The 54,877-nt window shown below is 62.3% G+C and carries 59 protein-coding genes, 1 tRNA gene and 2 pseudogenes (1 of these 62 cut by a window edge); 34 read left to right on the forward strand and 28 right to left on the reverse strand.

Going from position 1 to position 54,877, the window contains the following annotated elements; all coding sequences use genetic code 11:
- Window positions 1-188: 188 nt before the first annotated feature.
- The 6 genes and pseudogenes from GM910_RS27390 to GM910_RS27870 all read left to right on the forward strand — a co-directional run.
- Window positions 189-308: pseudogene (locus GM910_RS27390) on the forward strand (IS630 family transposase); the annotation flags it as partial.
- Window positions 309-317: 9 nt separating this feature from the next.
- Entirely contained in the window at window positions 318-557 is a 240-nt protein-coding gene (locus GM910_RS19690) for a hypothetical protein (protein WP_159590373.1), read from the forward strand.
- 168 nt (window positions 558-725) lie between these two features.
- Complete coding sequence (locus GM910_RS19695; protein WP_201285554.1) at window positions 726-2,384, forward strand: FAD-dependent oxidoreductase; 1,659 nt, start codon at window positions 726-728, stop codon at window positions 2,382-2,384.
- A 366-nt stretch (window positions 2,385-2,750) separates the two neighbouring features.
- Window positions 2,751-3,017, forward strand: a complete 267-nt coding sequence (locus GM910_RS19700; protein ID WP_159590375.1) for a hypothetical protein — start codon at window positions 2,751-2,753, stop codon at window positions 3,015-3,017.
- Window positions 3,018-3,200: 183 nt separating this feature from the next.
- Window positions 3,201-3,527, forward strand: a complete 327-nt coding sequence (locus tag GM910_RS19705; RefSeq protein WP_159590377.1) for a hypothetical protein — start codon at window positions 3,201-3,203, stop codon at window positions 3,525-3,527.
- Window positions 3,524-3,838 carry a GAF domain-containing protein gene (locus tag GM910_RS27870; protein ID WP_159590379.1) on the forward strand — a complete coding sequence of 105 codons (315 nt, stop codon included), beginning with the start codon at window positions 3,524-3,526 and terminating at the stop codon, window positions 3,836-3,838. Before GM910_RS19705 ends, GM910_RS27870 begins: the two co-directional genes overlap by 4 nt.
- 228 nt (window positions 3,839-4,066) lie before the next feature.
- Here GM910_RS27870 and GM910_RS19715 read toward each other — a convergent pair whose 3' ends face one another.
- Together GM910_RS19715 and GM910_RS19720 are read right to left on the reverse strand one after the other, a co-directional pair.
- A complete protein-coding gene (locus tag GM910_RS19715; protein WP_159590381.1) occupies window positions 4,067-4,462 on the reverse strand; it encodes a cupin domain-containing protein in 396 nt (131 codons plus the stop codon).
- 76 nt (window positions 4,463-4,538) lie between these two features.
- Complete coding sequence (locus GM910_RS19720; RefSeq protein ID WP_246226230.1) at window positions 4,539-4,811, reverse strand: hypothetical protein; 273 nt, start codon at window positions 4,809-4,811, stop codon at window positions 4,539-4,541.
- A gap of 308 nt (window positions 4,812-5,119) precedes the next feature.
- On the opposite strand from GM910_RS19720, the gene GM910_RS19725 reads away from it, so the two are divergent.
- The 3 genes from GM910_RS19725 to GM910_RS19735 all read left to right on the forward strand — a co-directional run bounded on the left by GM910_RS19725 (window position 5,120) and on the right by GM910_RS19735 (window position 5,940).
- Window positions 5,120-5,305 carry a hypothetical protein gene (locus GM910_RS19725; RefSeq protein WP_159590383.1) on the forward strand — a complete coding sequence of 62 codons (186 nt, stop codon included), beginning with the start codon at window positions 5,120-5,122 and terminating at the stop codon, window positions 5,303-5,305.
- A 37-nt stretch (window positions 5,306-5,342) separates the two neighbouring features.
- Entirely contained in the window at window positions 5,343-5,660 is a 318-nt protein-coding gene (locus tag GM910_RS19730; RefSeq protein WP_159590385.1) for a hypothetical protein, read from the forward strand.
- A 64-nt stretch (window positions 5,661-5,724) separates the two neighbouring features.
- Window positions 5,725-5,940, forward strand: a complete 216-nt coding sequence (locus GM910_RS19735; RefSeq protein WP_159590387.1) for a hypothetical protein — start codon at window positions 5,725-5,727, stop codon at window positions 5,938-5,940.
- Between the two features lie 365 nt (window positions 5,941-6,305).
- Here the strand turns inward: GM910_RS19735 and GM910_RS19740 are convergent, their stop codons facing one another.
- The gene (locus tag GM910_RS19740; protein WP_201285555.1) at window positions 6,306-6,725 is read right to left on the reverse strand and encodes a hypothetical protein; all 420 of its coding nucleotides are present in this window, start codon (window positions 6,723-6,725) and stop codon (window positions 6,306-6,308) included.
- 20 nt (window positions 6,726-6,745) lie between these two features.
- Window positions 6,746-8,089 carry a sulfite oxidase gene (locus tag GM910_RS19745; RefSeq protein ID WP_159590389.1) on the reverse strand — a complete coding sequence of 448 codons (1,344 nt, stop codon included), beginning with the start codon at window positions 8,087-8,089 and terminating at the stop codon, window positions 6,746-6,748.
- 164 nt (window positions 8,090-8,253) lie between these two features.
- Between GM910_RS19745 and GM910_RS19750 the strand changes: the two genes are divergently transcribed.
- Window positions 8,254-8,415: a hypothetical protein gene (locus GM910_RS19750; protein ID WP_159590391.1), complete on the forward strand. Its 162-nt coding sequence runs from the start codon at window positions 8,254-8,256 to the stop codon at window positions 8,413-8,415.
- 340 nt (window positions 8,416-8,755) lie between these two features.
- The gene (locus tag GM910_RS27665) at window positions 8,756-9,367 is read left to right on the forward strand and encodes a cold-shock protein (RefSeq protein ID WP_159590393.1); all 612 of its coding nucleotides are present in this window, start codon (window positions 8,756-8,758) and stop codon (window positions 9,365-9,367) included.
- Between the two features lie 234 nt (window positions 9,368-9,601).
- Here the strand turns inward: GM910_RS27665 and GM910_RS19760 are convergent, their stop codons facing one another.
- Complete coding sequence (locus GM910_RS19760; RefSeq protein ID WP_246226231.1) at window positions 9,602-10,567, reverse strand: phosphotriesterase family protein; 966 nt, start codon at window positions 10,565-10,567, stop codon at window positions 9,602-9,604.
- A gap of 586 nt (window positions 10,568-11,153) precedes the next feature.
- Here GM910_RS19760 and GM910_RS19765 point away from each other — a divergent pair.
- From GM910_RS19765 to GM910_RS19790, 6 genes are all read left to right on the forward strand, one after another.
- A complete protein-coding gene (locus GM910_RS19765) occupies window positions 11,154-11,522 on the forward strand; it encodes a DsrE family protein (RefSeq protein WP_159590395.1) in 369 nt (122 codons plus the stop codon).
- 78 nt (window positions 11,523-11,600) lie between these two features.
- Window positions 11,601-12,041, forward strand: a complete 441-nt coding sequence (locus tag GM910_RS19770; protein WP_159590397.1) for a cupin domain-containing protein — start codon at window positions 11,601-11,603, stop codon at window positions 12,039-12,041.
- 62 nt (window positions 12,042-12,103) lie between these two features.
- Window positions 12,104-12,883 carry a methyltransferase domain-containing protein gene (locus GM910_RS19775; protein ID WP_159590399.1) on the forward strand — a complete coding sequence of 260 codons (780 nt, stop codon included), beginning with the start codon at window positions 12,104-12,106 and terminating at the stop codon, window positions 12,881-12,883.
- A 38-nt stretch (window positions 12,884-12,921) separates the two neighbouring features.
- The gene (locus GM910_RS19780; protein ID WP_246226232.1) at window positions 12,922-13,533 is read left to right on the forward strand and encodes a sigma-70 family RNA polymerase sigma factor; all 612 of its coding nucleotides are present in this window, start codon (window positions 12,922-12,924) and stop codon (window positions 13,531-13,533) included.
- The gene (locus tag GM910_RS19785) at window positions 13,526-13,765 is read left to right on the forward strand and encodes an anti-sigma factor family protein (RefSeq protein ID WP_159590401.1); all 240 of its coding nucleotides are present in this window, start codon (window positions 13,526-13,528) and stop codon (window positions 13,763-13,765) included. Before GM910_RS19780 ends, GM910_RS19785 begins: the two co-directional genes overlap by 8 nt.
- Before the next feature lie 33 nt (window positions 13,766-13,798).
- Window positions 13,799-14,587 (forward strand): methyltransferase domain-containing protein, encoded by a 789-nt coding sequence (locus GM910_RS19790; RefSeq protein WP_159590403.1) that lies wholly within the window; start codon window positions 13,799-13,801, stop codon window positions 14,585-14,587.
- Between the two features lie 52 nt (window positions 14,588-14,639).
- Here the strand turns inward: GM910_RS19790 and GM910_RS19795 are convergent, their stop codons facing one another.
- From GM910_RS19795 to GM910_RS19815, 5 genes are all read right to left on the reverse strand, one after another.
- Window positions 14,640-15,356, reverse strand: a complete 717-nt coding sequence (locus GM910_RS19795) for a tyrosine-type recombinase/integrase (protein WP_159590405.1) — start codon at window positions 15,354-15,356, stop codon at window positions 14,640-14,642.
- Between the two features lie 236 nt (window positions 15,357-15,592).
- The gene (locus tag GM910_RS19800) at window positions 15,593-17,104 is read right to left on the reverse strand and encodes a tripartite tricarboxylate transporter permease (RefSeq protein ID WP_159590407.1); all 1,512 of its coding nucleotides are present in this window, start codon (window positions 17,102-17,104) and stop codon (window positions 15,593-15,595) included.
- Window positions 17,105-17,114: 10 nt separating this feature from the next.
- On the reverse strand, window positions 17,115-17,603 hold the full coding sequence (locus GM910_RS19805; protein WP_159590409.1) for a tripartite tricarboxylate transporter TctB family protein: 489 nt from the start codon (window positions 17,601-17,603) through the stop codon (window positions 17,115-17,117).
- Window positions 17,604-17,615: 12 nt separating this feature from the next.
- Entirely contained in the window at window positions 17,616-18,617 is a 1,002-nt protein-coding gene (locus GM910_RS19810) for a Bug family tripartite tricarboxylate transporter substrate binding protein (RefSeq protein ID WP_159590411.1), read from the reverse strand.
- Between the two features lie 31 nt (window positions 18,618-18,648).
- Complete coding sequence (locus GM910_RS19815) at window positions 18,649-20,241, reverse strand: sulfatase (protein WP_159590413.1); 1,593 nt, start codon at window positions 20,239-20,241, stop codon at window positions 18,649-18,651.
- 99 nt (window positions 20,242-20,340) lie between these two features.
- On the opposite strand from GM910_RS19815, the gene GM910_RS19820 reads away from it, so the two are divergent.
- The 4 genes from GM910_RS19820 (at window position 20,341) to GM910_RS19835 (ending at window position 23,824) form a co-directional block, all read left to right on the forward strand.
- Entirely contained in the window at window positions 20,341-21,264 is a 924-nt protein-coding gene (locus GM910_RS19820) for a LysR family transcriptional regulator (protein ID WP_159590415.1), read from the forward strand.
- Between the two features lie 394 nt (window positions 21,265-21,658).
- Window positions 21,659-22,042 carry a VOC family protein gene (locus GM910_RS19825; RefSeq protein ID WP_159590417.1) on the forward strand — a complete coding sequence of 128 codons (384 nt, stop codon included), beginning with the start codon at window positions 21,659-21,661 and terminating at the stop codon, window positions 22,040-22,042.
- A gap of 168 nt (window positions 22,043-22,210) precedes the next feature.
- On the forward strand, window positions 22,211-22,600 hold the full coding sequence (locus GM910_RS19830) for a cupin domain-containing protein (RefSeq protein ID WP_159590418.1): 390 nt from the start codon (window positions 22,211-22,213) through the stop codon (window positions 22,598-22,600).
- 297 nt (window positions 22,601-22,897) lie between these two features.
- The gene (locus GM910_RS19835; protein WP_159590420.1) at window positions 22,898-23,824 is read left to right on the forward strand and encodes an alpha/beta fold hydrolase; all 927 of its coding nucleotides are present in this window, start codon (window positions 22,898-22,900) and stop codon (window positions 23,822-23,824) included.
- Window positions 23,825-24,014: 190 nt separating this feature from the next.
- On the opposite strand, the gene GM910_RS19840 is transcribed toward GM910_RS19835, so the two are convergent.
- Together GM910_RS19840 and GM910_RS19845 are read right to left on the reverse strand one after the other, a co-directional pair.
- Window positions 24,015-24,545: a dihydrofolate reductase family protein gene (locus GM910_RS19840; RefSeq protein WP_159590422.1), complete on the reverse strand. Its 531-nt coding sequence runs from the start codon at window positions 24,543-24,545 to the stop codon at window positions 24,015-24,017.
- A 388-nt stretch (window positions 24,546-24,933) separates the two neighbouring features.
- The gene (locus GM910_RS19845; RefSeq protein WP_159590424.1) at window positions 24,934-25,851 is read right to left on the reverse strand and encodes an NADP-dependent oxidoreductase; all 918 of its coding nucleotides are present in this window, start codon (window positions 25,849-25,851) and stop codon (window positions 24,934-24,936) included.
- A gap of 244 nt (window positions 25,852-26,095) precedes the next feature.
- On the opposite strand from GM910_RS19845, the gene GM910_RS19850 reads away from it, so the two are divergent.
- From GM910_RS19850 to GM910_RS19865, 4 genes are all read left to right on the forward strand, one after another.
- Window positions 26,096-26,971 carry a LysR family transcriptional regulator gene (locus tag GM910_RS19850; RefSeq protein WP_159590426.1) on the forward strand — a complete coding sequence of 292 codons (876 nt, stop codon included), beginning with the start codon at window positions 26,096-26,098 and terminating at the stop codon, window positions 26,969-26,971.
- Window positions 26,972-27,123: 152 nt separating this feature from the next.
- Window positions 27,124-27,570: a peptide-methionine (R)-S-oxide reductase MsrB gene (gene msrB, locus GM910_RS19855; RefSeq protein WP_159590428.1), complete on the forward strand. Its 447-nt coding sequence runs from the start codon at window positions 27,124-27,126 to the stop codon at window positions 27,568-27,570.
- Complete coding sequence (gene msrA / locus GM910_RS19860) at window positions 27,570-28,082, forward strand: peptide-methionine (S)-S-oxide reductase MsrA (RefSeq protein ID WP_159590430.1); 513 nt, start codon at window positions 27,570-27,572, stop codon at window positions 28,080-28,082. Before msrB ends, msrA begins: the two co-directional genes overlap by 1 nt.
- 51 nt (window positions 28,083-28,133) lie before the next feature.
- Window positions 28,134-28,622, forward strand: a complete 489-nt coding sequence (locus GM910_RS19865; RefSeq protein ID WP_159590432.1) for a peroxiredoxin family protein — start codon at window positions 28,134-28,136, stop codon at window positions 28,620-28,622.
- Window positions 28,623-28,767: 145 nt separating this feature from the next.
- Here GM910_RS19865 and GM910_RS19870 read toward each other — a convergent pair whose 3' ends face one another.
- Window positions 28,768-29,367: a tyrosine-type recombinase/integrase gene (locus GM910_RS19870; protein WP_159590434.1), complete on the reverse strand. Its 600-nt coding sequence runs from the start codon at window positions 29,365-29,367 to the stop codon at window positions 28,768-28,770.
- A gap of 139 nt (window positions 29,368-29,506) precedes the next feature.
- Here GM910_RS19870 and GM910_RS19875 point away from each other — a divergent pair.
- The 3 genes and pseudogenes from GM910_RS19875 to GM910_RS19885 all read left to right on the forward strand — a co-directional run bounded on the left by GM910_RS19875 (window position 29,507) and on the right by GM910_RS19885 (window position 32,302).
- Window positions 29,507-30,419, forward strand: a pseudogene (locus GM910_RS19875) (pirin family protein).
- Window positions 30,420-31,164: 745 nt separating this feature from the next.
- Window positions 31,165-31,386, forward strand: a complete 222-nt coding sequence (locus tag GM910_RS19880) for a hypothetical protein (protein WP_159590436.1) — start codon at window positions 31,165-31,167, stop codon at window positions 31,384-31,386.
- A 145-nt stretch (window positions 31,387-31,531) separates the two neighbouring features.
- Complete coding sequence (locus tag GM910_RS19885) at window positions 31,532-32,302, forward strand: prephenate dehydrogenase/arogenate dehydrogenase family protein (RefSeq protein WP_159590438.1); 771 nt, start codon at window positions 31,532-31,534, stop codon at window positions 32,300-32,302.
- Here the strand turns inward: GM910_RS19885 and GM910_RS19890 are convergent.
- The 5 genes from GM910_RS19890 to GM910_RS19910 form a co-directional block, all read right to left on the reverse strand.
- Window positions 32,287-32,535, reverse strand: coding sequence for a DUF1127 domain-containing protein (locus tag GM910_RS19890; protein ID WP_159590440.1), 249 nt, complete (start codon window positions 32,533-32,535; stop codon window positions 32,287-32,289). The genes GM910_RS19885 and GM910_RS19890 overlap by 16 nt on opposite strands.
- Before the next feature lie 107 nt (window positions 32,536-32,642).
- A complete protein-coding gene (locus GM910_RS19895) occupies window positions 32,643-34,373 on the reverse strand; it encodes a tetratricopeptide repeat protein (protein ID WP_159590442.1) in 1,731 nt (576 codons plus the stop codon).
- Between the two features lie 82 nt (window positions 34,374-34,455).
- Window positions 34,456-35,376, reverse strand: a complete 921-nt coding sequence (locus GM910_RS19900) for an alpha/beta fold hydrolase (RefSeq protein ID WP_246226233.1) — start codon at window positions 35,374-35,376, stop codon at window positions 34,456-34,458.
- 80 nt (window positions 35,377-35,456) lie between these two features.
- Window positions 35,457-36,425: a homocysteine S-methyltransferase family protein gene (locus GM910_RS19905; protein ID WP_159590444.1), complete on the reverse strand. Its 969-nt coding sequence runs from the start codon at window positions 36,423-36,425 to the stop codon at window positions 35,457-35,459.
- A 1-nt stretch (window position 36,426) separates the two neighbouring features.
- Window positions 36,427-37,821 (reverse strand): FAD-binding oxidoreductase, encoded by a 1,395-nt coding sequence (locus tag GM910_RS19910; protein WP_159590446.1) that lies wholly within the window; start codon window positions 37,819-37,821, stop codon window positions 36,427-36,429.
- Between the two features lie 144 nt (window positions 37,822-37,965).
- Here GM910_RS19910 and GM910_RS19915 point away from each other — a divergent pair, with 144 nt between their 5' ends.
- Window positions 37,966-39,003: a GlxA family transcriptional regulator gene (locus tag GM910_RS19915; protein ID WP_159590448.1), complete on the forward strand. Its 1,038-nt coding sequence runs from the start codon at window positions 37,966-37,968 to the stop codon at window positions 39,001-39,003.
- 125 nt (window positions 39,004-39,128) lie between these two features.
- Here the strand turns inward: GM910_RS19915 and GM910_RS19920 are convergent, their stop codons facing one another.
- Complete coding sequence (locus tag GM910_RS19920; protein ID WP_159590450.1) at window positions 39,129-40,067, reverse strand: hypothetical protein; 939 nt, start codon at window positions 40,065-40,067, stop codon at window positions 39,129-39,131.
- Between the two features lie 109 nt (window positions 40,068-40,176).
- Here GM910_RS19920 and GM910_RS19925 point away from each other — a divergent pair, with 109 nt between their 5' ends.
- Window positions 40,177-40,662 (forward strand): Lrp/AsnC family transcriptional regulator, encoded by a 486-nt coding sequence (locus GM910_RS19925; RefSeq protein WP_159590452.1) that lies wholly within the window; start codon window positions 40,177-40,179, stop codon window positions 40,660-40,662.
- A gap of 347 nt (window positions 40,663-41,009) precedes the next feature.
- On the opposite strand, the gene GM910_RS19930 is transcribed toward GM910_RS19925, so the two are convergent.
- From GM910_RS19930 to GM910_RS19945, 4 genes are all read right to left on the reverse strand, one after another.
- Window positions 41,010-41,085: transfer RNA gene (locus GM910_RS19930), tRNA-Phe, on the reverse strand.
- 183 nt (window positions 41,086-41,268) lie between these two features.
- A complete protein-coding gene (locus GM910_RS19935) occupies window positions 41,269-42,117 on the reverse strand; it encodes an ABC transporter permease (protein WP_159590454.1) in 849 nt (282 codons plus the stop codon).
- Window positions 42,107-42,877: an ABC transporter ATP-binding protein gene (locus GM910_RS19940; protein WP_159590456.1), complete on the reverse strand. Its 771-nt coding sequence runs from the start codon at window positions 42,875-42,877 to the stop codon at window positions 42,107-42,109. Before GM910_RS19940 ends, GM910_RS19935 begins: the two co-directional genes overlap by 11 nt.
- A 214-nt stretch (window positions 42,878-43,091) precedes the next feature.
- On the reverse strand, window positions 43,092-44,114 hold the full coding sequence (locus tag GM910_RS19945) for an ABC transporter substrate-binding protein (RefSeq protein ID WP_159590458.1): 1,023 nt from the start codon (window positions 44,112-44,114) through the stop codon (window positions 43,092-43,094).
- A gap of 275 nt (window positions 44,115-44,389) precedes the next feature.
- On the opposite strand from GM910_RS19945, the gene GM910_RS19950 reads away from it, so the two are divergent.
- The gene (locus tag GM910_RS19950; protein ID WP_159590525.1) at window positions 44,390-45,721 is read left to right on the forward strand and encodes an NAD(P)H-dependent oxidoreductase; all 1,332 of its coding nucleotides are present in this window, start codon (window positions 44,390-44,392) and stop codon (window positions 45,719-45,721) included.
- Between the two features lie 212 nt (window positions 45,722-45,933).
- Here the strand turns inward: GM910_RS19950 and proC are convergent, their stop codons facing one another.
- Window positions 45,934-46,737: a pyrroline-5-carboxylate reductase gene (gene proC, locus GM910_RS19955; protein ID WP_159590460.1), complete on the reverse strand. Its 804-nt coding sequence runs from the start codon at window positions 46,735-46,737 to the stop codon at window positions 45,934-45,936.
- A gap of 384 nt (window positions 46,738-47,121) precedes the next feature.
- Here proC and folD point away from each other — a divergent pair, with 384 nt between their 5' ends.
- Both folD and GM910_RS19965 read left to right on the forward strand, forming a co-directional pair.
- Entirely contained in the window at window positions 47,122-48,018 is an 897-nt protein-coding gene (gene folD / locus GM910_RS19960; RefSeq protein WP_159590462.1) for a bifunctional methylenetetrahydrofolate dehydrogenase/methenyltetrahydrofolate cyclohydrolase FolD, read from the forward strand.
- Window positions 48,019-48,075: 57 nt separating this feature from the next.
- On the forward strand, window positions 48,076-49,038 hold the full coding sequence (locus GM910_RS19965; RefSeq protein ID WP_159590464.1) for a GlxA family transcriptional regulator: 963 nt from the start codon (window positions 48,076-48,078) through the stop codon (window positions 49,036-49,038).
- Window positions 49,039-49,044: 6 nt separating this feature from the next.
- Here GM910_RS19965 and chrA read toward each other — a convergent pair whose 3' ends face one another.
- The 4 genes from chrA to GM910_RS19985 form a co-directional block, all read right to left on the reverse strand.
- Window positions 49,045-50,448, reverse strand: coding sequence for a chromate efflux transporter (gene chrA, locus GM910_RS19970; RefSeq protein ID WP_159590465.1), 1,404 nt, complete (start codon window positions 50,446-50,448; stop codon window positions 49,045-49,047).
- Complete coding sequence (locus GM910_RS19975) at window positions 50,445-51,269, reverse strand: chromate resistance protein ChrB domain-containing protein (RefSeq protein ID WP_159590467.1); 825 nt, start codon at window positions 51,267-51,269, stop codon at window positions 50,445-50,447. Before GM910_RS19975 ends, chrA begins: the two co-directional genes overlap by 4 nt.
- Window positions 51,270-52,312: 1,043 nt before the next feature.
- The gene (locus GM910_RS19980) at window positions 52,313-53,809 is read right to left on the reverse strand and encodes an AMP nucleosidase (RefSeq protein WP_159590469.1); all 1,497 of its coding nucleotides are present in this window, start codon (window positions 53,807-53,809) and stop codon (window positions 52,313-52,315) included.
- 46 nt (window positions 53,810-53,855) lie between these two features.
- Window positions 53,856-54,056 carry a hypothetical protein gene (locus GM910_RS19985; RefSeq protein WP_159590471.1) on the reverse strand — a complete coding sequence of 67 codons (201 nt, stop codon included), beginning with the start codon at window positions 54,054-54,056 and terminating at the stop codon, window positions 53,856-53,858.
- A gap of 173 nt (window positions 54,057-54,229) precedes the next feature.
- Between GM910_RS19985 and GM910_RS19990 the strand changes: the two genes are divergently transcribed.
- A protein-coding gene (locus tag GM910_RS19990) for a glutathione S-transferase family protein (protein WP_159590473.1) crosses the window boundary here: on the forward strand, window positions 54,230-54,877 show its 5' portion. It continues 54 nt past the right edge of the window; the window shows 648 of its 702 coding nt (coding positions 1-648); its start codon is at window positions 54,230-54,232; its stop codon lies off the right edge, out of view.

Genomic DNA, 54,877 nt, shown 5'->3' on the forward strand with positions numbered 1-54,877 from the left:
CTGGGTTCTCATCGCCAGCATCCGCATGCTCACGCGGCGGCTCGCAAGACCATGAAATCCAACCGATCTTTATGATTCAGGCACTGAGCTCGACCTGATGGCCTGCCATATAACGTGAGCAAGCGCAGGGGCACACTTCTTACCGCGACCGACCCAGATAGCTGGAATGCTCTTATGCGAGGTGATCAGCCCAAAAGCGCACGATCAAGGAGACCTGGCGACACATCGGCCACCTCGTCTCAACCATTGAACCCAGCGAATGCGAAAACTGCTTCGCAAACGCCGGATACGCTTCCGTCAAATCGTGAACCACTCTAGTGTCGATCGAAGACAGGGGCGGCGCGACATCGCATCAGCTGATGGCGATCCACGGTTGGGAAACGCTGAAGGAAGCGGAACGCTACACGCGCCGCGCCAATCGCAAACGGCTTGCCGCCGAGGCTATGCACTTGCTGGTGCCCGTGGACGAAACGGCAACAGACTTTCCCACTTCTTTCGAGGATACCAACCCGGTGGGAAAATTAGGGCGAAAAACATCAATGATGTCAGTAACTTAAGAAATGAATGGTGCCAGGAGCGAAGGCAAAGCCACAGTCTTCCGAGGCTGTCAGGCCGTCATACCTGAAGCCAACGTCATGATATGCAGGCGCGATCTGCTCTTAACCGGGGCCGGTCTGACCGTGGGGCTTCTCTCGTTGCCGCAGGCATGGGCGGAGACGAGACCCATGCCGACTCGCAGTGGCGGCCCGGATTGGACTGCGCTGGCTAGCCGGGTGGGAGACCGGCTCGCTTCGGTGGAATGGCCATTGGAGCGCTGCCTTGCCGAGCCCGGAGGCAAGGACTGCGCCGCCTTCTTCGCATCGGCCCGCAACCCCTATTTTCTTGGCGACAACCCGGCTCTCACGCAAACTATGGGGTGGGTGGATGCGTGGGTCAGCCAGCCGAGCAACAGGGTGCTGGAAGCGGCCTCCGCGGCCGACATCGCCGCAGCGATCAATTTCGCCCGCGACCAAGGAATCCGGCTTGTCGTGAAGGGCGGCGGCCACAGCTATGCCGGCGGCTCCAATGCAGCGGACTCGTTGCTAATCTGGACACGCCGGATGAATGCTATCGAAGTGCACGATGCCTTCACGCCGGACGGCAGCGATGTGGAACCAACGCCAGCCGTGTCTGTCGGCGCAGGGGCGATATGGGGAGAAGTCTACAAGCAAGTCTGCGCCGGGGCCGGCCGCTACGTTCAGGGGGGCGGCTGCCTGACAGTCGGCGTCGCCGGTCTCATCCAGAGCGGTGGCTTCGGCAGCCTCTCGAAGGCGTTCGGTACGGCGGCCTCGAGCCTTGTGGAGGCGGAAGTCGTGACGGCGGACGGTGTGATACGCATCGTCAATGCTGTTCGGGATCCCGAGCTTTTCTTCGCTCTCAAGGGTGGCGGCGGTGGGACCTTCGGTGTCGTTACGCGCGTCACTTTGCGCACGCATGACATGCCGGCGACGATCGGCGCGGTGTTCGCCGATATTTCCGCACGGTCGGACGAGGCCTATCGCGCCCTCATCGCACGGATGCTGCAGTTCTACGCCGATGATCTCTACAACCCGCATTGGGGCGAGCAGATCGGCTTCCGGCCGGACAATGTGCTCAGGATTTCGATGCTCTGCCAAGGCCTCAGTCAGCAGCAGGTCGAAACGCTTTGGGGGCCATTCTGGGCCTGGCTGCGCGATCGTCCTGACGACTTTGCCTTTTCCGACCCGACAGCCATCGTTCTCGAGGCACGGCAGTTCTGGGATCCAGATTTTCTGAGGACGCTTCCGGGCATCGTACTTACGGATGACCAACCCGGAGCCAATCAGGACCGGATCTACTGGGCCGGCAACAGGGGGGAATCTGGCCAGTTCCTGCATGCTTTCGCATCGGCTTGGGTGCCGAGCACCTCGCTCGAACCGGCATTGCAAGGATCACTCGCTGCCGGGCTGTTCGAGGCATCACGGCATTGGAGCATTACACTCCACACCAACAAGGGCCTCGCCGGATCCCCTGACGATGTTCGCGAACGCGTACGTACGCAAACTGCCACCAATCCCGTTGTGACCGACAGCTTCGCGCTTGCTATCTGTGGTGCGGAAGGTCCGCCGGCCTATCCCGGCGTTCGCGGCTTCGAACCCGATGTTGGCCTTGCACGGCGGCAGGCGGAGCGGGTCCGCTCCGCCATGAATGCGCTTAAGGCCCACGTCCCGGCGGAAGGATCATATGTCTCCGAGAGCGACTACTTTGAAGCTGATTGGGAACAAGCCTTCTGGGGCGAGAACTATGCGCGCCTGCAGAAGGTCAAGGTCACTTATGATCCCGACAATCTTTTCCGAATCCACCATGGGGTTGCTCCAAAGAGTTGAGCAACCAGAATTGCGGACCATGTTGAACGACCAATCAGGGGCCGGGAGCAAGCTGACCGCTTCTTGCATCTGCGAGGCCAATAGGGGACGTCCGATTGAGGAGGCTGAACCTGCTGGGATTGAGGTCACGATCGAGCCGAAACGGTCATTACCGCAGCACAGGTAATGACGCTAAAGGGTGGTTTTGCTGCCGATCAATGTTTCACCGTTGTTTGACCCGTATCCGCTTGGAACCAGCAATTCTACCTATAGTAGTTTGACGAGGATCAATGACGGGCCTGAGCACCATAATAACGATTCCCACTTCACTGCCGACGCTGCGCCAACGGAGGCCATTTAACTGTTGGATAAGTGGGGAGGTTCTAAATGGCTGGTCAACACGAAACCCACAACGATGCTTTAGGACAGTCGGATTTTCGCGTGAGCTACTCCAAAAGCACAGGATGGCTGGTGGCGATCGTGACTAGGGAGGCGCATCTGTGGGCGCGGCAGAACGCAAACTCGGCTTTCTTCAGCAACAACGGTGACCACATCATAACCGATCTCGCGGGCGTCAACCTTCTGGTCCGCAATGCCCGGAATGACGGCCTAAGGACTGAATATATCGGCCCACATCGTCTGGTTAGATTTTGAACGGCGCCTCCGGGCACATGAGAAGCCCACCCCTAACGTTTGACGTAGCCGCCGTGTTGGAACGTGCCGACGGCGCGTTCCTAACCTTCTGCCACTTTCCAGCTAAAACGAAGATCGGCTCGTCCCTTGAGCATGGCACATCGCCCGCTGTATGATGTCGCCACACTCTCCGGAGACCTTCCAATGTGGCGCTTCATCTTACGAGAGAATGCCGCGAACTACCGCAGACTGATGCAAGCGGAGAGCGATGGAGAGCGGCGACTGTCCCTGAAGCTGCTTGTTGAGGCTGCCGAACGCGAACTGACGGAGTTGGATGAGGCGTCGCATCACGCACACGCCGCAAGGGAAGTCGCGGTCGGAAGGTTGCTCCAAGTGTTTCTCGACGACGCGGTAAGGATGCACAAGGCCGACTTCGGCAATATTCAGCTATATGAACCGGAAACTCAGAGCCTGCTGATCGGCGCGCAGCGCAATTTTCGTAAGCCGTTTCTAGACCATTTCGCGTTGTGACGGCGAATGACGGTTCGGCCTGTGGCGCCCTGGCCCAAGGAGCCTCTATTTGGCTCGAAGACATCAATGACGACCCCGCATTTTCCTCTATCGTCGACATAGCTCGCGAAACAGGCTTCCGGGCTGTGCAATCAACGCCCCTCACCGCATCCGGAACAATCATAGGAATGCCGTCGACGCATTTCGGATCGCCCCGGAAATGGTCTTTTGATGAAAAGAGGCAAACCGCTGCCTATGCAAATCGGGTTGGCAACCATTTGGCCGGTCTGTTGAATAGGGCGGATACACCGACCGCGGGTTTCGGGCGTTAAGACGGCAGGATGCAGGGGAAGGTACCTGCAGCCCCAACTGCCAACAGGAAGTTGGACGCCCTGCAACCAATGCGCCAGCCGTGGACGTCGGCTCGCCTATCGTACGGAACCGAGTAGCATGCCCGAAGCGTCAGCACTGTTGTCGCCACTACGTTCACCGACCGTCTGGACTGATTACTGGCCTTGCTCGTCATAAGCCTACGAAGCCAACCCCAATCGACCGCGCGATCACTCGGTCGTTTTGCCGTCGAAATGCTCCTCGTGCGCCTCGCCATCGGCTTTGGTGGTGTGTATCGTTCCGTCACGGTGCTCGGGCGGCCCGTAGATCGTGTAGAGGCGAAGTGGTTCGTTTCCGGAGCATTTTACGTTATGGCGGGCACCGGCGGGCACGATAAATGCATCGTCAGCCTCCACCTGTGACCGATTTCCGTCAATCCACACCTCACCCTTTCCTTGTTCAACACGAAAGAACTGATCGCGGTCTTCGTGCACTTCCTCACCGAGGTCATCGCCGGGTTGAACAGACATCAGAACGAGCTGCAGGTTCTTTCCCGTATAGAGAACGCGCCGGAAATCGGTGTTTTCCGCGGTCAACTTTTCGATATCGTCCACAAAGCCGTGCATTTCGATCCCCTGGTTCGTCTGCCTGTCGGCAACATTTGCAATAATCGAAGGATTGTTCAAAACCCACCGGGGCGCGTCAGATCCTGTCGCGCAAGCCGCTCACGCCTTCGGCTTTTGCGCAGTGCTTGCAGCAGAAGAAGGTGCCGCTGCGTTCCAGGCCGTGGCCGACGATGCGCGTGCCGCAGTGGGCACAAACCGGAGCGAGCGCTCTTATGGCGCATTCAAAACTGTCGAACACATGTTTCTCGCCGTGCATCAGGAGTTCGAACGTCTTGTCGTAGTCGTTCCCACAAGTTTCGCATATCGGCATAATCGTCACCTCGATGGTGTTTGCCGGCAGTGAGCTCATAGATCGGCCTGACACGCCACAGAGGCGCCTTTTCTCGTTTCCGTTCAACTGCCCGCATTTTGATATCATTGAATGAATTGAAGGCCGCTGCGTTGACTTCGGTCAAATGCCGCTCTTGACGCTCGTATCGTAGGTTGATTCCGGAAATCCTCGTCACTGGGAGCACTGAGAATGGACTTTGCACAAAATGCCCAATTGTTCCTGCTGATGGAGCCCCATCGTTCTTCCTGTTGATTGGAATCAAAGCGCAATGCGCTGCACGGAGTAGAAATTACGCGATCAGCGAAATTGGGATGAGGACAAGCATCATGAAGAGGAATCGCCTCACGCCGTGGGTTGTAGGTGCTGTGATGATCCTCGCGGCGGTTCTGTATGTCGGGTATCGAATGTGGCTGACCAACTGCGCTCCCTTGGGGATCGAGTTGGGCGTGCTGACCGCGATTCCTGTGATCTATCTGGTGCTGATGTATCTGACGTTTGTCAGCCAGGAATAGTCAGCGCTCGACATGCCGCAGATCTTGGGGGGTGATCATGCCTGCTGAATTCGAGAAGGCGGTTCAGGACCCTGCCTCGTTCTTTGCCCAGCCAAAGGACGTCCTCCACGATGCGTCACTCACGCGAGATCAGAAGATCGAGATCCTGCGCCGCTGGGAGTATAACGCCTCGGAGGAAGCGGTGGCCCTCGAAGAAGGCATGCCGGGAGATGAAACCGGGATATTGAGACGGATCCTGATTGCGCTCGGCGAGGTCGCCGGTCCCGTTAATCTCAATTTGACCGCACCCATCAAGCAGCACGGCCTATCCCGGAAGGCAGTGGGGCTGCCGAACACGCCGAACACCGGGAAGTAGTAGTCTCGGGGGCCATACTGCCAGGCGATGCATGGGAACTACCACACGCGGAGCACGAATCCTGATGCCAATCTGGCTGGTGAAGACGACATGGCTCGAAGACGAGACCGAAGCGACCGAGCAATGGGAAGTGAATGCGGACACTGAGCAGACCGCTGTGGAGGAGATCAGCAAGCTTGTGCGGTTTCGGCCGCATCATATCGAGGCGAGCCTGCGCCCCGTGGCCAGAGGCGATGAACCTCTTCTTTTACCTGGTCAAGTTCGAAGGCTGTCTCCCTGATCGGGCCTAGATTCAGGCGTGATATCCCGGTCTTTGCCGCTTGGCGAAATGGGCTGTGTGAGCACCCCTTGAGGCGCTTGGCTTTGCTGTTCCAGGATGTGGCAAGGCCTTCGGGATCACGCTTGGAAATCGCTTACTTTGTCACGGCGTCGATCAGGCGCTCGCAACTGACGCCATCATCGCCGGCAATTGCGGCTGCCGTGGTCGGATCCATCGACATATCGCGCCCTGACAAGTCTTCGGATTTCGCTATCTGAGAGCTATAATATTATGGAGTCCGTTAGAATCGAGACCGGACCATTGAATGCGTAGACCAATTGGCTGTCATGGACGCCGCGCCGACCGGAGCGAGCGCATCGTACGCGTCATCTCTCCGATGAGAAATGGCGTTTGAGATAGTCAAGAATGCGCTGCTTCGTTCCCCCGTCCGGTTCAGGCATCTTCTGTACCTCAATCATCCACCTCAATGTATAATCCCAGCGGGCATCCGTCAGCCGCTGCTGTTTTACGATCGCAAGCGAATGGCAACCTGAACACGTATAGTAGACATCCTCCACACCGGGAGTATCCGGGAGGCCGCCGAACTCCGTGTTCAGGGGAACTTCGATCTTCGGTTCGGCTCTGCCGCGGCGCGGCGCCATCGGATCATACCTGCCCGCCGACTGCGCCACAGCGGGCTTGCTGATCGGGAAGACGAACGGGCCGAGACCCCCGAGAATCACGGCCATGGCAATGGATACGGACCGGCCGATCAGCGAGTGTTTCAGTCCGCGACCTTGCGCCAACGCCACTTTCGCTACAAGTCTCAAACGGCTAGCAACGCAATGCGGTGCTGCATGTTGTTGCCGTACCCGCGCGGGTTCCAGCCTGGAACGACAGGGGGTTGCATCATGCCATCTCCGTCTGTCGCACGGGCCCAGACCTCGTAGTAGCCTGCCTCCGGCAGCGTCACGCTGGCCCGCCAGCTCTGCCAGGCGAATTTATTGGCCGGCGGGTCGATTTCGGCCTCCGCCCAGGTCTGGCCGAAATCGATGGAGATGTGCATCGCCACGACGTCGCCCTTGCCACACCAGGCCTTGCCGCGGACCTCGCTCGCCTGGCCGGTCGGCACTTCCGCCCCGGTCTGTGGGAAGGTGATGATCGATTTCACGGGCATCACGGTGAGGATCTCCATGTCCTGTTCCGGCACCTCCGTTCCCGGTGCCACCGGATAAGCCGGAAGCCGGTACGAGTAGCCGGTCATTTTCGCGCCATCATGCTCCTTGTCGCGCACCCAAATGCGGGTCAGGTACTTCTGCGAGGCCGATCCCGGATAGCCGGTGATGATGAGACGCAGCGGGAAACCGTGCAGTGCCGGCACGGGCTCGCCATTCATCTCCCAGGCGATCAAGTTTTCCGGCTCCATCGCCTTTTCGATGGGCACCCCGCGCGAGATGACGACCTTGTCGGAATCGCCCGAAACATCGACGTCGTTGCCGTAGTGACCAGTATATACCGCGCTATCCCTTATGCCGGCGGCATTCAGCACATCGCGCAGCCGCACACCTGTCCACTCCGAACAGCCGACGGCGCCGACGGTCCACTGATTGCCCGAGGCGCCTGGCTCGAAATAGGCGCGGCCATTGCCGCCGCACTCGATCCACAACCGTTGGGTCACTGTCTCAAAGTTGTTCTTCAGATCGTCGATCGTCAACTCGAGCTCGTTGTCGACCTCGCCGTCGATTGTAAGTTTCCAGCCCTCGGCGTTTTGATCCAATGCGGTCTGCGGCACGAGCCCATTGAAGCGCAGGAAGTGCCGGGAATAGGGCGTCACCTCATCGTCAAGGAGATAAGGCGGGGTCTCGGCATTGAGCGGCCGGTCGTTCAGCACGGTCAGCCCGTCCTTGCCATTCATGAGTTCCATTCCGGTTTCTTGTGCGAAGGCGACTGGCATCAGTCCTGCCGGCATGTTGCGGTGGAAAGGTATCGATGCGCCGAGCATCGCACCCATCGTGGCGAGGCCGGCTCCCCGCAGGAATCCTCGGCGATCGGAATTTGCCAATCGCCCGAAAACCAGCCAGTCAGCCTGCTCAGGCCGCTCGGCGTAAAGTTGGCGAACCTCGTGTGCAGAAAGCTGCCGCTGCGGGTGGCGCGAAACCTGTCGTGTCATGATCTCCTCCCGTCATGGCGGATTATCCGCCTTTGCTAGAGGAGACGTCATGGCCTGCCGGATTGTTCCACGTCGGGACGAAAAAGGCATCAGCCCAGGCAGGACGCGGCTATGAGATCGGGGGTGGCGGCCATGCGCACTGGCTCCCGCGACCGGCGGGTGACATGAACCAGATATTCGGCCACGGCACGGAAGCGGGCTGTATCCATGTCACGCGCGACAATCCTGTAGCCTGTGTTCGCTACACACCAGGTCGCCCGGAGTATCTTGCCGACCGGCACGATGACGAGGTCATCATAGGCGCATTGCCGTTGGACAGAATCTGAACTTGGAGCTCGCCAGCAGCTCGGGGGCCGGTAGCGGGCGGTCACCTTCCGGTGTTCGGAATGGGGGTAACGGGCGTTGAAGCGCCTTGTGCATCCTGAATGTTTTCCGCTGGATCGCAACTCGCTAGGATGAGCTGACCGGCGGACGTACCTGGCCAATCCAGGTGGAGGGCGGCATCGTCTTGCAAGAGACGCGGCCCTGCCGGCTGTTCGGCATTGTCACGGCGGGCGAGGTCTCGGTGAGAAAGGAACTCGCTTTCGTTTTCCGATGATTACCATATTTTCATTGAAGGATGTCCGCGCTGCCGCTAGACGTGCCGAAAAATGAGCAATTGCGCAGATGACCAGACACCGCAGTGACAAGAGAGGTTCCCGAAGGGGCGAATGGGGCGACGAAGGCCCCGGCGACTTTCAGGAGCCCAGTTACTTCAGCCGCCGGCCGGAACCGGTTCGGTCGGCAACATCCCAACCCGATCCTGTTGAAGCTGACGTACTTTGGTTCAACGCTCCAAAGGGATTTGGTTTTGTTCAGCCGCCGGGCGGCGACAAGGCCTTCCTTCATGTCAAGCAGTTGGAAGCTGCCGGCCTCAGTGACATCGCTGAAGGCGCTCGACTTCGCGTCGTCATCGAACCTGGCCCGAAAGGATTGAACGTCACCAGGGTCACGGAAATCCTGTCGTCGCCTGCCGTTCCTGCCGATCGACAGGAACGACACCGGAGTTCAGCCAGCCACGATGGAACGGAAGACGAGGCTTTTGGCACGGTCAAATGGTACAATGCCGAAAAGGGGTTTGGCTTCATCGGACGCTCCGACGGGGGCCCGGACATCTTCGTTCATGCAACGGCGCTGAACCGATCGGGCATCACCACGCTGGAAGAAGGCCAGGCGGTGATTGTCCGTTATGTCGAAGGGAAGAAGGGGCCGGAGGCCAGGGCGCTAGAGCAGACCTAATTGCTGCTGACCTCATCAACCAGGCGGTCGGACCCGTTGGCCCCATATCTATCTTGAAAGCTTCCACGGACATGGCATGATTGGCGCATGACGGTCGCGCAGTGAGTGTCGGTAGACACATGTCAACCTTCAGCACTCGCGCATCAAACCAGCATATTGAAGCGAATTGTCCGCCCGAAGCAGGTTTGCGCTCATCCTTCAGCGGCACGGCTCGGTTGTAACAGCGATCAGCATCTAGCCGGGGCGAGAATAGGCCCGAAATGGGTTGTCCTCAGACAACACTTTCAGCGTCCCGTCGTCGACGCCTGAAGCTTTGAGCGACGGCATCATGACGTCGGAAAGATGCGTATAGGAGCGCGGCACGCCACCCCCGGGCTTGGCCGGATCGAACCAGCCAACATCGTGGCTGATGAGTAAGTTGTTGGCGTAACCCGCCTCTAGCGCTCGCAATATCAGGGATTTGACCTCCTCATCCGGGGCTCGGGACACATGGTCATACTCAATCCAGGCTCCACGCGAAACGGCCTCGTCATGGTAGCCAAGATCTGTCTCGTTCTGGGTGTGTATCCAGAGGAAGCGGTCGGGCGAATGGCCCTCCTGTTCAATGACATCGAGCTGTGCCATCGCAACGCGACCGCGCATTGTGTGGCTTCCGATGACCGCGCCAGTGCGAGCAGCGGCACGGGCCGCAGCACGCAGGATCCGTTCTTCCAACCATGTGATACCATCGTCCCCGGCGCTAAGCTTGATCCACCCGGCGCGATAATCCGCCTCTTCAAAGCGCTCGGATAGTTCGTGGAACATCCAGGCCTCCAGGGCCTCGTCGTCGGCCTCCCGAACCGATGGCGTGATCCATGGTTCGCGATAGCTGCCGGTCGGCACAACGATCGGAAAGCTGGTCGCGCGGGACACCGCCAGGTCGAAATCGGCTCGGCGCCCGACGCCGGTGGTCGAGCATTCGACCAGTGCAGTAACACCACGCCGCTTGATCTCTTCGATCTTGGGCGCCATCACCGCCACGACTTCAGCCTCGTCGGCCTCACCATAGCCGGGTTTGTCGGGCGTGCGTAGATCGACGAAGACGTGCTCGTGAGGAAGGATCATCCCCAGCTTGTCACGACCGAGCAACCCCAGAGTGGTATAGAGGTAGCGCTCGGCATCATCCACTGTGGCGGATGTGCCTGGGTATTCGTGGTTCATCTTGTGGTCCCATCGTCGAGGTTGGAGTGGACCCGCTGCGACGGTTGGGTTTGGGCACCGGGGTGTCAGAACTGTCGCGGCAAGCGGTATGCAGCGGGAATCCGAGCGGACCTCAGACTAGTCTCCATACATTGCGGCAGCAAGGCTGGGACGGTGCCGACATTCGGGAAGATGACGACAGAAGCGTTTCACACTTCAAGGTTCTTGACGAAAGCCCTCGCTTTCAAATCGGCAGAGTCAAGCGACTGTACGGAAGCCTAAAAAGCTCGCGTTGGGGCCGAAAGGCGACTGGCAGGTTCTGGCACCCAAACGGCGAGAGACGACATTCAGGTCACCAGACGTAATGAAAATAGGTGACCGATAGCGCTGACAAAGGCGCTCATTGAAATGAATGACCGCATGATGGCGCGCCGCTGACAGGCGCGGCCGCCCGATGCGCAGCTGTCAGGATTGTTATCCCATCCGCAAATCAGGTCTCAGGCATCATCGGTTTTACGGCTGGCGGGTCCGGGAACTTTTTTCGCACTCCTCGCGTCCTTGCCGACGCCGGGTAAGGGAACACCCGGGTCAAGCCAGGGAGGAGAACATGGCTGAGGGGACGCGCGAGCTCGTCGTTCTGATGAGCCACGGTGCGGACAACGAGATGTCGTCCGTGGGATTCACCATCGCCAACGGAGGCATGACCGCCGGCCTGAAGGTCTCGATCTTCCTCACGAGCGCCGCGGTGGATCTCGTGCGCAGGAAGGCGGTCGACATGACCCAGGTCCAGCCGCTCGAGCCGCTTGCCGCGCTCATCCAGGATTTCATCAAGCGCGGCGGGCAACTGTGGGCCTGCACGCCCTGTGTGAAGTCGCGCGGCTACGAGCAGGGCGACCTCATCGAAGGCGTCGAGATCGTCGGCTCCAGCAAGATGCACGAGCGCATCAAGGCGGGTGCCGCCACGCTCTCTTTCTGAGCCGCCCCGGCGCCCCGCTGGCGCCGAACGAAGCGATGACGCGCCGCCCCGCGCGTCCCAAAGAGGAGGAGAAGAAAAATGATACGCACAAGCCTGAAGACGCTCGCCATCGCCGCGGCAATCGGCTTCGCGCCCTGGTCCGCGCTCGCGCAGGACGATGCGCTGCCGGAAGGCTTCACCACCGAGCCGCTGCTCAAGACCAGCGTCACCCGCGACGATGAGCCGATCACCTACCCGACCGGCAAGCCTGAGATCATCTCGGTCATCGGCACGCTGGAGAAGGGCGGGCGCACCGCGCTGCACGAGCATCCGGTGCCGGTCTACGTCTACCTGCTGGAAGGCGAGATCGAGCTGAAATCGGAAGGCGGCGAGCCGCATCGCTACAAGGCCGGCGAGGCCTTCATCGAGGCGCAGAACCGCAAGCACCAGGCCTTCAACGTCGCCGACGGGCCGAGCAGGCTGCTCGTCGTCTTCGTCGGCGAGGAAGGCAAGCCGACCAGCGTGGCCGCCACTCAGTAAAGGGCAGAACGCGGCAATGCTCCGGCCGGAGCACCCGCCGGGCAACAGGAGGAATGATCACAATGACCGCGACGACCGTAGCGTTCGACCCTAGGGATCTGGAAGCCAAGGTGAAGGACATGTACCGCGCCGTGGCCGAGAACCCGCAGGGCGAGTTTCATTTCGAGATGGGACGCGGCCTTGCCGAGCGGCTCGGCTATCCGCCGGCCGATCTCGACCGCATCCCGGCCGAATCGATCGCCTCCTTCGCGGGCGTCGGGTATTACTTCCACCTAGCCGGCCTCAAGCCCGGCGAGACCGTCGTCGACCTCGGCAGCGGCTCGGGCATGGATACCTTCATGGCCGCGCTGCACGTCGGCGCGAGCGGCACCGTCATCGGCGTCGACATGACCGACGAGCAGCGCCGCAAGGCGGAGCGCCTGCGCGACGCGGGCGGCTTCGTCAATGTCAGCTACATCAAGGGCTACATCGAGGAGGTGCCGCTGACCGACGCCTGCGCCGACGTGGTCATCAGCAACGGCGTCATCAACCTCGCCACCGACAAGCAGAAGGTCTTTGAGGAGGTCGCGCGTCTGCTTCGACCCGGCGGCCGTTTCGCGATCTCCGACATCGTCACCGAGGTGCAGTTGCCCGACAGCATCGTGTGCAACTCCACGCTGTGGGCCGCCTGCATCGGCGGCGCGGCGCAGCAGGACAGTTACCGCGACCAGATCGAGCGCGCCGGCATGCGCGTCGAGACCGTTGAGGACAATCCGGCCTACGCCTTCATCTCCGACAACGCCAAGTGCGCCAGCCGCAAATACGGCGTCAAGAGCGTGTCGATTCTGGCGGTCAAGGCCTGAGCGGTCGCGCTCCGCCCGATTGCGGGCGGGCGCGCCAGATGGCAGGATGCGACATGGGCGAGGACCCGGACCGTGCCTTCTTCAGGGCCGAGATCGAGAGGCTGACCGACTGCCTCTACGGGACCGCCTTGCGGCTGACGCGCAATCCGGCCGACGCCGAGGATCTGGTGGCCGAGACCGTGCTCAAGGCCTGGGCGCATTTCGGCCAGCTCTCGGACCGTCAGTCCTTCCCCAAATGGGTGTTGCGCATCCTCGCCAACACCTTCGTGTCAAACCGGCGCCGCGTCCGCCCCGAAAGCTTCGAGCCGCTCGATATCGACGACGAGGAGTGCTGCTTCTCGCTGTTCGAGAAGATGCACCAGCCCTTCCTGCTCTGGTGGAGCAATCCCGAGCAGGAGTTGATCTCCAAGATGCTGCGCGAGGACATAGAAGCCGCGATCGACGCGATCCCGGATGCGTTCCGCACCGTGCTGATCCTCGTCGAAACCAACGGACAGTCTTACGCGGAAGCCGCCGATGCACTCGGCCTGCCGGTCGGCACGGTGCGCTCGCGGCTCAGCCGCGCCCGCTGCCTGCTGCAGAAAGCTCTGTGGGAGCAGGCGCTTGAGACTGGTTTGCATCCACAGGAGCGGAAGGTGGCAGATGCCTGAAAGCAAGTACATTCGCTGCGAAGAGGTGGTGGAACATCTCCTGACATTCCTCGACGGAGAAGCCGAGGAGAGCCGCAGGAAGCTCATCGCGCAGCACCTGGAGGAATGTCGGAGCTGCTGCTCCAGGGTCGATTTCGAGCTCGCCCTGCGCCACAAGGTTCAGGAAACCGCGACGCGGAAACCGACCGTGCGGCTCAAGCAAAAGATCAGGCAGCTCATCGACGAGTTCTAACCGGAGAGAAAAAACAAGAAAGGCAGGTGCGCCATGGTTGCGGTGTTGGGGTTCAATCGGGAGCAGATCCTGAATGCCGTCCGCGACATGTACACGGACGTCGCGCGCGAACCGGGAAGGGTCTTCCACTTTCCCACCGGCCGGGAGGCCTGCCTCTTCGTCGGCTACCCGCAGGAGTGGCTGGACGCCCTCCCTGCCACCGCGGTGGAATCCTTCGCCGGCGTCGGCTTCCCGTTCCGCGCCGGAATCATCAAGCCCGGCGACCGCGTGCTCGACATCGGCTCCGGGTCGGGCACCGACGTTCTGAGCGCCGCACGGCTGGTCGGCCTCATGGGCAAGGTCTACGCGCTCGACATGACGCCGGCCATGCTCAACAAGCTGCGCGACAATGTCGAACACTGCTGGGCCGAGAACGTCGTCGTGCTGGAAGGCAACGCTGAGGCGATCCCGCTCCCGGACGCCAGCGTCGACGTGGTCACCAGCAACGGCGTACTCAACCTGGTGCCGGACAAGCCGCGCGCATTCGCCGAGATCTTTCGCGTGCTGCCCCCGGGCGGCTCCGTGCAGATCGCCGACATCGTCGTCGGCAAGCCGATCAGCGAGAACTCGCGCGCCAACCCGAAGCTCTGGGCCGAATGCGTCGTCGGCGCCTCGATCGAGGACGATTATCTCAACATGTTCCGCGACGCCGGCTTCGAGGACGTCAGCGTCCTGCGCGGCTTCGACTATTTCGCAGCGAGTTCCAGCGACGACACCCGCCGCGTCGCCGGCGCTCTCGGCGCCAGGGCGGTGGAGATACGAATGACCAAACCGGAGTGTTGAACGCAACAAAGCGGGAGGCAATACGCAGTCAGCACGATGCCCGGCTTGTCATCTACGACACCGGTGGGCACATGCTCGTGGGCCTCGACGAGGACGCAAGAAAGCTGGTCCGCGGCTTACTTGAAAGCGTTGGTGCAGCGCCCTCTGTCCCCTCTGCCAATGCGAGAGCATCCTCGGTGTCCACGCCGAGATAGCGGACGGTGTTCTCGATCTTGGTGTGGCGAAGCAGGATCTGCACCGCGCGCAAGTTGCCTGTCGCCTTATAGATTATTGAGGCCTTGGTCCGCCGCAGAGAATGCGTGCCGTACTCCTCGCGGCGAAGGCCGATGGCCGAAACCCATTCATCGACCAGACGGGCATATTGGCGCGTGCTCATGTGTGCCGAATGATCGATCCGGCTCGGGAAGGCATAGTCGTTGATCGTTCCGCCACGCCGCTCAAGCCAAGCGAGCAGGCTCGCCCGTGCGTCGGCCATTAGCTCAAACTGAACAGGACGACCAGTCTTCTGCTGAATCACCAATGCACGAGTCCGAATCTCCGGCCCGATGACCAAGGTGGCAATCTTGATCTTCACGAGGTCGCAGCCTTGCAGTTTACTGTCGATGGCGAGATCGAACAGCGCGCGATCTCGCAATCGACGTTCGCGATCAAGGAAGAAGCGGATTGCCCATATCTGTCGCGGCTTCAACGCTCGTTTCGCGCCGACCTTCTTGCCGGCATTCCAGGCACGCCGCTCCTGCACAGCAGGGTCATATTGTGAATGTCCCATGATACTTCTCCTTCGGCCACCATTGGCCAGAAGGAGAACGCAGCTTGGAACACGCCTGCCCGGGGGTCGGTACCGGACTGGCGGCTATTGGCATTCTAAAATAGATAGCAGACGCGCTCTAGGTGTTCATTGCCGTTTCCGAGTTGGATTTCTGTTGGTCTCTTTATCCAAGGCCGCGTCCAAAGTACGATGTTTGCCTGTCTTCGCCTCCCGCATCACTGGCACGACCTCCGCCTTCAATTGTTCGCACTCTCCGTGTCGCTCTTGCTTCGGCTTCGTCGTCGCATCGCGAACCATACAGCGCCTGCGATTAGAAGCACATTGATCGCCAACAAGGTAGCCGAAACCGGTCGGTCCAGAAATATCCAGTAGCCCTCGCGGGAGATGAGGAGCGACCGCCGCAGATTGTTTTCGAGAAGCGGGCCGAGGATTACGCCGATCACCAGGGGCGCCAGCGGATAGTTTGCCGATCTGAGCAGAATCCCGAGCAATCCGAAGCCCAGCATGACCCAGAGGTCGAAGACCGATGCCTGCAACGCAAAGGTTCCGATCACGCAGAGCAACAGGACCGTGGGAACGAGATAGCTCTTCCGGATGCGCAGCACGTAAACGAAGAGCGGCGTTGCCAGGATGCCGGCGATGAACAGGAAGACGTTGGAGATCATGTAGACGAGGAACACTCCGCCCACGATCTCGGGTTGCTGTTCGAAGAGTGTGGGCCCCGGAAAGTAGCCCAGGATCAGAAGCGCACCGATGAGGACAGCCGAAGAAGCGTCCCCTGGGATGCCGAGGGCGAGCGAGGGTATCAGCGTTCCGCCGACCGTGGCGTTATTGGCGCTTTCGGCGGCGACGACGCCGCCTTCGGCTCCGTCGCCGTAGGGCTCGTGCGGCTTCGCGGCGGCTTTGGCGACAGCGTAAGCGCAGAACGAGCTGATGACGCCGCCAGCACCGGGCAGCGACCCGAAGAACGCGCCGATGGCGGAGGACCTCAGAAGATTGAACCAGTGGCGCAGTGTTATCAGGACTGAACGGAAGCCCGGCCGCGCTATGGAGATTTCCGGCTTGTCGCACAGTCCAGGGCGCGTCACCTGAAAGGCCATTTCGGACACTGCGAACAGTCCGACAACGATGGCGACGATGTGAAACCCGTCAAGCATCTGGTAAGCGCCGAAAGTGAAGCGGTAGCCAGTAGAGAATTCGTCCGTGCCGATGGTGGCGACCAGTAGACCCAGGACTCCGGTCATCAGCCCCTTGAGGACCGAGCCATCTGATACGACGGCTATGGCGATCAATCCTGTAATCGCTAGGGCCGTATACTCGGGCGGTGCGAAACCGCTGGCGAACCCGGCCAGAAGGGGCGCGAACAGGATCAGCACGACGCCGCCGAAAAGCCCGCCAAGGGCCGAGGCGGAGATGGCGATACCGATGGCGTCCGCGGCCCGTCCCTTCTGCGCCATGGGATAGCCGTCGAACAGAGTTGCGGCCGCCAGCGGCGTGCCGGGTATCCGCAGCAGAATGGCCGATATCGAGCCGCCGCACGAGCCGCCGATGAAGATCGCGATTAGGAAACCCATCGCCGCGACAGGCGGCAGGCCGATCGCAACCGGCAGAAGCAGGATGATGCCCATAAGCGGCCCGAGACCGGGAAGCGCTCCGACCATGAGACCGAACATGACGCCAAGAAAGGTCAGCCCGATCGCCAACGGCGTTGCGACCAGAGTAAGGCCGCTGGCCAGAGAATCCAGCATCGTCGCCACCTTACCAAGGAATGTTTAGCTGGAACACGCCGCCCGGAAGCACGATCTTCAGATACGCTTCGAAGAAGTAGGCGAGCCCAAAAGAGATCACGATCGCCTGCGGCAGGATGCGCATTGGCCTGCGCATCCCGCACAGCAGCATGACCGCAGCCAGCATCGGCACGGTCGTCAGGTGATAGCCAAGCCAACCGAGCAGGGCCAGATAGACGGCGAAGATGAGCACCAGCAGAGCCGGCCGGCGCAATTGTTTGGCCGAGGCGGGGGGCTCGTCGGGCGCGCGCCGGATGAACATCAGGATCGACTGAAGCAGTGCCATGCCGCCGAGCAGAATCGCAACCGCCTTCGGATAGGCCGCAGCGTTGTCGTAGGGACTGCCCGAGGCGATTCCCTGCTCGACCATGTCTGTCGCGATCTGCTGAAAGACGATCCCGACGATCACCAGCAACACGGCGACCGTGAGCCAGTTCGCTTGTCTGACGGTGAAGCTCACAGCCGCCCTCGCTCAGTTGCGCAGCTGCTCTAGCTGTTTCTCTTCCCAAGCGAGCGCGTCGCCCATGGCAGACAACTGTCCGGCCACGGGCCCCACCACCTCCTCATAATCGGCGTGATCCCACTCCAGCGGGACGAAACCGACACGCTCGATCTTCTCACGCACGTCCTCGCGCGCCATCGCCTTGCTCATCGCCTCCCGGAGCACGGCTACACGGTCCTCGGGCGTGTCGGGGTGAACCACCCACCAGTTCCAACCCATCGGGGCCAGGCCCGAAAGTCCGAGATCAATATCGAGATCGGCAATGCTGGGTGCGCCGTCATAAGAGGCCTTCGCGCCTGGCAGTTCCGACAGAACCAGCAGGATGTCGTATCCGTCCTTGTCCTGCAGGTAGGCGCCTACGTTGATGAAGGCGAAGTCAAGCACCCCGGCCTGGAGATCCTTCCTTGCGTCGCCATCCGTCTTGTAAGGGATGTTTTGGGCGACCACTCCGTAGGATTGCAGAACCTTGGCGATCACCATATGCGGGAGGTTGTTGCGCGATCCAGAAGAGTAGCGCAGTTCGCCCGGGTGCTCCCGGCCATATTCCATCATGCCCTCGAAATCGGTCCAGCGATCTTCGCCCTTCCGGACACCTATCGAGAACGCATTGGAGACGCCCGCGTGAAGCGGTGTGAAGTCCTTGTAGGTCCAGTCCGCGTTACCGAGCAACGGTTGCAGAACCAATGGAGCCACATAGCCGTCGATGATCGTGTAGCCGTCGGCGGGTTTGTTCATTGCTGTGCGGAAGGCCTTGGTTCCGGCAGCACCAGGCGTTGAGATCACAGGGATGGAAACCCCCAACTCGTCACCCATCGCTTCGGCAATGATCTGGCTGACAGACATCGCCACTCCCGCAGTCCAGGGAAAGATGTTCTCGACCGTGCGTTCCGGGAAGTTGGCTCGGGCTATGCTCGGCAGTGCGATCAGCGCCGCAATGGCAGACACGATCGACAGTTTCAACTTGGATTTCATGGTTTCCTCCTCCTCTGTTTGTTCAGCCTGTTCACACGGTTCCGGCGACCATTCCTCCTTCCGGCCGTTCTGTGACTAACGCGTAGTGCGCAAACACCTCCGGCGCTGCGTCGTGTAACCGAAGATGGTCCTCGATCAGCGACGTTAGCCGCTCGACCGTTTGCGGATCGCGGATCGGCTCTGACTGATCAGGATCCCGTTCGAGATCAAACAGGCAAGACCCGTCTTGCCATCTGGCCACGAGTTCAAACCCCGCCTCACCCACTCCTGGCGACATGTGCATGCGCATCAACTTGACCCCCTTGGTGAAGTCGAAGGGCTCCACAAGTTGGGCGCCGGCTAGTTCCTCGACCGAAAACATGTCCTCGAGGTGTGAGGGCATCACCGTGTAGAGCGGCAGGGCATTTGGTTCTCGGTTCTCTGGAAAGCGGAAATAGGTATAGCGCCCATCGGTTACGCAAATTGGTCCTGCGAACATGCCGAAGATCGCGCTTTCGCGCTCGCCGTTCTCGCCGCGCAACAGGCCCTCCATAGAGAACGAGGTGACCTCCTTCGGGACGTCCACCTCATGGAAACCCAGGATAGTCGGCATCAGATCGGTCGTCTGAGTCAGATCCGACACGCGCGCACCGGCGCGATCTGCCGTGCCGGGATGCCAGATCATCAGGGGGATGTGGGAGATTTCTTCATAGTAGGGCATCTTGTTCTTGCCCCACCATTCGTGTTCACCCAGCAGAAAGCCGTGGTCGGTGGTGAGGATCAGCGCCGTGTCTTTCCAGGCGTCAGTTTCGTCCATCCAGTCCAAGAGCCGCCCGAAGTATTCGTCGCACATGGCAACGAGGGCTGCGTAGTTGGCGCGAATCTCCGCCACCTCAAGTTCCGAGTTGGTCACCTTCTCGTACACTGGCCAGTCGAGTATCCGGCCACCATATCCAGACTTGTAGGCATCGCGGAACCGTTCGGGCGCTGCGAAGGGCTCATGTGGGTCGAAACACTCGATCTGTAGAAACCAGTCGTCCGCCTCCCTGTTTGTATTCAGGAAGTCGACGGCACGCGCGAAACATTGTGGTGTCGGATACTGTTCCTCCTCCTCAGTGAAAAGCATATTGGTCGCGTGTCGCGACCGCCTCCAACTGTCCTTCGGGGTGGTCGCCCGCGTTGCCGTCTTGCCTTCCTCCAGGCCGTCGAGCGGGTAGTGGCGTTCATCGAATCTCTCGCGAAGCCGCGCTACAGGCGGCGTCGTCATCACCTTGACCGGGTCGTATTCCTGTCCACGAACAAAGTCCCAGCTGTCGAACGCGTTGGCATAGCCCCAGCCGCCATTTTCAAGATAGTGAAGGTGGTCAGACACCAGATGTGTGTAGACGCCGTTTTGCCCCAGAAGCTTCGTGTAGGAGTTGTCGAAGGGCTCAAGCGGTCCCCATGGCCGGTGCGTAAAATTGAGCCGGCCGGTATGCATGTCGCGCCGCGCGGGCATGCAGGGAAGGCTGCCAACATAGTGCGTGTCGAACGTGACGGCCCGCTGGGCGAAACGGTCGAAGTTGGGCGTTGCGACGGCTGTTCCGCCGTATGCCCCCAGCGCACGACGGTTCAACGAATCGAAGAGCACGAAGATCGTCCGCACTTGTTCCTCCCTGGCACTTTAGGCCCCAATATTGCGGCGGCAGAGAGATACTGTAAAATCGCTTTTATGGGCACTAGAAATAGATTTTGGGAATGTCTCATGGACAAGAACCTCCGGGCCTTCATGACGATAGCGAAGGACAGAAATCTCACGTCGGCCGCGAAGATGCTGGGGATCACGCAGCCTTCACTGACAAAGCGACTAATCAACCTCGAGGAAACTCTCGGCTGCCGGCTGTTCGTCAGGCACCGACGCGGCATGAGCCTGACTGCAGAGGGCAGGGTTCTGATGCGGCATGGAACGCGGATCGAGCAAGAATACCTTCAGGCCCAAGAAGAGCTGCAGGGGTTGATGCATGCTGGTACAGAGGTATTGCGGATAGGTGCCGGTCCTCTTTTCCATTTGCGCTATGTGGCTCCAGCCTATGCCCGGACAAGGCAGATTTATCCGCAACTGCGGCTGGATCTTGTCGCAGACAACAACTCACGCACGCTGCCGCTGCTTGTCGACGGTCGGCTCGACCTTGTCCTTGGGGCTCTCGAGCCGGTCGACCCCGACCATTTGATCAGCGTGCTTCCAATGGTGCAGGTGGAGCAAAGCGTCGTGCTGCGGCAGGACGATCCGCTCGTTGACAACGAGGTTCTACTTCCGCCGCAGATCAAGCAGCTTACATGGGTCGCCTACAGTGAGCCACGGGACAACAGGCGAATGCTGAGCGACTACTTCGCGGCGCACAACCTCGGTGTTCCTGATTTTGCGGCCACCACCAGCTCTTTCTCGACGGGCCTCGACATTGTTCGCTGCACGAGTTTTGCGATGATGGCGCCGCTGCAACTCGCGTCCGCTATTGCAGAGCGCGGGCTGAGGGCGATCCCCGCCTCGCCTTCCATTTCCCCGCTCGCCGCCGGCGCCTACCTCCGCGAAAGCACCAGAACCATTCCCGCAGTCCGAACCTTCCTGGACGAAGTCGAACGCGAGATTCTGTCAACGCCGGGCCAAAATGGACCCACTTGGCTGAAGTGAGTCGTGCCTACCGCCGTCGCGCAGCAGGGGCGGGAAGCGAAAGAACCGCACAAGGTTTAGGAGATGGAACGGTTAGCGTCCGAATGCATGCTTCTCACCTTAAGGCGGAATGACCGCACCTGGCACACCTCGCCCGTGGCATTGATACCAGCGATGTCCGCTTCTGGAGGACGGCCGACGGAATGACGGGGCACACTGCCAATCGGCTGCAAGGATGGGGCCGGAAGGGGGCCGTCAGCTTTCGGGGCAGGGAGGCGAATAGTGGACATTTGGCATCTCCGATGCAGCCTCGTTTGTTTGTGTCACTTTCTGCATATTTGCCGAGACCTCCCTCCTGGGTGTCGGAACCGAAGCAGTTCATGCGTCCTTTGGATGTCAATCAAAGAGACATTCCATGAATGCACTCAACGACAAGTCTTCTTCGGCCATTGTCGCGGTGAGCGACATCGATCGGGCGAGGCGTTTCTACAGTGATATGCTGGGGCTTGAACTCAACGACGAAGGCATGGAAGGCGTGTTGGTCTACAAGACGGGTGCGACGTATCTCGTCGTCTACCCTTCGCAATTTGCCGGCACCAACAAGGCCAATGCCGTGGTGTGGGACTGCGGACCAGATATCGACGCCATCGTTGCCGACCTGGGTGCCAAGGGTGTGACGTTCGAGCGCTATGAGATGGAGGGCGTGTCATACAAGGACGGAGTCCACGACGCGAGCGGGTTTAAGATGGTCTGGTTCAAGGACCCTGACGGCAACATCCTCCATCTGAACAGCGCATGAGCGTTTCACCGACGTAAGGAGGGGACGACCAGATAGCGCACTTTGCCGCACCAGATATCCAGAGATTGGAACCGCGATGCAGGGCTATTCGGGTCGCGGCCCTGGATACGCCGGCGGGCTTCATACTGAACTGCGAAATACAGAGATGGACCATTCGCGAGAGATGACATGACGCGCAATGATTTCGACGTCAATTCTGTCAGGCCAAGCGGAAGCGCGCCTGCTCAGGCAACGCTTTTCGATCCAGGTGCTGACGGTCCCTGGCGTGGCTCTTTGCCGGGTGAAGCGCTCGGAGCACCGGTGACCGTGCTCGCTTACGGCACCGACCGCACTGGCGGAGGCCCACGTCTTCACGTGCATCCTTATGACGAGGTGTTTGTCGTGACCGAGGGTCGGGCCCGCTTTTTCGTTGGAGACACAGTTCTCGACGCGACTGCCGGTCAGGTTGTGTTTGGCCCGGCCGGCATCCCGCACCGGTTCGAAAATCTGGGACCAGGGCGCTTACAGACGATAGACATCCACCATTCGCCGCGTTGGATCCAGACCGACCTCGACTAGATGGCCCGGCACTACCACCTAGCACCGTAGGCGTTTTTATGCCCCCATACAATTTGCGGCGTAGATCCTTGAGACGAAAAGGCTCAACGGCCAACTGGGGGCCGTTTGCTGCCCGTCTGGTTGTGGCGGCGCAACTATGCAAGCCGCCGTTAACGCTTGCAAGAATCGTTACCCGCGATTGATCCATCTCCAACTTGGCTTCGCCCAGGGTCCGTCAAGGCGCGGAAAAAGTTCTACCAGGATTGTCGCAAGGCGGACGGGTCGTTCGTCCTAGGGATGGACCCCAAGGAGATCAAAATGACTAAACGCGCCTTACTTTCCATTGTCGCCGCGGCAACCCTGTGCCTTGCCGCACCGATCGCCACACTGGCGCAGGAGACCTTTCAGATGCCACAGCTCCCAACCCCTATCGAGTCCGGTTTCGCCGACGTCAATGGCGTCAAGATCTGGTACCAGACCTATGGCGAGGGCGACCCGTTGATCCTGATTCACGGCGGCTTCGGTTCGGTCGAGATGTTCGGACCCAACCTCGAAGCCCTGTCGCAGGACCGCAAGGTCATCGGCGTCGACCTCCAGGCACATGGCGGCACCGGTCCGCTCGGCCGCCCCATGAGCTTCGAGGCCATGGCGACCGACATCGCCGAATTCATCACGACGCTCGGCTACGATAACGCCGATGTCATGGGTTACTCTCTGGGCGGTGCCGTAGCGCTTCGCGTCGCCATCGACCATCCGGAGGTCGTCGACCGATTGGTTATCGTCTCGGCTGCCTACGCCTACAGCAACTGGCACGAATACAACTTCGAGGGCATGAGAGCGATCAACGCCGATCCCGAGGGTACGGCCGAGAGTATGGTCGGCTCCCCCATGCACCAGGGCTACGTGATGAAGGCGCCGGGCGGCGAGGCGAGCTGGGTCGACGCGGTCAAGGAGTTTGGTGCCTTCATCGGCACCGACTACGACTGGTCCGCCGAGGTACCCAACGTCACCGCACCGACACTGGTCGTCGTCGGCGACTGGGATGCCGTCCGTATCGGTGCCGCTACCAGATTTTTCGAGATGCTCGGGGGCGGCGCGCAGGACGCCCAGTGGGACCGTTCCGGAATGGGCCAGAACCACTTCGCGGTGATCCCCAACGCCACCCACTACGACATCATCAACTCGACCGCAGTGAGCGAGATCGCGATCCCCTTTTTCGACGGCTACACGCAGCCTCCGCAGTAGCGCAGTAAAGCGCAATCACTGGGGGCTGGCTCGCTTCAAGCACAGAGGGGGCCGTCTGCTGACTGTCCGGTTCTGGCCGAAAAACTGAGTAAGCCGCCGTTCGGCAACCGACCCCATGGCGGACACTAAGGCTGCCGTCGCCGATCCCAAAAGCTGCCTCTTCAGCGGTCCGTCAGGCTAATCGCCGTGACTATGCTGGAACGTATGTCAACCTGATCACGTCCTCGCCGATACGATCGCTCGCCACGAGGCGCAGCGGGGGCCGCGGGCCGGCGAAGAACGGCTTGCCGCCGCCGAGCACAACGGGATGGAGGTATAATTGATACTCATCGACAAGGCCCAGGTTGGTCAGACTTCCCGCCAACTCTGGTCCGGAAACTTCAATCACCCCATCGAGTTGAGCTTTCAACCCGCGTATCGCCGCCTCGACCTCACCCTCGACAAGGGTGGCGTTCGGGCCAACCGACTTCAACGAGCGCGACACGACCCACTTCGGTTGGCTCCGCCACGCCGCCGCATAGTCACGTTCTGCCTCGTCCCACTCGGAATGATCCTCGTCCCAATACCGCATCACCTCATACATGCGGCGACCGTACACACTGCCGGCTAGACCGCGCACGTCGTCGATGAAATGACGAAAAAGTACAGGATCGGGTGCAAATGCCGTGTGGTCGACATAGCCGTCCAGCGACTGGTTCAATCCAAAGACGAGCTTCGCCATATGGGATCTTCTCCTCGCCATCTTCTCGGAGGCTGCCGAGGGTACGCAAAAATGAAGCGGGCTACAATCCGGCGACCCACTTGCCGCCATGACCAATTATCAGAAGTCCTCTTTCCGGCCCATCGCGCACAAAGCAGACTATCGCCTAACCACCATGGCAGCCGATTAGGCGACTTCGGGGCCGAAACCAGACTGTCCGGTTTTGGTGTCTGATCGCGGGAAACTGCCGTTCGGCCAGACGATAAGACGCTCCTAGCAGGCCGAAATGACCGTATCGGCGCGGTCCTTGGATGAAGCGCTTCGTCCAAGGCCCGCGCGCGGGGCCAATCTGGCAAGCAGATACGTTGCAGGTGGAAGGGCTGCGAATACCCTCATTCTCCCCGAGTCCTCACGGACGAACGCGGATAACCGTCTTCCCCGCGCGTCGCTCGGTCGCGTTGAAGGTGGCGACGGCATCGTCGAGGGTCGAGACTTTGCCGATGTTCGTCCGCAGTCGTCCGTCCCGCACCCGCGGGACGATCTCACTCAGTTGGGCACGATCGGACTCGACGACGAAGTCGACCGCCAGGCCATCTGCGGGCCGCGCCTCGGCCGGTCCGACGACGGTCACCAACGTTCCTCCGGCTCGGATCAGGACTGCGGACCGCTTTTGGATGTCGCCGCCGATGACATCGAACACCAGATCGACTCCACCGACGTCTTCCAGGGCGTCGTTCTCGAGGTCGACGAATTCATTTGCGCCGAAGTCGAGCGCCTTCTGACGGTCGGCGGCGCGTCCGGTGCCGATGACATAGGCGCCAGCCTCTCGCGCGAGCTGCGTCACCATCGAACCGACTGCGCCGGCCGCGCCGTGCGCGAGGACGCTCTGCCCCGCCTGAAGGCGGCCGTGCTGAAACAGTCCCTGCCACGCGGTCAGGCCCGAGATCGGCAGGCTCGCGCCCACCGTGAAGTCGACATCGCCCGGCAATGGCGCGAGGTTGCGTGCCTCCATGGCTACATACTCCGCGAGCGTGCCGTCGCGATGCCAGTCTGCGAGGCCGAACACCCGCTGTCCCACCGACAGCCCCGTCGTGCCATAGCCGAGGGCGGTGACCACTCCGGCCAGCTCGTGCCCAGGGATGGACGGTGTTCGGTCACTGTCGCGGCGATCGGTCCAGGTCGAGGGCCACGCCAGTTCCGTCGGGACGAATCCCGACGCATGAACCTGAACGACGACGTCGTTTATCGCCGCCTGCGGCTCGGGACGCTCCACCAGCTTCATCCCGGCCGTTCCCGCAGCCTGGTCCGTCACAACGATTGCTTTCATGATAATTATCTCCTCGGTCATTTTCCGTTTGGTCGAAATGTTGCATGGATGGAACGTCCGTTCGGCATCTCATGCCGGGCATGGGAGCGAGCCGTAGCGTTCGTTGATGATCTCAGTTGTGGCAGCGCGGAACGAAGTTTTCCAATAGCCGGCGTGTATAGTTTCCATACAACGGCAATTGCTCCGGCCGACAGCGCTTGCCCGGTCTGAAAACGATGCTTGAGGAAGCGACGAAGGAAGAACAATGGAACTCAACCAGATTCGATATTTCCTGAACCTGGCGGACACCCTCAGCTTCACCGAAGCAGCCATGCGGAGCGGGGTGTCTCAGCCCACGCTCACCCGCGCGATACAGCGGCTCGAACAAGAACTGGGCGGAACGTTGGTCTATCGCGATGGAAAAGATAGTCGCCTGACAGCGCTCGGCCGCGACATCCGATCCGAATTCGCTGCGATCGCGGACCGTGAGCAGCGGGTTCGGGCGATATCCCTCAATCGGGTTCGCGGTCGCCGCGAGACTTTGACGCTGGGCGTCGTGAATACCATCGCGCCGGCGCTGATTACCGGGTTCGTTACGCACGCCCTTCGACAGATGCCGATGCTCGAACTGGTTCTTCAGCCAGTCACGCGCGACCAAGGAATGGAGCTGCTCCTCAGCGGCCAAATTGATGGGTGCTTCTGCACGGATCCAGCAGCCGGAAACTCAAAGATCGCCACCGCCGAAATGTTTCGCGAGCGACTGTTACTGGCGATGGCGCACGGACACAGCCTGGCAAGCCAGGCCTCGGTGTCTCTTTCGGACCTGTCGGAGCAACCGTACCTCGATCGGCTCCAGTGCGAATTCCGTACGCGCGTGCAAAACCATCTGCATGAGCGTGCGGTGATCATGATTCCACGGCTCAGATCCGAACGGGAGGATCTGATTCAACAGGCCGTGGCAGCGGGCGCCGGCGTTTGCATGCTGCCTGAGCGCTCGGCAATCGTAGAGGGATTGACGTTGCGCCCGGTCGATACGCTGGACCTGTCGCGCACGGTCGCATTCCAATCGATTTCGGGATCTGGAACGGCAGCGGCGCTGCGGCAGCTTCGTGTGCTGATCGAGCGTTATGTATGGTCGTGAAATTCCGTGGAAGCGCTGGCCTTATGGTGCGGCGACCGCACAAGCGTTCCCATTTGCATGCCGGTGGCAACATCGAAACTATAGTCGCGGCGTATTGGACACCTCCGGATCGAGTATCCATCTTCTGGGACAGGAATTCGAAGGAGGAATTCATGGCTGCCTACAAGAAAACGGAAGCCGCGATCGCCAGGTTGTCGCCTGAGGAATATCGGGTGACGCAGCAGAGTGCGACCGAGCGTCCTGGAACCGGTGCGCTTCTCCACAATGAAGAACCTGGTATCTATGTCGATATCGTCTCAGGCGAACCGCTGTTCGCATCGTCGGACAAATATGAGTCGGGCTGCGGATGGCCGAGCTTCACCAAGCCGATCGAATCCGCAAACGTGAACGAGTTGCGCGACACCAGCCACGGCATGATCCGGACGGAAGTGCGTTCGACGCATGGCCACAGCCATCTCGGCCACGTTTTCCCGGACGGACCGACCGATCGTGGCGGCCTGCGTTACTGCATCAATTCGGCTTCGCTGCGCTTCGTGCCACGCGACGAGATGGTGGAGCAGGGTTACGGTGAATATCTCAACCAGGTGGAGGACATCTGATGACGACTGAACGCGCTGTTCTCGCTGGCGGCTGCTTCTGGGGCATGCAGGATCTCATCCGCAAGCTGCCCGATGTGATCTCGACCCGGGTCGGGTACACAGGTGGCGACGTGCCGAATGCGACATATCGCAATCACGGCACCCATGCCGAGGCGATCGAGATCATCTTCGACCCCTCGCAGACCACCTATCGCCGATTGCTCGAGTTCTTTTTTCAGATCCACGATCCGACGACGCTGAACCGTCAGGGGAATGATCGTGGCACAAGCTACCGCTCAGCGATTTATTTCACCAGCGACCAGCAGAAGGCCGTTGCGCTCGATACGATCGCAGACGTTGACGCGTCGGGATTATGGCCAGGCAAGGTCGTCACCGAAGTCGAGCCAGTCGGTGATTTCTGGGAGGCAGAGCCCGAGCACCAGGACTATCTCGAACGAATTCCCCACGGGTATACCTGCCATTTTGCACGTCCGAACTGGGCGTTGCCGCACAGGACAGGTGCTGCCGCTTAGCAAACCCGCGGCTCGCGGCACAACGCCGCGAGCCTGCTATCGGAGGACTTCATGGAAACGGGAATTGTGGATTTGCCTGCCCCTCCGCTGGAGAATATCCGGTGGATCAATGAAAATGGCGACGAGCGTAGCCCCTTGACCCTGGCCGAGTTGGGGCAAGGCATCAAGATACTGTACTTCTTTCAGGATTGGTGTGCGGGCTGTCATGCACATGGCTTTCCCACATTCGTGACACTTGCCGAAGAACTTCGCGATAAAGGTGTTGGCCTGGCAGCCATCCAGACGGTGTTCGAGGGTTCGGAGGTCAACACCTTCGATCGTCTGCGGAAAAATCAACGACGATATGGACTGCGTGTTCCCTTTGGGCACGCCGTCACTGACTCGGCCTCAGCAGACGCCGTGCCTGGGATAATGGAGGCATACCGCTCCGGCGGAACCCCCTGGTTCGTGGTGATCGCGCCCGATGGCCGCGTCGTGTACGACGGGTTTCGGCTCGACGCGAAGAGCCTCGTCCAGACACTTCGGCCGCTCGCCGCCTGACAAAAAAAAGGAGCCTGGATACGCAGCTTGCCGGCCCGCCGCAGCCGTGTGTCAGCTTTCTGGAAAGTCCCCGCACAAACCAGACTGCCGGCTTCCCACCCCAACGCAGCAACGGCCCCAGCCAGTATGGTGGGGCCGCCGTCGGTCAGACTTCCGTCGCTTCGGCCAGCTCCAGCGCATCTTCTACGTCCACGCCAAGATATCTTACGGTGTTTTCGACCTTGGTGTGCCCAAGTAAGATTTGAACCGCACGAAGATTGCCAGTCGCTTTATAGATGATCGATGCTTTGGTGCGGCGAAGAGAGTGTGTGCCGTACTCCTCACGGCGTAGACCTATCGCCGAGACCCGTTCATCTACCAATCGCGCGTATTGCCGGGTGCTCAAATGGCCCAGGGAATCTACCCGGCTGGGAAAAGCGAAGTCATCGACCGTTCCGCTACGTCCTTCAAGCCAAGCCAGTAGGCTCGCCCGGGTATCTGATGTGATCTCGAATTGAACAGGTCTCCCTGTCTTCTGTTGGATGATCAGCGACCGAGCTCGTATTTCCGGACCTGCCACAAGCGTGCCGATCTTGATCTTGACCAGATCGCATCCTCGTAACTTGCTATCGATAGCGAGGTCGAAGAACGGACACCGCGAAGCCTGGGCAAACCACGCGCTCGACGGTCGCGCCCATACGTACTGCCGACCTCGCCGGCATGCCTCCGTGTTCCACCTACCGCGACACAGCTGAACGCATCGCATGGCTAGTTGCTAAGACGACCGCTTGCTAGGTCGGGAGGCAGTACTCGCCCGACACCGCGCATGGTGCGAACCGATACGAATCAGTCGTCTGGATCGACCGGGGTGAGGCCGTCTGACAATCCAGGAGAGGATGAGGCGCATGAGTTGGAACCCAGCAATCGAACCGGGCTGTCCCGATGAGGTTGGCCTCGACGCAATCGAAACCCTCATCGTCCCGCGCGCCCGAGGCATTGGCAGCTTCGAGGTCCGGCGCGCCTTGCCGGCGCCGAAGCGGCAGATGGTCGGGCCGTTCATCTTCTTCGATCAGGCCGGGCCGGCCGAGCTATTGACCGGGCAGGGCGTCGACGTTCGGCCGCACCCGCATATCGGTCTCGGCACCGTTACGTACCTTTTTCGCGGCGATTTCCATCACCGCGACAGCACCGGGGCAGACCAGATGATCCGTCCGGGCGCGCTGAACTGGATGGTTGCCGGGCGCGGTGTGTCCCATTCGGAGCGCACCTCCGCAGCAGCCCGAACCGGTCCGAACAGCCTGTTCGGAATACAGACCTGGCTGGCGCTGCCCGACCGCCAGGAGGACATGGCGCCCATGTTCGAGCACCACGGCAAAGAGGCGCTGCCGGTGATTGAGGATTGCGGCGTTTCGGTCCGGCTCATCCTCGGGGACGCCTATGGCCAGAAGGCCCCCGCGACGATGTTCTCGGAGACGTTCTACGCCGATGTGACGGTCGAAGCCGGACGATCACGAAGACAGGGGAATCTACATCGTCGAAGGTTCGATCTCGGTTGCTGGCCAGGAATATGAGGCATCTCAGCTGATGGTCTTCAGGCCTGGTGACAGGATCACGATCGCTGCCGGCGGCCAAGGTGCACGGCTGATGATCCTCGGCGGCGCAACGCTCAGCGGACCGCGCTATATCTGGTGGAACTTCGTCGCCTCCTCGAAGGACCACATCGAAGAAGCGAAGGCCGAATGGCGCGCCGAGGACTGGGGCAAGGGTCGTTTCGATCTCCCGATCGATGACCGAGATGAGCACATTCCCCTAAGGTAGATCAACAGCAACTGGATGTCATGGGACGGCCAAGGCCAAGCGCATTGCCCACCAGCAGAGCACTGAAGACGGACGCTGCCGCTCCTCGGTTCATCGGAGTTCGTGAGCACGTCGCGGACGCCCTCGGCGATTGTCCAGTGTCCTGGCGCCCGTGGTCTGCCCTGAATTGGGTTACGCGAAAGCAGATGCCGGACCATCAACAAACTTCAGGAAAACCCGACGACGGAGTGGGGAATATAGTCGCTTTCAAGGGCTTGTATTTCTGCGGGAGTGAGCTTGATGGCCAGCGAACCCACAGCATCATCCAGGTGTTGCAACTTCGTCGCCCCGACTATGGGTGCGGAAAGCCGGGGATCAGGACGACCGGGGGTGCCGACGACAACCCGTTGTGCTGTGATCGCGCCGCCCGCAGCCTTCTCACCCGAGATGAACTACGAATGCCCACAAAACGCACCAAAATCGCCATCCAGTTGAAAGGGCCGAATGACAGTTGTAGTGCACCCAGGACCTCCCGCGTGGGCGCCAACGATGTCCGCTTTTAGTATGCAGCGAAGCTGATCGCAACGATCGATATAAGGCGCACTGCGGTCGTCGTAAGGCGTGGCGGGAACGACTGGACTGGGCTCAATCGCGCCCTTCATAGCGACGGTTGCGGATACCAGCAGAGGGTCGATTTTTCCGGTGACAAGAGTGGAGAGCCGCGCTTCATTCTCAGGTCTAGGAAAGCTTCCGGGAGGCGATCTCGGTGACTGGCGGCCACTCAAGAGCATCTGCCACATCGAAGGACAGGGAGAATGACTCTATCGGCTCATCAGCAAATGCCTTAGCCGCCAACCTTTGCTGGACGATCATGGCGTTATCTGGTTTGCTTCAAAGCGGCCACCTTCTGAACGAGCACATCAACGAACTCGACGCGCGATGGGCATCATTGACACCGATTGCACTGCTGGCTATCGGTATCTCATGACTAAGGGCTTTTTCCTCGCCGGAATGTATTACGCGCCGCTGAATTAGCGGCCGGGTGCTTTGTCGTCCTTCAACCGCTGCGTGGCCAGCGGTTGTGATCCGGCAGAAAGCTCTGGCTCCGCAGCCTGTTAGCGGAGTTTTTCGAAATGTCTTTCCTCCATCCTGCCCAAGCTGCCTCACGGCAGCATAGGCCTCGTCGTCCCCGGTCCATCGGCCTGATTGGCTTTGGCGCCTTCGGTCGTTTGGCTGCTTCCCACCTGGCGTCGCACTTTGCTCTGCATGTTTTCGATCCCGCTTTCGACGGGACGGCTGGGTTGGCCGAGACCGCCCGATGCCAGGTAGTGGTGATAGCTGTTCCCGTTGCGCAGATGGCCGATGTCTTGAGGGCAATTGCACCCCATCTCCGGCGTGGAACGCTAGTTCTCGACGTAGGGTCTGTGAAGGTCGAGCCCGCACGCCTCATGCGAGAATTGCTTCCTGAGTATGTCGACATCATCGCTACGCACCCGCTCTTTGGTCCGCAAAGCGCGCTACAGGGAGTACGAGACCTCAAGATCGCCCTGTGTCCAATAAGGGGATTCACCCATAGGCGAGTCGCCGCCTTCCTCAAGGGTGCACTCGGACTTGAGGTGATCTGGACGACCCCGGAGGCGCACGATCGGGACGCCGCGTTGGCGCAAGGGCTTACCCACCTCATCGCTAAGGTGCTCGTGAAGATGGAGCCACTGCCGGATCTGATCACGACACGCAGCTTCGAATTGTTGCGTGAGGCAGTGGAAATGGTGCGCCATGATGCGCCCGAGGTTTTCGACGCGATCGAACGCTTGAACCCTTACGCCTTGGAGGTGCGCCGCCGCTTCTTCGACTTGGCCTCAGCGCTCGACGCCGAGCTGCATGGGCCTCATGACCTTACGTGAAAGCCGCGCCACAAGCCCAGAGCGATGGACAGCATAGAAAAAGACACGAGCGCCAGCCACCTACGCCGTCGGTTGGCCGGCGGCTGGATGACGGCAAACTGGCCGACCGTTTCCGGCACCAACGCGTCTCTCATCCCGGACCTCGACAGGCCGATATCCTTCAACTGATGGTCGGAGAGCGCATTGAGCGGGCACTGTGTTGATGCCCGGCGACTCCAGTGAAATCCCGTCATCGGAATTCTCCTTGGTTGCGCATGAACTGGAGACGCCGGTCGCCGCGTGGCGCCATCGCGAAGATGAAGGCGATAGCACCGCGCGGTTTCCTGCGTTGCTCCGGCTGCTACAGACGATCAAGAGCAAGCAGGGATTTGTCGCCGAGCCAGACCTCGACGAATGTCGCCTCGAGGTCGGAGACGTTCCGCTCGCCCGCCGCGATCTGCGCCTGCATGAAGCCCCACAACGCCCAGCCGTTGCGCGGCATCTCCTCAAGCGCCTTGCCGAACGTGGCGACGGCTTCCTCAGCGCGGCCCTGCTGGAGAAAGACGGCGCCGAGCGTCTGACGCACCGGATAATACCAGTAGGGCGGCTCCATATAGGCGATGCCGTCCTGTAGGCGGATCGCCTCATGCAGGTGGCGCTCCGCCGCGACATAGTTACGGCGTGCCTGGGCGATACGGGCCTCGACCACATGGCCGGCAATGCCGAGCACGTCCCTTGCCGGCAGGCCTTGTTCCTCGAGACCAGTCATATCCGCCTCCGCGACCAGCCGCTCGATCTCGCCGACCTCGCCTGCCGCCGCTTCGAGGTTGCCGTTGAAGGCGAAGGCGATGCCGCGCGCGTAGTGCCAGTAGCCCTTGACGAAGGGAAAGCGGTCGCCGGGATCAGCAAGAGCCAGGATGGTGTCCGGGGTGCTGAACTGGGCATGCGCGCTGTACGGCGCCGTCTTGATCGCCTGCACCCAGGCCAGTTCCTCCGACACCTCGTCGGAGGTCACGGCGACGAGCTTTTCGGCAGAAGAGATTACGTCCTCGCCCACCCCGGACATCTGGGCGGACACCATCAGATAGTGCAGGTTGTGAGGATAATATCCGTAGCGATAGAGCGGACTGGCCGCCTCGCCGGCCTGCGCTAGGAATGCCTCGTCGGCGGCGATTGCCTCGCGATTGACCCGCATGGAATCGTGATGGCGTCCGACCCGCGCATAAATGTGGGCAGGCATATGGGTGAGATGCCCGGCTGCGGGCATGGCGCCGCGCAGACCGTCGGCGACGGCTTCCGCGCGTTCGGGCGTCGCCGATGCCTCGACGGCGTGAATATAAAGATGCGCCGCCGCCGGATGCACAGGGTCGATCTCAAGGACGTGTTCCAGGGTCGCGACGATTTCGGCGGTATTGCCCTTCGGCGTCACGCCGTCGGCTTCCCACAGGTCCCACGGCTGCAGGTTCATCAATGCGTCGGCGTAGAAGACGAGGACGTTGGAATTGTCCGGATATGCCTTGGCCACGTCGCGCATGGAATCGGCCCACGCCTTGTCGAGCGGCGGTCGGCTAGCCATCAGATTGGCGCCGTAGCGTTTCTCCAGTGCCTCGATCAGCGCCCGCTCCTTGGCTGCCACGCCCTCCTTCAGCGCCAGGGCGCGCTGAACGGCATCATGGGCGGGAGCCGCCGCCTCGTCGTGCATGGCGTCGTTGATGTTCGGGCCGAGCGCGAAAGCCTCGCCCCAGAAGCACATGGCGCAGTTCGGGTCCAGCCTCTGGGCTTCCTGGAAGGAGCGCCGCGCCTCGGCGTGGTTGAAGGCCCAGGTCAGGCGAAGACCCTGATCGAAATAGGCCTGTGCTTCGGCGCTGTCCGTGGTGACAGGCATGGTCATGTCGCCGAGCCCTTCATAGAGAGGAGGCCGGATCCCCGCCGCGGCAACCTCCGCACCCTCGGCGAAGGCGACGCCGGGCTTGTAGAATTCGGTTTTTGGTTGTGCGGTCTCATGCGCCGAAGCTGCGAAGGCGAAGGCGGATGCGGTCAGCATCAGTCCTCCGGCAATCGCATGCAGGGAAGTGTTTGGCTTGAGTTTCATGGTCGGTTCCTTTGAGTTTGGTGCGCCGGCGGGAGCATCCGCGCCACGGCTCATTGATCTGATGGGTGGAAAAATCTGTGTGCTATCGGGGCAGACTCGCGACAAACCCGGCTACGTCGACGGCGAAACGACGCGGTTCTTCCCAATGAATCGCGTGTCCAGCACCGGCGTAGGTGACGAGTCGCGCGCCTGGGATCGTTCGCATGAGAACGTCCTGTTCGGCGCGCGGGAAGAATGCGTCCTGGTCGCCCCAGACCACGAGCGTCGGAACGGCAATCTCGTGCAGGCGTGCCGAATGATCGTCGCGCGAAAGGGATTTCACCGCCTCCTGCCAGACACGTGCGGGAACCTTGAGGCTCTCGCCGATGATGGCGTCGAGGAATTCGGCGGATATCGTCCGGGCCAGCGTGCTCTCCTGAAAGCTGCGAACGAAATTCGGATCGATCGGATCGACGAGAGCCGAGACGGCGTCCTTCAGTTCCTCGACCTCGCCATTGCCCTTGGCCGTCGGATAAGATCCGGCAAGGATCAGCCCGCGCGTGCGGTGCGGATTGTCGATGGCGAAGCGCTGCGCAGTGTAGCTGCCCATCGAGTGCCCGACGATAACGGCGGATTCGATTGCACGGGCATCCATGAAGGATGCCAGATCGGCGGCAAGGTCGGAAGCGCGGTAGCCCGATATGGGGCGGTCGGCGTCGCCGTGACCGCGCTGGGAAATCGCGATTGCACGGATCGAATGTGGCAGAAGCGGCAGAACCCCCTCGAACGATCGCCATGAGTCCGTGTACCCGTGCAGAAACAGGACCGGGAAACCGCCAGGGTCGCCCTGCTCGACAAACGGGATTTTCACGCCGTCGCGAATGGTCGCCACACCAGTTTGGAGATTTGCATTCAGCAGCATGGGAATTCCTTTCGGAGCGCGCCACTCTGACCGCAGTTCCGCTGGATACTTCCGGCGGTGCAGGGGGATGGCGGGCCTCTTTGCGACGATCACGAGCCTCATGGCCGCGATGCCGTGTTTGTTAGTGAGATGTCATCAGGTTCCGCCGCGGTCTGAGTGCGACGGCAGGACGCCGAGACGGATCAGGCCGTTTTCCTGCCCCGCGACAGACGTGGTCTCAAGCTTTTTGCGATTTCGCGCAGATGCTTGTCGCCCGTGCCGCAGCAGCCTCCGAAAACGTCCATATGTGGGTACCGGGCATGCAGGTTGCTTAGCTGCGTTGCGAGCTCGACCGGATGTCCGTCTTCAAGATGGTTCAATTTGCACAGTTCCATTTTTTCCATCTTCGACGCGTTTGGTCGCACGCCGCGCAGTCGCCTGGTCCACGCGCCATCGTCGAGCGCAGGCTCATATTCCAACGGATGAGAACAGTTCACCAGGTAGTAGTCGGGCGCATCAAGCCCGGTCTGCGCATCGATCTCGGCAATCGCTTCGCCAAGGGTTGGGCCGGACTTGAGGCGATGGGTCCTATCGAGCGTCAGCGCAACCGAGAGCGGAACGCCGATCCGCGCAGCGGCGCGTGCGGCGCCGACGGCCTCCGGGATGTTGTTGAAGGTCATTGCGCAGGTAAAATCCACCTGCGTCCGTTTCAGCGTTTCAAGCTGAACCGCGTGATACGCCTCCGCACTTTCGGCGGTTATATCGCGGTTCAGCCCGTAGGCGTCGCCACGCGGGCCCAGGATTCCCCCGATCAAAAGGCTTGGGATCTGGTCGCGGTAGTCGCCTGCGATCTCCCGCAGAAAGCCGATGGCCGCGATGTTGGCATCCGCCAGCGCCGTCGCCGAATAGCCCAGTTTGGCGCCCCAGTCCGGGCTCGCGCGATAGTCGAGCCCGGATAGCAGAAAACCAAGGCCGAACTCGGCTGCCACATCCAGTTGTGCACGGAACATGTCGCGCATGGCGGTGACGGCGCTTGGGATGTCAAGCAATGGGAACATGGCGAATTCGGGCAGTTCGAACCCACGACGGTACATGATTTCGGTTTCGGACCCGCCTTCGGTAAGGAAGACTGGGCCCGACCCGGCTACGGGAAGCGGTGACGGCGCGCGCATATCAAGCCCCCGGGGCGATGTTCTGGTTGAAGCGGAACCGGTTTTCAGGGTCGTACTTCGTCTTGATCTCCACAAGACGCTGGTAATTCGGTCCGAAACTGGCGCGGGTCAGCACGGCTCCGTCTTCGCCGTGGCCGGGGAAGTTGAGATAGACGCGGCCGTGATGGCCGAAGCGCTCCGACGCCTCCCAACCATCGCGGGCCCAGGCAATGTTGGCGGCATCTTCGCCAGGATCGGACCAGACACCGTCCAGGGAATACATCCAGCCCATGGACCGGTCGCCGAAAGCCGTGGCCTCGGCCGGGACCTGCGCCGTCGCCCCACCGAAATTCCACAGGGATGACAGCGTATTGTCCGAGGGCGCAGCCTTGGCGTTCTGCATTGCAAGGTCGATCATCTCGTCGGTCAGGCCGGTCAGATACCGTGCTTTCCAGTAGCAACGGAAATCGCCCGATGGCATCAGCGTATCGAAGAGCTGCTGAACATCGCAGTAGGCCATCCGACCGGAAAAATCGGCGACCGTGGTCCCAAGTTCGCGCAAGGGCTGAAGCAACGTCTCGCCTTCCGCGGCATCGCCGTTATAGACGCAAGCCAGCGTATAGACGCGTTTTCCCCGATACTTTTCGGGAAAATCCTCGCCGCCGGCAGTGGAGAACTCGCAGAGCGATCCGACACGATCGCCATGCTCGGCCAGAAAATCGCGCCACGCGCGGATCGGGCCGGGGCCGTCGTCGAGGGCATATATGGGGGCCGCGAACATCACTTCGGGGCCGATCGGGTGAAGCGCGAATTCGAACCGTACGACGACGCCAAAATTACCGCCCCCGCCCTTGAGCGCCCAGAGCAGGTCAGGGTTTTCATCGTCACTGGCACGGACAAGCACGCCATCTGCCGTGACCACATCCGCCGCGATCAGATTGTCGACCGAAAGTCCGTGCTTGGCGCGCAGCCATCCGATCCCGCCGGAAAGGGCCAACCCGGCCACCCCAGTCTCCGAGATGAGACCGCCGGGCGTCGCAAGGCCATGCGCCTGGCTGGCCTTGTCGACATCGCTCCACAGGGCGCCACCTTCGACGATAGCGACACGCGCCTTGGCATCCACCGTGACGCCGCGCATAAGCGACAAATCGATCATTACGCCATCGTCGCAGACTGCGTGACCCGCCACATTGTGGCCGCCGCCACGGATTGCTATGGGCAGATCCCGCGCCACAGCTAGCGATACGGCCGCTATCACGTCATCCACGTTCTTGCAGCGCGCGATAAGCGCCGGTCGCCGGTCGATCATGGCGTTCCAGACCATTCTTGCCTCGTCGAACCCCGGGTCGCCGGGTCGAAACATCTCTCCGCCAAAATCTTCAGTGATCGGGTTGAGAGCCGTTGTCAGATCGTCCATTTCAAAACTCCCTTGCAGTGTTGCGATGGAGCTACGACGGTTTCAGCGGTCAGGGCAGTGGCGATTTGGTCATGAACAGGCCATACTGGACAGGCGACCGAGGCATATGCGCCAAAACCGTGCCAAGACGGTCAGAGGACCGCTGTGAACAGTTCAAAAAAGCCTTTGATCGTGTTGTTGGCGGAGCCAGAAACCTCGGCCTCGGTCCTCTATGGCCTTTATGACGTATTGCTATCGGCCGGGGCGGTCTACACCGATATGGTCGCCGGCACACCGGGGCGAGAGTTGCTGGAGGTCAAGATCGTCTCGGTGGACGGCAAGGCGTTTCACTGTTTGGGCAATATCCCAGTCGAGCCGCACGCAGCCATCGACGATTTAGACAAGGCGGACGTCGTGATCGTCTGCGACATGTATACGTCGATCTATGATGTGCCCACGGGCCGCTACCCACGAGAGGTGGCCTGGCTGAAGAGGCTCCATCGAGATGGGGCGCTCATCTGCTCGGTTTGTTCCGGGGCCCTCCTGATCGCGGAAACCGGCCTCTTGAATGGGCATGGGGCGACGGCCCATTGGGCCTATCGAAACATGTTCCAGCGCAACTATCCCAAAATCGCGTTTCGCAACGAGTCCGTCCTTTGTCTGGAGGCGGAAGGCGACCGCATCGTTACCGCCGGCGGGGTCAGCGCCTGGCACGATCTGGCGGTCTATCTGATCGCTAGGTACTGCGGATATCAGCAAGCGATTGAGACCGCGAAAGTATTCCTGATCAGCGGGCATTCCGAAGGCCAATCCCCCTATGCGGTGATGACCCGTCCAATGACGTCGGAAGACGGGCCGATCTCGGATTGCCAAACCTGGATCGCCGACAACTACGCAATGGCCAAACCGGTGGAGCGAATGGTCGCGCGATCCGGTCTGAATGCGCGCACCTTTTCGCGCCGTTTCAAGGCGGCCACGGGCTTTGCGCCGATAGAATATGTGCAGGCATTGCGAATCGAGGAAGCGAAGCAAATGTTGGAGACTGACACTCTGTCGGTAGACGAGGTCGGCGCTTCGATCGGGTATGATGATTCGGCGTCTTTTCGGAGGGTCTTCAAGCGTGGCGTAGGGTTATCGCCGTCTGCCTACAGGAAGAAGTTCCAGCGTATCGCGCAGATCGCCAGACCGCTTGAGGTCCATTAATTTCGCATTGTGCCACGCAGCGAACCGCGCCTCGCTCTATTCGCGTGCCACCTGTCGCGATGCGCCGAAGCGAACGTTTGGAGTCGACGTGACGCTGCATCAGCGGGCGATGCACTGCCAGGCGATCATGACGCGCCTTTCAGCCGGACGCGGCCGATGCTGCCGAGCGCGGCGACAAGGGCGCCGAACATGTAGATCGTGAGGCCGCAAAGCGTCATCGGCGCGTAAGCGACGCGCGCGTCGAAGACCTGCAGGCCGAAGGCGGCGACCGGCCCGAGCGCCGTGAAGGCGGCGATCACCGTCGCGGATACCAGGGGGACGGCGCGCTGCACGGCGTAGAGGGGCAATGCGATCGCTATCAGCCCGATCAGCCAGATGACGGCGAGATCGCCGGCCCCGGTTTCGACGCCCTTGTCGTCGACCCCCAGCCACAGGCCGATCCCGCAGATCGGCACGTAGAGCAGGAACCGTAGGCCGAACTGGGCCAGGGGTCCGACGCCGCGGGCGTTCAGGCGCGTCGAGTAAAGCACGATGACCGCCGTGAGCGTGCCGGACAGCGCCGCAAGCGCGATGCCCGCGACACCGTGCCCGAGCCCGCCGCGCAGGAAGCCGGATTCGCCTGCCAGGGTGATAGTGGCGAGCCAGCCGATGCTCAGGGCGATGAGGCACATCCCGGCTGCGGCCATCCGGTTGCAGCCGCTGCCCGCCTCTCGCATGCCGCGCTTTGACGCCGCGACGGTCGCCAGCGGCACACAACCGGAGAAGACCGCGAAGACAACCGCGGGCTCCACGAGCTGGATCGAGAGAAAATAGGTGATCCAGGCAATGGCGGCCGAAACGTTCATGATCGCGAGAATGCCCGGTGACCGGAACGCTGCAGCCAGTTCTCGGGGCCTGCGGATCAGGGTCGCGGCAAGCGACAGCGCCGTGGTCGTACCGAACACCGCAACGGCCACGAGAAACGAGTCAACCCGCTGGAACGTTGCGCCGAAATAGACGGCCTGAACGGCTTCCAGCGTCACGAAGAGCAGGCACCACGACAGGCCGATGGTCACGTTGTTCATGAAGGTTCGCCGACTTGACAGGATATGGCGAGAATAGCCTGCCGCACTTGACGGTTGTGGTCAAAATCTCCGAAAATCTGGAGAAATTCTCCAAGTCGGAGCTTGCGGCATGGACCGGTTGGACGTTCGAATCCTCGAGGCTCTCCAGCACAGCGGAGACCTGACCCACGCCGAGCTCGCCGAGAAGGTGGGCTCCACCCAGTCGACCTGCCTGCGCCGAGTCCAGCGGTTGAAGGACAGCGGGCATCTGAACAAGAGCGTCTATCTCGCCGATCCTGCACGTCTGGAACGCGGCTTACGGGTGTTCATTGTCGTCACCACGAAGGAGCACGATCGCCGCAAGCGCATGGCCTTCGCCGCAAAACTGAAGGGGGAATCGGCGATCACCCTTGCCTATGGCGTTACCGGAGAGGTCGACGCCCTTCTGATGGGAAACTTCGCGAGCATGGCGGAGTATCAGGAGACCTGCGACAGGCTTTTCGATGGTGATGACAACGTAGTTCGCTACACGACGTTTTTTGTCGCCGAGACCTACAAGGAGACGACGGCAATTCCCTGCGATGCGCTTCTCGCCAGGCTCAGTGACCTGATCTGAAGCACAATGTCGTGCTGGCCAGTGAACGTCCGCAAGGGCCGTTCTCCCGTCATCGGATTCCTAACTCAGGATGTCCACAAGGGGTCGGAGCCAGAATTTGACCGTATGTCCGCTCTGCCCGCAACCTCGAGCGCCGCCGCAGGCAAATGTCTGCTGACGGGAAGTGGCAAAGCTAGCCTCTACGGCCGACATGAGGGCGCATTACTGTCATTTGCAGCGCTGACAATGTCGGTCTCCAAACGGGTCACAAGTGTCGGTTGCCGGAGCGAGAACGCTGCTTTTTCCCAAGGATGCGATTCCGGTGAAAAGAGGCAGAAAGCTCAATTATTTCAATAGCTTATAGTGCATGGTGCCCAGGGGCGGAATCGAACCACCGACACGCGGATTTTCAGTCCGCTGCTCTACCAACTGAGCTACCTGGGCGTGCCACTTTGCCGTCGGGCGGGAGCCCGTTCTTGTCCGGCTGGCGGGGTTGGTGCTCCGCCGAAGGCGCGTGGGTTATAGCATGAGATTTTGCCCTGTCCAGCGTCCTGCGCCGGGAATTGGCGAGAGTTTTTTCAAGTCGCCCGAAGCCGCGGCCGGCCGTCGGGCCGGCGCGGCGTGGGCTCATGCGCGCCAGGCGAGAAGCGCCCGCTCAGTGCGGCCGATCAGCCAGGCGATGGCAAGGCCGAGCGTCGATAAAAGTGCCACGCCGGCGATCAGCTGGTCGAGCGCGAAAAGCGCGCCGGCCATCAGGATATAGGCGCCGATGCCCGTCTCCGCGCCGATCATCTCCGCCGCCACCAGGAGCACGATGGCGATGGAGGCGGAGATGCGGAAGCCGGAGAGGATCGCCGGCATGGCGCCGGGGATGATGATCTTCCTGACGATGGACAGCCACGAAAGCCCGAAGGACTGGCCCATGCGGATCAGGTTCCGGTCGACATTGTCGACGCCGCCATAGGTGGCGATCACCGTGGGGAAGAAGGTGCCGAACAGGATCGTCGCCACCTTCGAGCCTTCGCCGATGCCAAACCAGATGATGAAGAGCGGCAGGAGCGCGATCTTCGGGATGGGGAAGAGGGCCGAGACCAGCGGCAGGAGCCCGGCGCGCGCCAGCGAGAACAGGCCGATCATCAGCCCGACCGAGATGCCCAGGAGGCTGCCCAGCGCCCAGCCGAGGCTGAGCCGGTAGAGGCTGGCACCGACATGCTTCCACAGCATGCCCGTAGCGACGAGATCGGCCAGAGCGCCGAGCGCTTCCGATGGGGCGGGCAGAGCGACAGGGCTGATGGCGCCCGTGCGCGAGCCGACCTCCCACAGGGCGATGATGGCAAGAAAGACAATCGGCGCCACCGGCCCCAGCCGCCGGTGTGTGAAGCCGCCGCCGCGGAAGGGCACCGGGCGTGCGGCCTCGCGCGCCGCCACGTCCTCTTCGGCGCGCTCTCGGCCTTCGGCCGCGGCCTCATGTGACATCGGAAATCTCCCTGTCGGCCTCGCGCGCTTCCTCGCGCATGATCTCCCACACCCGCCGCTGCAGCTTTTCCAGTTCGACCAGCCGCCCCGGCCGCTCGGTCAGCGGCATGTCGATCTCCACCACCTCGCGGATGCGCCCCGGCCGCCGCGACAAGACGACGATGCGCCGGCCGAGCCGAACGGCCTCGGCCAGGTTGTGCGTGACATAGCAGGCGGAGAAGCGCTCGCGCTGCCACAGGGCCACGAGGTCGTCCATGAGCAGTTCCCGCGTCTGACTGTCGAGCGCCGACAGCGGCTCGTCCATCAGCATGATCGCCGGCTTGACGGCGAGCGCCCGGGCGATCGCCACGCGCTGTTTCATGCCGCCGGAGAGCTGGCGCGGCAGGGCATGCGAAAAGTCGGAAAGGTTGGTGCGCGAAAGCACGTCGTCGATGATGGCGCGCCGCTTCTTGGCTTCGATGCCATGGTCCTCCAGCACCAGGCTGACGTTGCCCGCCACCGTGCGCCACGGCAGCAGCGCGAAATCCTGGAAGATGTAGGTGAGCGGGTTGAGGGAGCCGTCCGGCGCCGTTCCCGCCACCAGCACCTCGCCCGCGTCCGGCCGCTCCAGCCCGCCGGCGATGCGAAGCAGCGTGGACTTGCCGCAGCCCGAAGGCCCGACGATGCAGACGATCTCGCCGTCGCCGACGGCAAACGAGATGTCCTCCAGCACGTTCGTGCCGCCGTAGCGGTGGCTGATGCCTCGAAGGATGAGTTGCATGGGCCGTTCGCGCTTCTGTTCAGGCCGCCCTGGGGTGGGGCGGCTGGCGTCCTATATCGAGGGAGCGAACGGATTGACCGCTCTGGCCGGAGGTATCGCATGTCGTGGCAAGGCGCGCCGCGCGCCGTGATGCCTGTGCATCATAAGCACGGCGCAACGTCGCTACGGCGCGCAAGGATCCGGTCAGGGCGGCCAATCGTTCGCTCCCTCGGTATTAATAGGTCTCCACGAAGCTCGCGTCGACCAGCTTCTCCATGCTCACACCCTCCGGCACCAGGCCTTCCGACTTGAACCACTCGAGCTGGTCTTCGACGCTGGCGAGGTTCAACGCCGCATTGGGGCTCATGCGCATGGCGCCGGTGCTGATGCGCGGGGCCGCCTTGTCGAGGGGTTGGTCGGCATAGATGTATTCGTGGATCGCCGCGACGATTTCCGCCGTCTCGTCCTCGCCCATCGTCTTGTCGACCAGGGCCGCGTTGTAGTCGTCCATGCCCTTGGAAAGGCCGCCCAGGAAGCGCTTCACGAGGTCTGGCTTTTCCTGCGTGTTGGCGGTCGAGGTGAAAATGGTGGTCACCTGATAATCGTCGATATAGTCGGAGACCTTGCCGATCTCGACCACGTCGCCGCCCGCCGTCAGGCTGCCGGCGATGTTGGGTACGATGGACCAGGCGTCGATCTGCCCGCTCTTCAGCGCGGCGATCACCGCCGGCACCTTCTGCAGCGGTCTGAGGTGGATCTCGGAGCGCGCGAAGCCTTCTCCGTCGGCGATCTTATGCGCCATGTAGTGGAAGGAGGAGCCGGTGGTGGTGATGCCGAAGCTGCGTCCCTTCAGGTCCGCCGGGCTTGTCACGCCGGCATCATGCGCCGCCTTGGAGACGAGGATCTTCTGCCCCTCGATCTCCGGCGTCTCCTGCAGCGCTCCGCCGATCACCTTGATCACACCCTTGTCGGCCAGGCTGATGAGCCCGCCGGAAATCGCCGTCATGCCGAAATCGACGTCTCCCGAGGCGATCGCCACCGCCATCGGCTGGGCCGACTGGAAGCTGACGAACTCCACCTCGAGGTCCTGATCGGCGAAATAGCCCTTGGCCTCGGCGATGATGCTCGGCGAATGCGAGGTGAGCGAGGGGATGATGCCGACATTGATCTTGTCGGCGGCCTGCGCGCCGGCGGCCACAAGGCCTGCCGCCCCGGCAAGTGTCGCCACCACGAACGACCTGCGTGTAACTGTGAACATAAGCTCCTCCCTTGGTCACGTCCTGATCTATGCTCGGCTCCTCGCACAGCGCTCCCGGACGGGCAAGGGAAAAAGCCGGTTCTCCGCCCGCCGGGCGACCTGGTGGTCTGACCCAAACGGATGGCACCCGTTTGGAAAAGCCAGCCCACAAGCTGTTGGTCTGGTGGGGCGATTTGCCCTGACAGATGGGTACCATCTGTCAGGATCGCACCACTAGGTTGACAAAGCGCCGTGCCGGCCCTCTATCTCCGGCCATCTCTCATGCCGGGAAACCACTGATGACCAATGTCGCCCTCACTGGCCTTGCCCGCGATCTCGCCCGCCGCGCCGAGGAGGGGCGGCCGGTGCGCATCGGCGTCATCGGCTGCGGCGAGATGGGCACCGACATCGTCACCCAGGTCGCCCTCATGCGCGGCATCGAGGTCGCCGCCATCGCCGACCGCCGCTACGTGAATGCAGAGGCTGCTATTCGCACCGCCGGCCGCGCGCCGGAAAGTGCCATGCGCGCCGCCTCCGTCGGCGCCATGGCCGATGCCATCCGCGCGGGCCGCACGGCCATCGTCGGTGACGCCATGCATCTCATGGAGAGTGAACACGTCGACGTTATCGTCGATGCCACGGGCAGGCCCACCGCCGGCGCCGAATATGGCCTTGCCGCCATTGAGGCGGGCAAGCATCTCGTCATGATGAATGTCGAGGCCGACGTCACCATCGGCGCCTATCTGCGGCGCCTGGCCGACAGGCGCGGCGTCGTCTATTCGCTGGGCGCCGGCGACGAGCCGTCCTCCTGCATGGAACTGGTCGAGTTCGTCACCGCCATGGGGCACGACGTCGTGGCCGCCGGCAAGGGCAAGAACAACCCTCTCAACCACGACGCCACGCCGGACGATTATCGCCAGGAGGCCGAGCGCCGCAACATGAACCCGCGCATGCTGGTGGAGTTCGTCGACGGCTCCAAGACCATGGTGGAGATGGCGGCGATCGCCAATGCCACCGGCCTCGTGCCCGACAAGCCCGGCATGCACGGCCCCGCCGCCAGCCTGGAAGATCTGCCGCGCGTGCTCTGCCCGGCGGCCGACGGCGGCGTGCTGTCGAAGAAGGGGTGCGTGGATTTCACGATCGGCAAGGGCGTCGCCCCCGGCGTTTTCGTGATCGCCGACATGGCCCACCCGCGCCTGCACGAGCGCATGGCCGACCTGAAGCTGGGCGAGGGGCCTTACTTCACCTTCTACCGCCCCCATCACCTGACGAGCCTCGAAGTGCCGCTCACCTGTGCCCGTGCCGTCCTCTACGGCAAACCCGACATGGTGCCGCTCGACAGGCCCGTGGCCGAGGTCTGCGCGGTCGCCAAGCGCGACCTCGCCTCCGGCGAAAAGCTCGATGCCATCGGCGAATACACCTACCGTTCATGGATCATGACGGCCGAAGACGCCCGCGCCGCGGGCGCCGCCCCCTGCGGCCTTCTCGAAGGCGGCACGGTCACCGCGCCGGTGAAGAAGGGCGCGCTCATCACCCACGACAACACCGCCCCCATCCCCGGCACGAAGCTGATGGAACTGCGCCGGCTGCAGGACGAGATGGTGTTGTCAGGCACGGCCCAGCTCTAAATCGGGATGAATATTCACTGGGTCACCCCAATCGCGCGTCATCCCGGAAGTCGGAGCCCGCAGGGCGGAGGCTGTCCGGGACCCATTCCGGAATGTCGAAGCCACGGAATGGGTCCCGGCCCTCACTGAGCCTGTCCTCGGGCTCGCCGAAGGCGAGACCCGGGGGTTCGGCCGGGATGACGCGCGGTTGGGTAACCCGGTCTCATCTGGCTTCACTTCCCCAACTCGACAGACCGCCGCTTCGCCGCCTCCACCGCCGCGCTCACCAGCTCCACCAGCCGCTCCTCGCCCATCAGCACGCCGAGCGCGGCCGCCGTGGTGCCGCCCGGGCTCGTCACCTCTTCGCGCAGCGTTCCCGGCTCCTCGCCGCTTTCCTTGGCAAGGCACGCCGCGCCGTAGACGGTCTGCATGGCAAGCAGCTTGGCGGTGTCGGCCGGCAGCCCGGCCTTCTCGCCCGCCGCCGCCAGGCACTCGATGAAGTGGAACACGTAGGCCGGCCCCGAGCCCGAGACCGCCGTCACCGCGTCCATCAGCGCCTCGTCCGCAACCGTCGCGACGGCGCCGCTGGCCGCCAGCAGCCCGTCCACGAACGCCTTCGTCTCCGGTCGCACGTTGCGGTTGGCGAACACCACTATCATGCCCTTGCCGATGGCCGCCGGCGTGTTGGGCATGCAGCGCATGACGGCCGCCTCGCCGCCGAGAAGGTCCTCGAATGTCGCCACGCCCGTCCCCGCGGCAACGCTCAGATAGGTCGCGCCCTCAAGATCCCGATACGCCGGCACCACGTCGCCGATCACCTGCGGCTTCACCGCGAAGACGACGAGATCGGCCGCAGTTTCCAGCTCCCGCGCATCCGCCGCCACCGTGACGCCGTGCGTGGCCGCCCGCGCCCGCAGCCCCTCGTTCGGCTCCACCACCGTGACATCGCCCGCGGCCAGCCTGCCGGCCGCCAGCCAGCCCTTCAGCATCGCGTAGCCCATATTGCCGCAGCCAACCAGAACAACCTTCCTGCCCATCAACGCCTCCTTCGGTTACAGCCAGATTAGGTCGGGTCACCCACCGCGGGGAGAAGCGGAGGCTGTCCGGGACCCATTCTCGCCTCGCTGAAGCTCCGGCGAAGCGGGCCGGAACGTCGATGTCACGGAATGGATCCCGGACAAGCCTTCAGCTTTCCGGGATGACGCGCGGTGGATGGCTTCGGTTGAATTCATCCCGCTCTAGACGAAGCAATGGCGCTTTTGGCCTGCCGATGCAACCGCCTCAGAGTCGATGCGCCCGCCGCCACGGCCGGGCCCCGCATTCGCGATTGCGTCAAAAGGCGGCGCATGTGCGGGATTGCACGCGCCGCCATTGCCGCATATGCGAGGGATCGGCAAAAACCGGACACGGGAGGGTGCCTCATGGCAGAGTTGATCGACGGCAGGGCGGTGGCTGCCGAGGTGGTGGAGAAGGTGACCGCGCAGGCGGCCGGGCTGATCGCCGCCGGCACGACGCCGGGCCTTGCCGTCGTCATTGTCGGAGAGGACCCCGCAAGCCAGGTCTATGTCGCCTCCAAGTCGAAAAAGGCCAGGGAGTGCGGCTTCCATTCCGTCCAGCACACGCTCCCCGCCGAAACCCCCGAGGAAGAGCTCGTCGCCCTGGTCGAGGCGCTCAACCGCGATCCCGCGATCCACGGCATCCTGGTGCAGCTTCCCCTGCCGGACCACGTCGACGCCGGCCGCATCATCCAGACGATCGCGCCGGAAAAGGACGTCGACGGCTTCCATTTCATCAATGTCGGCAAGCTCGGCACCGGCGAGCTCGCCACCGCCTTCGTCCCCTGCACGCCGGCCGGCTCCATGCTCCTCCTGCAGCGTGTGCGCGGCAAGGACCTTTCCGGCCTTTCCGCCGTCGTCGTCGGCCGTTCCAACATCGTCGGCAAGCCGATGGCCAACCTGCTTCTGGCCGCCAACGCCACCGTCACCATCGCCCACAGCCGCACGGCGGACCTTCCCGCGCTCGCCCGCACGGCCGACATCCTGGTCGCCGCCGTCGGCAGGCCCGAGATGGTCAAGGGCGACTGGGTCAAGCCCGGCGCCACCGTCATCGACGTCGGCATCAACCGCATCCCCGCCCCGGAAAAGGGCGAGGGCAAGACGCGGCTCGTCGGCGACGTCGCCTTCGAAGAGGCGAGGGCGGTGGCCGGCGCCATCACGCCGGTTCCCGGCGGCGTCGGCCCCATGACCATCGCCATGCTGATGGCCAACACGCTCACCTCCGCCTGCCGCGCCGCTGGGCGCAAGCCGCCCGTCTTCTGACCGCCCATCCCCGGCATGGCTTTCCGCGCTCCGCCATATCCTGTAGAAAGCCCCTCCATGACCGAGGGCACGGCGGAGGGCCGGCAGTTCGCGTTCCTGCTGGTCGACAGGTTCTCCATGTTTTCGCTCGCCGCGGCGATCGACACCTTCCGCTCGGCCAACCGTCTGCTCGACCGCGATTTCTACAGGTGGATCACGGTGTCGGCCGACGGCGAGGCCGTCATGGCCTCCAACGGCCTGCCCATCAAGGTCGACTATGCAGTCGCCGACCTGCCGACAGCCGACATCCTCTTCGTCTGCGTCGGCCTTGCCACCGAGTTTCCCGGCAAGAGCAAGGTGCTTGCCGCGCTCCGCGCCTGGGGCCGCCAGGGCCGCGCGCTCGGCGCCATCGCCGCCGGTTCCCTGCTTCTTGCCGAGGCCGGCCAGCTCGACGGCCACCGCTGCACCATCCACTGGGAAAACCGCGCCGGCTTCAAGGAGCGCTTCCCGGAGATCGAGTGCACCGGCAACGTCTACGAGATCGACCGCAAGCGCTACACCTGCGCCGGCGTCACCACCTCCATCGATCTGATGCTGGAGATCGTCCGCGCCGATTTCGGCAACGGCCTCGTCAACGAGGTCGCCAACCAGTTCCAGCACGAGCGCGTCCGCTCTCCGATAGACCGCCAGCGCATCGGCCCGGAGCGCGACCTCGTCGGCAAGTCCGAGAAGCTGCAGAAGATCGTCGCCCTGATGGCCGAGAACCTCGACGAGCCCTTTTCGGCGGTCGACCTCGCCAAGTCCGCCGGCCTCTCCGTCCGCCAGGTCGAGCGCCTCTTCCTGCGCCATCTGGGCATGACCCCCGGTCGCTACTACATGCGCCTGCGCCTTGAGCGCGCCCGCGAGCTCCTGCGCCAGACCAACATGTCCATCCTCGACGTCGCCATCGCCACCGGCTTCACCTCCCACTCCTACTTTGCCCAAAGCTACCGCATGCAATTCGGCAGGCCGCCGAGCGACGAGAGAAGGACGACGTATTGAGGCGCCTCACGCCATAGCCGTCCAAAAAAGCCCGGCGAGCGCCGACAGGAGCAGCACCGCCATCAAGGGAACGCCGAGCCGGAAGATGGCGAAAACGGCGGCCGTCGTGAGCACCAGCGCGGGAAGGCTCACGCTCGACCAGACCGGCACCTCCACCACCAGCCCGTAGCCGCTCCAGGGCGACACATCGCGAAAGATCGCATGGAGTGCGAACCAGACGGCAAGGTTCATGACGACGCCCACAACGGCGGCCGTGATGGCCGACATGGCGCCCGTCATGGCGCGATTGTCGCGCAGCGTCTCGATGAAGGGCGCGCCGAGAAAGATCCACAGGAAACAAGGCACGAAGGTCACCCACGTCGTGAGAACCGCGGCAAGGGTGGCCGCCATCATGGGGCTGAGCGTGCCGGGATCGCGATAGGCGCCGATGAACCCCACGAACTGGACAACCTGGATGAGCGGCCCCGGCGTCGTCTCCGCCATGCCAAGGCCGTCCAGCATCTCGCCCGGCTGAAGCCAGCCATAGTGCTGCACCGCCTCCTGCGCCACATAAGCGAGCACCGCATAGGCGCCGCCGAAGGTCACCACCGCCATCTGGCTGAAGAAAAGCGCGATCTGGCTGAACACGTTGTCCATGCCGAGTATGGCGATGATGGCCGCCACAGGCCCCAGCCACAGGGCAAGGAGGACGCCCGAGACCTTGAGCGACCAGGCCACGTTGGGTCGCGCGTGGGCCGGCACTCCCTTGCCCAGAGCAGAGTCCCCGTCGGAGAGAACGTCTTTCGATGCCTTGCCGTGGCCGCCGCCGATCTGGAACAGCGGGGAGCCCATCCGCCCACCGAAATAGCCGATCAGCGCAGCGGACAGGATAATGAGCGGAAAGGGCACACCGAAGAAAAAGATGGCGATGAAGGCGGCGACCGCGATGGCGATCATCGCCGGGTTCTTCAGCGCGCGCCTGCCGATGCGCGCCACCGCGTGAAGCACGATGGCGAGCACCGCCGCCTTGAGCCCGAAGAACAGGCCCTCGACGATGCCGACATTGCCGAAGGCGGCGTAGATGTAGCTGAGCGCAAGGATGGACAGGAAACCGGGGAGCACGAAGAGCGTGCCGGCAATGATGCCGCCCGCCGTCCGGTGCAGCAGCCAACCGATATAGACGGCAAGCTGCTGCGCCTCCGGTCCGGGGAGCAGCATGCAGTAGTTGAGTGCGTGGAGAAAGCGGTTCTCGCCGATCCAGCGCTTCTCCTCGACGATGATGCGGTGCATGACCGCGATCTGCCCGGCGGGCCCGCCGAAGCTGAGGGCCGCCACCCGCAGCCAGACCTTCAGCCCTTCTGCAAAGGAGATGCCGTGCCCACCGCCGGGCCGGTTCAGGCTCGCGGAGACATCGGAAAGCTGCTCGCTCATCTCGTCTGCCTGGGTTTGGCCGAAGGCCAGTTGTGGGTTTCGTCCGTGGCGTCGCGGCACCAGCGGTAGAAGGCATCGTAGAGCACCATGCCGGCTTCGAGCTGTTGCAGATCGTCGGCGAACATGCGCGACAGCCCAAGCGACGCGGCAAGCAGGCCGGGTGCTTCAGGGGCGAGGTCGAGCCGCGCGGTGTCGGCGCCACGGATGATCGCCGCAAGCCTCAGGAGCGGCTCGGTGGTCAGGCCGAACTCCTCAACCATGACGTCGAAGGTGCAAAGCTCGCCGCGGTGGCTCCAGAAGACGTCCTCGATATCGAAGGGAACGGCATTGAACCGCTCGCCCACGGCAATCACCTCCTGCGGGGCGACGAACAGGAAGACGGCTTGAGGGTCGACGAAGCGCCGGATAAGCCAGGGGCAGGCGATGCGGTCGATCTTGGGCCGCGCCCGGGTGACCCAGACCGTTCCGCCCCCGGCGAACGCCCCTGGCAGTCGCTCCGCCGGCACGGCCGGCAACCCCGCATCCAGCCAGGCCTCGAAGCCGCCCTCCAGCGATTCGGCGGCGATCCCCTGATGGCGCAGCCAGGCAGCCGCCCCTTCGCTGAGTTTCTTGCCGCTTTGGCAGATGACGACCGCGGAGCGCCCTTCGACCGCAGGGCCCCAGTCGCGCACCTCCTCATGCGGCCGGCGGACCGAGCCGGGTATCAGCCGCGGGTCGGCGGAAAAGTCCTCGTCGTTGCGGACATCGATCAGGGCAGGGCAGTTGGGCGTGCCGACCAGGCGGGAAAGTTTGTCGATGGAGATAGTGGTGGGAGAGGGCATGACGCGTCCTTCCGTTTAACGGGTTCATGGACGCGATTCTTGGGCTGGCGCCTCGTGGGGAGATCGCGATCCCCATGTATAATTTCTTGCGCCCCGCGCGGCGCATGTCAAGCGCTTCGGCCAGAACGCGGCAGCCCTGATCGTCGAACACGGCGCCAACCTTCGCGCTGGGATAAATCCGGCGGTCAGAATCCGCCAACCCACCCCGCTCCACCTTCGCCCTTCGGTTTCGGTGGACGGGTCGCGGCGCCCCCTCAGGGCGTCATCCCCCACCCCACCCCACCCCACGCGCGTCATCCCGGAAGTCGGAGCGAAGCGGAGACTGTCCGGGACCCATTCTCACCTCGCTGAAGCTCCGGCGAAGCGCGCCGGAAGGTGGACGAGTCACGGAATGGGTCCCGGACAAGCCTTCGGCTTTCCGGGATGACGCGCGCGGGCGGGTGGGATGACGCGCGTTGGAAAGGCGGCGGGCGCGCCCTTCACCTCAGCCGGCAGTGCCTTGCCTGCGCGGGGATAAAATGTGGCGACAATTTTTTTCTTTCCTGCCAACCCATTGGTTTCACTCACTGCAGAAAAAATTCTCCAACTTTTTCGCGGGAAAATACTCCCCCCTGCCCAGCCCGCCCGTACAATCCACCCCATCGCCCTCACGGGAACCGGGTCCGGACCGGGGATCAGGGAGAGCGGCGGAGACCTCTCCCTTCGGGCTCGGTACCCGGAGGCCTGAGGGCCCGCGACAGGCCGGCGGTGCCGGGAGCGCTGGGTGACAGCGTTGCCGGCATTGCGGAGAAGCCGCCAGGGCTTCTCGTCCGGCCCGGCAAAGCCCCAATTGGGTGCAGCCGGGAAGGACGGGGAGCCCGAGTGACCGGCCGACCGTCGGGACAGCCTCCGGCGGGGCGCGTTGGACGCGCCTTAAAAATAAATTGAGTGGCACGGACAACGCGCCCCGCTTCCCAACTTACCCAAGAGGCCAGACGGTGAAAACCGGGCGTGGCAACGCCGCCGCGCGTCCTCTCTTCCCCGCCACTGCGAACAGGAGCTCCCTATTGAAACGCCGTCTCGGAAAAACTCCGCAACTTCCGCGAATGCAGCCTTTCCGGCGGCATGGCGGCCAGTTTCTCCACCGCGCGGATGCCGATTTTCAAGTGCTGGGCCACCTGCCGCTTATAGAAATCCGTCGCCATGCCCGGCAGCTTCAACTCCCCGTGCAGCGGCTTGTCGGAGACGCACAGAAGCGTTCCGTAGGGCACGCGGAAGCGGTAGCCGTTGGCAGCGATCGTCGCCGATTCCATATCGAGCGCGATCGCCCGCGACTGCGAAAGCCGCTGCACCGGCCCGCGCTGGTCGCGCAGCTCCCAGTTGCGGTTGTCGATGGTGGCGACGGTCCCCGTGCGCATGATGCGCTTCAGCTCGTAGCCCGAAAGCCCGGTGATCTCCGCCACCGCCTCCTGCAGCGCCACCTGCACCTCGGCAAGCGCGGGCAGCGGCACCCACACGGGCAGGTCGTCGTCCAGCACATGGTCCTCGCGCACATAGGCGTGCGCCAAAACGTAGTCGCCGAGCGCCTGGGTATGGCGCAGGCCCGCGCAGTGGCCGAGCATCAGCCAGGCATGCGGGCGCAGGACCGCGATATGGTCGGTGATAGTCTTGGCGTTGGACGGGCCGACGCCGATATTGACCATGGTGATCCCGCTGTGGTCGCCCTTCTTCAGGTGATAGGCGGGCATCTGCGGCAGGCGCTGAAGCGCCGTTTCCGGCGGCGTTTCGCCGGCGCGCGTGACGATGTTGCCGGGTTCCACGAAGCATTCGTAGCCCCCGCCGCCGGCCGCCATCGTCTCCCGCGCGAAGGCGCAGAACTCATCGATATAGAACTGGTAGTTCGTAAAAAGCACGAAGTTCTGGAAGTGCTCCGCCGCCGTCGCCGTGTAGTGCGACAGCCGGTGCAGGGAATAGTCCATGCGCGGCGCGGTGAAGGGGGCCAGCGGCATCGGCTCGCCCGGCGCCGTCTCGTGGGTGCCGTTGACGATGTCGTCGTCCATGGCGCTGAGATCGGGAACGTCGAAAAGGTCGCGCAGGGGCCGCTTCAGCCGGTCGGGGATGGACGCCTCCACATAGGTGTCCTTGGTAAAGGCGAAGTGGAGGGGGATGGGCATCTCCGATTCGGCCACCGTCACCTCGACGCCGTGATTGCGGATGATGAGGTCGAGCTGTTCCGTCAGATAGGTCTCGAAAAGATCCGGCCGCGTGACCGTGGCGGAATAGGTGCCCGGCGTCGGCACGTGGCCGAAGGCCAGCCGCGTGTCGATCTGCGCGAAGGAAGAGGTGGAAACGCTGATTTCGGGATAGAAGGCGCGGTAGCGGTGGTCGCTCGCCCCGGTGGTGGACACCTGGGCGAAGGCGTCGCGCAGAAAGGCGGTATTGCGCTCGTAGATCGCCTTCAGCGCTTCGACGGCCTTTCCGGCATCGCTGAAGCTTTTCCGGGTGACCGCTCCCGGGCTCGAGATGGTTTCAATGGGTTGAGGATAGATTCGCTTGTCCATAACCCATTATAGGAGTTTCCCGTGGCGGTTTCGAGATGTGATCACCTCACCGCATGTGCCGCGGAAACATTCCGTCCGCAGGGCCGGCGCCGCCCGGTGCCCGGTACGCGCTTTCCAAGGTTTTCTCGCCGTTGCCGTGGTGCACGATTCCCACCGCCATGATGGGCAGCGCCAGCAGGCAGAGAAGGATCAGCGCCCGCGGCGCGGCGCGGCGCAAGTGAGTGATTGTCGTCTTCATGGTCGGCATTGGTCATCTGTCCCCAAGAGCATCTCTTCATCCCTTCCGCGAGAATGCCCCGGTGCGGCTGAACGGCCGCTGAGGTGGCCGTTCATGGTGCGTTCAAGATTATTGACGAGGCCTTGAATTGCGAAGCCGGCGCTTTGCCCCTACTTCAAAAGGCGTAGACCAAGGAGACGCCCATGACCGAACAGACCCGCCCCATCGAGCTGCATTACTGGCCCACGCCCAACGGCTGGAAAATCAGCATCATGCTGGAGGAGCTCGGGCTCCCCTACGCGGTGCACTACGTCAATATCGGTCGTGGCGAGCAGTTCCGGCCGGAATTCCTGAAGATCGCGCCCAACAACCGGATGCCCGCCATCGTCGACCCCGAGGGGCCGGACGGCAAACCCATCTCCATTTTCGAATCGGGCGCTATTCTGCAGTATCTTGGGCGCAAGTTCGGCCGCTTCTATCCCACCGGGGAACGCCAGCGGGTGGAGGTCGACCAGTGGCTGTTCTGGCAGATGGGCGGGCTCGGGCCGATGGCCGGCCAGGCCCATCATTTCCGTCAGTACGCACCCGAAAAGGTGCCCTATGCCATCGAGCGCTACACCAACGAGTGTAACCGCCTCTACGGCGTCATGAACAAGCGTCTGGCCGACCGCGACTATCTGGCGGGCGATTATTCCATCGCCGACATGGCCTGTGTCGGCTGGATCAAGCCGCACGAGAACCAGGGGCAGGATCTGAACGACTTCCCGAACTTGAAGCGCTGGTTCGAGGCGGTCATGGCGCGCCCCGCGGTGGCGCGCGGCCTGGCCGTCGGCCAGGAGCACCGCCGCAAC

This window comes from Chelativorans xinjiangensis, assembly GCF_009812055.1.
Classification (GTDB): domain Bacteria; phylum Pseudomonadota; class Alphaproteobacteria; order Rhizobiales; family Rhizobiaceae; genus Chelativorans; species Chelativorans xinjiangense.

Excerpts from the sequence above, each read along its gene's own strand:
- GM910_RS19985 (WP_159590471.1), bottom strand. The coding sequence starts at position 54,056 with ATGCCGACCATGAAGACGACAATCACTCACTTGCGCCGCGCCGCGCCG.
- GM910_RS27665 (WP_159590393.1), top strand. The coding sequence starts at position 8,756 with ATGACCAGACACCGCAGTGACAAGAGAGGTTCCCGAAGGGGCGAATGG.
- GM910_RS19720 (WP_246226230.1), bottom strand. The coding sequence starts at position 4,811 with ATGAGCTCACTGCCGGCAAACACCATCGAGGTGACGATTATGCCGATA.
- GM910_RS19980 (WP_159590469.1), bottom strand. The coding sequence starts at position 53,809 with ATGGACAAGCGAATCTATCCTCAACCCATTGAAACCATCTCGAGCCCG.
- GM910_RS19865 (WP_159590432.1), top strand. The coding sequence starts at position 28,134 with ATGGAAACGGGAATTGTGGATTTGCCTGCCCCTCCGCTGGAGAATATC.
- chrA (WP_159590465.1), bottom strand. The coding sequence starts at position 50,448 with ATGAGCGAGCAGCTTTCCGATGTCTCCGCGAGCCTGAACCGGCCCGGC.
- GM910_RS19750 (WP_159590391.1), top strand. The coding sequence starts at position 8,254 with ATGAACCAGATATTCGGCCACGGCACGGAAGCGGGCTGTATCCATGTC.
- GM910_RS19800 (WP_159590407.1), bottom strand. The coding sequence starts at position 17,104 with ATGCTGGATTCTCTGGCCAGCGGCCTTACTCTGGTCGCAACGCCGTTG.
- GM910_RS19735 (WP_159590387.1), top strand. The coding sequence starts at position 5,725 with ATGCCAATCTGGCTGGTGAAGACGACATGGCTCGAAGACGAGACCGAA.
- GM910_RS19775 (WP_159590399.1), top strand. The coding sequence starts at position 12,104 with ATGACCGCGACGACCGTAGCGTTCGACCCTAGGGATCTGGAAGCCAAG.
- GM910_RS19900 (WP_246226233.1), bottom strand. The coding sequence starts at position 35,376 with ATGAGGCTCGTGATCGTCGCAAAGAGGCCCGCCATCCCCCTGCACCGC.
- GM910_RS19715 (WP_159590381.1), bottom strand. The coding sequence starts at position 4,462 with ATGCACGGCTTTGTGGACGATATCGAAAAGTTGACCGCGGAAAACACC.
- msrB (WP_159590428.1), top strand. The coding sequence starts at position 27,124 with ATGGCTGCCTACAAGAAAACGGAAGCCGCGATCGCCAGGTTGTCGCCT.
- GM910_RS19965 (WP_159590464.1), top strand. The coding sequence starts at position 48,076 with ATGACCGAGGGCACGGCGGAGGGCCGGCAGTTCGCGTTCCTGCTGGTC.
- GM910_RS19810 (WP_159590411.1), bottom strand. The coding sequence starts at position 18,617 with ATGAAATCCAAGTTGAAACTGTCGATCGTGTCTGCCATTGCGGCGCTG.
- GM910_RS19790 (WP_159590403.1), top strand. The coding sequence starts at position 13,799 with ATGGTTGCGGTGTTGGGGTTCAATCGGGAGCAGATCCTGAATGCCGTC.
- GM910_RS19770 (WP_159590397.1), top strand. The coding sequence starts at position 11,601 with ATGATACGCACAAGCCTGAAGACGCTCGCCATCGCCGCGGCAATCGGC.
- GM910_RS19695 (WP_201285554.1), top strand. The coding sequence starts at position 726 with ATGCCGACTCGCAGTGGCGGCCCGGATTGGACTGCGCTGGCTAGCCGG.
- GM910_RS19940 (WP_159590456.1), bottom strand. The coding sequence starts at position 42,877 with ATGCAACTCATCCTTCGAGGCATCAGCCACCGCTACGGCGGCACGAAC.
- GM910_RS19885 (WP_159590438.1), top strand. The coding sequence starts at position 31,532 with ATGTCTTTCCTCCATCCTGCCCAAGCTGCCTCACGGCAGCATAGGCCT.
- GM910_RS19730 (WP_159590385.1), top strand. The coding sequence starts at position 5,343 with ATGCCTGCTGAATTCGAGAAGGCGGTTCAGGACCCTGCCTCGTTCTTT.
- folD (WP_159590462.1), top strand. The coding sequence starts at position 47,122 with ATGGCAGAGTTGATCGACGGCAGGGCGGTGGCTGCCGAGGTGGTGGAG.
- GM910_RS19745 (WP_159590389.1), bottom strand. The coding sequence starts at position 8,089 with ATGACACGACAGGTTTCGCGCCACCCGCAGCGGCAGCTTTCTGCACAC.
- GM910_RS19920 (WP_159590450.1), bottom strand. The coding sequence starts at position 40,067 with ATGAACAACGTGACCATCGGCCTGTCGTGGTGCCTGCTCTTCGTGACG.
- GM910_RS19905 (WP_159590444.1), bottom strand. The coding sequence starts at position 36,425 with ATGCGCGCGCCGTCACCGCTTCCCGTAGCCGGGTCGGGCCCAGTCTTC.
- GM910_RS19895 (WP_159590442.1), bottom strand. The coding sequence starts at position 34,373 with ATGAAACTCAAGCCAAACACTTCCCTGCATGCGATTGCCGGAGGACTG.
- GM910_RS19700 (WP_159590375.1), top strand. The coding sequence starts at position 2,751 with ATGGCTGGTCAACACGAAACCCACAACGATGCTTTAGGACAGTCGGAT.
- GM910_RS19830 (WP_159590418.1), top strand. The coding sequence starts at position 22,211 with ATGACGCGCAATGATTTCGACGTCAATTCTGTCAGGCCAAGCGGAAGC.
- GM910_RS19785 (WP_159590401.1), top strand. The coding sequence starts at position 13,526 with ATGCCTGAAAGCAAGTACATTCGCTGCGAAGAGGTGGTGGAACATCTC.
- GM910_RS19910 (WP_159590446.1), bottom strand. The coding sequence starts at position 37,821 with ATGGACGATCTGACAACGGCTCTCAACCCGATCACTGAAGATTTTGGC.
- GM910_RS19725 (WP_159590383.1), top strand. The coding sequence starts at position 5,120 with ATGAAGAGGAATCGCCTCACGCCGTGGGTTGTAGGTGCTGTGATGATC.
- GM910_RS19835 (WP_159590420.1), top strand. The coding sequence starts at position 22,898 with ATGACTAAACGCGCCTTACTTTCCATTGTCGCCGCGGCAACCCTGTGC.
- GM910_RS19765 (WP_159590395.1), top strand. The coding sequence starts at position 11,154 with ATGGCTGAGGGGACGCGCGAGCTCGTCGTTCTGATGAGCCACGGTGCG.
- GM910_RS19850 (WP_159590426.1), top strand. The coding sequence starts at position 26,096 with ATGGAACTCAACCAGATTCGATATTTCCTGAACCTGGCGGACACCCTC.
- GM910_RS19870 (WP_159590434.1), bottom strand. The coding sequence starts at position 29,367 with ATGCGATGCGTTCAGCTGTGTCGCGGTAGGTGGAACACGGAGGCATGC.
- GM910_RS19825 (WP_159590417.1), top strand. The coding sequence starts at position 21,659 with ATGAATGCACTCAACGACAAGTCTTCTTCGGCCATTGTCGCGGTGAGC.
- proC (WP_159590460.1), bottom strand. The coding sequence starts at position 46,737 with ATGGGCAGGAAGGTTGTTCTGGTTGGCTGCGGCAATATGGGCTACGCG.
- GM910_RS19795 (WP_159590405.1), bottom strand. The coding sequence starts at position 15,356 with ATGGGACATTCACAATATGACCCTGCTGTGCAGGAGCGGCGTGCCTGG.
- GM910_RS19935 (WP_159590454.1), bottom strand. The coding sequence starts at position 42,117 with ATGTCACATGAGGCCGCGGCCGAAGGCCGAGAGCGCGCCGAAGAGGAC.
- GM910_RS19975 (WP_159590467.1), bottom strand. The coding sequence starts at position 51,269 with ATGCCCTCTCCCACCACTATCTCCATCGACAAACTTTCCCGCCTGGTC.
- GM910_RS19760 (WP_246226231.1), bottom strand. The coding sequence starts at position 10,567 with ATGAACCACGAATACCCAGGCACATCCGCCACAGTGGATGATGCCGAG.
- msrA (WP_159590430.1), top strand. The coding sequence starts at position 27,570 with ATGACGACTGAACGCGCTGTTCTCGCTGGCGGCTGCTTCTGGGGCATG.
- GM910_RS19845 (WP_159590424.1), bottom strand. The coding sequence starts at position 25,851 with ATGAAAGCAATCGTTGTGACGGACCAGGCTGCGGGAACGGCCGGGATG.
- GM910_RS19945 (WP_159590458.1), bottom strand. The coding sequence starts at position 44,114 with ATGTTCACAGTTACACGCAGGTCGTTCGTGGTGGCGACACTTGCCGGG.
- GM910_RS19705 (WP_159590377.1), top strand. The coding sequence starts at position 3,201 with ATGTGGCGCTTCATCTTACGAGAGAATGCCGCGAACTACCGCAGACTG.
- GM910_RS19890 (WP_159590440.1), bottom strand. The coding sequence starts at position 32,535 with ATGACGGGATTTCACTGGAGTCGCCGGGCATCAACACAGTGCCCGCTC.
- GM910_RS19780 (WP_246226232.1), top strand. The coding sequence starts at position 12,922 with ATGGCAGGATGCGACATGGGCGAGGACCCGGACCGTGCCTTCTTCAGG.
- GM910_RS19925 (WP_159590452.1), top strand. The coding sequence starts at position 40,177 with ATGGACCGGTTGGACGTTCGAATCCTCGAGGCTCTCCAGCACAGCGGA.
- GM910_RS19840 (WP_159590422.1), bottom strand. The coding sequence starts at position 24,545 with ATGGCGAAGCTCGTCTTTGGATTGAACCAGTCGCTGGACGGCTATGTC.
- GM910_RS19820 (WP_159590415.1), top strand. The coding sequence starts at position 20,341 with ATGGACAAGAACCTCCGGGCCTTCATGACGATAGCGAAGGACAGAAAT.